The organism is Bacteroides sp. An322 (assembly GCF_002161765.1).
Taxonomy (GTDB): Bacteria; Bacteroidota; Bacteroidia; order Bacteroidales; family Bacteroidaceae; genus Phocaeicola; species Phocaeicola merdavium.
Genome location: NZ_NFIN01000022.1, coordinates 1 through 56,753, shown reverse-complemented (window position 1 = coordinate 56,753; position 56,753 = coordinate 1). Strand labels below are relative to the sequence as shown.

The following is a 56,753-nucleotide window of genomic DNA, read 5'->3' as shown; positions in this document are numbered from 1 at the left end:
TTCCCATTCCGAACAGAGAAGTTAAGCTTCGCATCGCCGATGGTACTGCGCAAGTGGGAGAGTAGGCAGCCGCCGTTTTAAGTGGGGGTCCCCGGTATCCAGTCGGATGTCGGGGACTTTTTTGTTTATAATAGTAAAGTACGATTAAAAAATATACTTCCCTGCTAGGGAATATCAAGAATTATTCGTATCTTTGCTGCCCGATTTATATAGTGTAGTGATTTGGAAACGTGTGATATATATAAGGTAGATTTAAGAAATATGACTCAGGATCTTTGTTGTTATGAATATGATCTTGATGATAATTTCTTTAAGAATATAGATGCCCCAGAAATACGGAAAGGTAAATTACATGTAAGATTAGATGTAAAGAAGTTTACGGGGGGATTTATATTGAATTTTCATACGTTTGGTCAAGTAGTTGTTCCGTGTGATCGATGTTTGGATGACATGAGTCTTGCGGTTGACACTACCAATATGCTGAAAGTGAAATTGGGTACAGATTATTCTGATAACGAAGAAGTGGTGACCGTACCTGAAGAAGAAGGATATATTGATATTACTTGGTTCTTGTACGAATTCATTGCGTTGAGTTTGCCTATGCAACATACACACGAAGATGGTGAATGTAACCCAGAGATGATGAAGGTGTTAAATCAGCATTTGTGCGTAGAAGAAGAGGGAGAGGATATGCAATCTATGGGCGAAGAACAGAAAGATGTTGACCCAAGGTGGAATGATTTGAGAAAATTAATAGATAATAATTAAAATAAATTTTAAGAAAATGGCACATCCTAAAAGAAGACAATCAAAAACGAGAACTGCTAAGAGAAGAACTCATGATAAGGCAGTTGCTCCTACGTTGGCCATTTGCCCCAATTGTGGAGCATGGCATGTTTATCACACAGTATGTGGAGCTTGCGGTTATTACAGAGGAAAATTAGCAATCGAAAAAGAAGCAGCTCTTTAAGAGTGAGCTTTAGTTAAACATGTTTGTGTGGTATTGAAAGAAGAATAAAGCCGGAGAGCTTTCGGCTCTTCGGCTCTTTTTTTAAGATTGCATAGACTAAAAATAGAAATGATGGAAAAAATAAATGCTGTAATTACAGGAGTCGGCGGATATGTTCCTGACTATGTATTGACAAATGAAGAGTTGTCAAGAATGGTCGATACCAACGATGAGTGGATTATGACTCGAATTGGAGTGAAGGAAAGACGTATTTTAAATGAAGAAGGTTTAGGTACATCTTATTTGGCGCGTAAGGCTGCCAAGCAATTGATGCAAAAGACGAATTCAGATCCTGACTCGATTGATTGCGTAATTGTGGCAACTACAACTCCTGACTATCATTTCCCTTCTACAGCTTCGATTTTGTGTGATAAATTGGGGCTTAAAAATGCGTATGCGTTTGATTTGCAAGCAGCGTGTAGCGGTTTCCTTTATGCTATGGAAACAGCTGCAAGTATGATTCAGTCAGGTAGACATAAGAAGATTATTATTGTCGGTGCGGATAAGATGTCTTCAATGGTGAATTATTCAGATCGTGCGACCTGTCCGATTTTCGGTGATGGTGCTGCCGCTTGTATGGTAGAGGCTACGACAGAAGAATATGGAATTATCGATTCGATATTACGCACTGATGGAAAGGGTTTGCCTTTCTTGCACATGAAAGCGGGCGGTTCGGTATGTCCTCCTTCGTATTTTACCATCGACAATAAAATGCATTATCTGTATCAAGAAGGCAGAACAGTGTTTAAGTATGCTGTTTCGAACATGTCTGATGTAACTGAAGAGATTGCTCAGAGACATGGCTTGCATAAAGATAATATTGACTGGATTGTTCCTCATCAGGCAAATTTGCGTATTATTGATGCTGTCGCTTCGCGCTTGGAAGTTCCTTTGAGTAAGGTGATGGTTAATATTCAGCGGTATGGCAATACAAGTGCTGGAACTTTGCCACTTTGCTTATGGGATTATGAAAAGCAGTTGAAGAAAGGTGATAACATTATTTTCACAGCTTTCGGAGCCGGTTTCACATGGGGTGCTTCGTATGTGAAGTGGGGTTATGATGGTGATAAGATTTAAGAAAAGAATTTAGTCTTTATAAAAAACGCATCCCGATCCGATGCGTTTTTTTGTATAGTTGATGGATTATTGAATATGCACAAAGCCGGATTTGTAAATATTGTGGGAAATCCCAATGTAGGAAAGTCTACATTGATGAACTTATTGGTAGGAGAACGTGTTTCTATCGCAACATTTAAAGCGCAGACAACACGGCATCGTATCATGGGAATTTTGAATACCGATGATATGCAAATCGTTTTTTCGGATACTCCAGGTGTATTAAAGCCGAATTATAAGCTTCAGGAATCAATGCTGAATTTTTCTGAATCCGCATTGGTTGATGCTGATATATTATTGTATGTGACAGATACGGTAGAGAAGCCGGATAAAAATTTGGACTTTATAGAGAAAGTACGCAAATTGAATGTTCCTGTTTTGTTGCTTATAAATAAGATTGATTTAACCAATCAAGACGGTTTGATAAAGTTGGTAGAAGAGTGGCATGAGTTATTGCCTGATGCCGAAATTATTCCGACATCAGCGAAAGCGAAGTTTAATGTGGATGTCGTGTTGAAACGTGTCAAAGACTTGCTTCCGGATTCTCCCCCTTATTTTGGGAAAGACCAATGGACTGATAAGCCGGCACGCTTTTTTGTGACAGAAATCATTCGTGAAAAGATTCTGTTGTATTACGATAAAGAGATTCCTTATTCGGTGGAAGTAGTAGTAGAGCAGTTTAAGGAGGAGGCAAAAAGCATCCATATCAATGCGGTGATTTATGTGGAGCGCGAGTCGCAAAAGGGAATCATTATAGGTCACCAAGGGAAAGCATTAAAAAAGGTGGCGACTGAAGCGCGGAAGACACTGGAGCATTTTTTCCAAAAGTCTATTTATTTGGAAACTTTTGTCAAAGTGGATGAAAATTGGAGAAGTTCGGATAAAGAATTGAAGAACTTTGGTTATCAATTAGATTAATCTCGGCTGTGATAGCCGTAAATGAAAAAAATATGGGAAATTTAGTAGCAATCGTAGGACGTCCCAATGTGGGAAAGTCGACACTGTTTAATCGCTTGACTAAGACACGTCAAGCTATTGTGAATGAACAGGCCGGTACAACCCGCGACCGCCAGTACGGAAAGTCAGAATGGCAAGGAAAAGAGTTTTCAGTGGTGGATACCGGCGGTTGGGTGGTTAATTCGGATGATATTTTCGAAGAAGAAATCCGAAAGCAAGTAATATTAGCCATGGATGAAGCGGATGTCATTCTTTTTATGGTTGATATAATGAATGGAGTGACGGATTTGGATATGGATGTTGCTGCTATCTTGCGCAGATCAAAAACTCCTGTAATTGTTGTAGCTAATAAGACGGACAATAATGATTTGCAATACAATGCTGCAGAATTTTATTCTTTAGGTCTGGGGGATCCTTATTGCATTTCAGCATTAAGCGGAAGCGGTACAGGGGACTTGTTGGATTTGATTTTGAGTAAATTCCGGAAAGAGGCTGATGAAGATTTGGATGAAGATATCCCGCGTTTTGCTGTTGTAGGACGTCCTAACGCTGGTAAATCATCTATTATCAATGCCTTTATCGGTGAAGAGCGGAACATTGTGACAGAGATAGCTGGAACCACTCGTGATTCTATCTATACGCGTTATGATAAGTTCGGTTTTGATTTTTATTTAGTGGATACGGCAGGTATTCGGAAAAAAAATAAAGTAAATGAAGACTTGGAATATTATTCTGTAATCCGTTCCATTCGTGCCATTGAAAATTCGGATGTCTGTATTTTGATGTTGGATGCAACTCGGGGTATTGAAGGGCAGGATTTGAATATTTTTTCTCTGATTCAACGTAATCAAAAAGGGTTGGTTGTTGTGGTGAATAAATGGGATTTGGTTGAGGATAAGACTGATAAAGTAATCAAGCATTATGAAGAAGCTATCCGTAACCGTTTTGCTCCGTTTACGGACTTCCCGATTATTTTCGCATCAGCTCTTACGAAACAACGTATATTTAAGGTATTGGAATGTGCAAAAGAAGTTTATCAGGCACGGACAATGCGTATTTCTACTGCTCGTTTGAATGAAGCGATGTTGCCTTTGATTGAGGCTTATCCGCCCCCTTCGAACAAAGGGAAATATATTAAAATAAAATATGTTACGCAGTTGCCGAATACACAGATTCCTTCTTTTGTATTTTTTGCCAATTTGCCACAATATGTAAAAGAACCATATAAGCGTTTTCTTGAGAATAAAATACGTGAGCGTTGGAATTTGTCTGGTACTCCGATTAATATCTTTATTCGTCAGAAATAAAAATTATCAGTAAAGTATAAAGAGGGTGTCTCAAAATGAAAGTCTATTTTGAAACACCCTCTTTTTTTGTTTTGTCATACAACGGGATATAGGAACTATTCTGTAACGTTGTTCTTTTTACCATTCGTAGTGTTTTCGTTCATGGATTTTTCTTCGTCTTGATTGTTGGTATCTTTGCTGTTTCATTATTGGTTTGTTCTTCCATATTTTCTGAATCCGCGTCATTTGCATCAGGATTTTCAGTTAATTCAAACTGAAATGGTTCTTGTTCATCATGGAAGTTTTGCATGTACTCTTTGGGAGTTTTTCCAAATAAATCTTTAAATGTGTTCGAAAAATGCGAAAGATTATTGTATCCTACCGCATAAGCCACATCAGAGATACTAAGCCTTTTTTCTTTAAGCAACTTTGCAGCTTGTTGCATACGTATGTTTCGGATGAAGTCTCTTGGCGACAGATTGGTTATCTCTTTTAGTTTACGATGTAAATGTACACGGCTTAATCCGACGCTGTTAGCCAACATTTCTACGCTGAGCGAAGGTTCAGCAATATTATCGTTGATTATCTTCATAATCCGTTGCATTAATACTTCGTTGGATGAGATAAGTTGTACAGGCTGTATTTTGTCATTCTGTTCTTGTGCACCGCTGAATTTATTTTTCAGCAGTTTCCGTGTCTCTATCAGATTAGTGATAGTGCTTTGCAAGACTTTTATGCTGAACGGTTTAATGATATAACTATCTGCGCCGGTTTCTATGCCCTCGGTTTGCTCTTCTGTACGTCCTTTGGCTGTAAGTAAAATGATTGGGATATGGTTTATATTTGCATTGGCGCGTATTTTACGACAAAGCGTGATGCCATCCATTTCGGGCATCATAACATCACTGATAATAAGTTGCACGGAATTGCTCAGTAAGAAGTCGTATGCTTCGGCTCCATTACTGCATATACTTACTTTATATTCCGTTTCAAGTTCGTTTTTTAAATATTCGCGTATTTCTTTTTCGTCATCAACGATGAGAATGTGTAAATTATGCTTTGTTTTTATCTTTTTGCTTGGGTCAATGGTTTCCTCTTGAGAACCCGTATCTTCCTGAAGGCTTTTTTCTAGTTGTTCGGGACCTCTATGGGATGGTGGAGTATTTTCGCTTATGTCAAGTTCTTCCATTTTTAGATGGTTGCATCCTTGTGGAATATGAATAATGAATTCACTTCCTTGTTGGTCGGTACGATTACGTGCAATGATTGTTCCATAATGTAATTGTACAAGTGAACGAGTCAAATGAAGTCCTACGCCTGTTCCAGCCTGATTACGTGTAATGTCATTATTTATTTGATAGAAACGTTCGAAGATACGTTCTATTTGTTCATTGTTCAGTCCGATACCAGTGTCTTTTATACTTAGTTCAATGTACTTTTTCAGTGGGGATTTTGCAGTATCATCTTCTCCTGTTTTAAGGGCAATGGTGACGTGTCCGCCTTCAGGAGTATATTTAAAGGCGTTGGAAAGCAAGTTCATTAGGATTTTATCAAAGTTGTTTTGGTCTATCCATGCTTTCTGTTGTTTATCGTCATGTTCAAATGTAAATGTAATATGCTTATTTTGTGCCAGATAACTGAATGTATTGACAAAGTCTTCGATGAATTTCACCAAGTCTGTTTCTTTAAATTTGAGAATCATTTGCCCTTTATCTATTTTCCGGATATCCATAAGCTGATTTATCAATCTTAGGATACGTTGGGAATTACGGTAAATCATCAGGTAGGTTTTATTTAATTCCACATCATGGCATTGGGCTATAAGTTTCTCCATTGGAGTGATAATCAGCGTAAGAGGCGTACGGATTTCGTGAGAAATATTGATGAAGAACTGTAGTTTGGCTTCGCTTATTTCTTCTGCATGTTTACGTTCCACTATTTCTTTCCGTTGTTTCCACCGTGTACGTGTATAACTTATGAATGCCCAAATGATAAGTAAGATGAGTATACCATAAAGAATGTATGCCCACCATGACAGGAACCAAGGAGGTGTAATAAGGATTGTAATTGTTTTAATTTCCGAGTTGTAGCCATGGTCGATAGCAAACACTTCAAAAGTATATTTGCCATGAGTTAAGTTGTTATATGTAACATAGTTAGCTCCTAAAGCTGTCGTTTGCCAATTTTCGTCTAATTCCTTGATGCGGTATTTATAGACAATTTGTTTGGCTTGTGCGAATTGCAAAGTTGAGAATGAAATACTGAATGTATTGTCTTTGTAACTTAGCCGGAAGCGGTCGGCTTCTGTGACTGATGTTTTTATGATTGGTTTTCCTCTAGATAAAGTTTGAGTGTTAATGGATTGTCCTGAAACCCTGAAATCAGTAATGGTAACAGGCGGAACTTGCCGTTCACTGATGATTTGTTCGGGCATGAAACTAGTGATTCCATTTGTCCCTCCAAAATAAATAGTTCCTTTATCCGATTGGAAAAAAGCGCCACGTGTAAATTCGTTACCTTGCAGTCCATCACCTGAATGATACGTAGTGAAGGCCTGTGTCTGGGGATTTAATCGGCTGATACCATTGAAAGTGCTTACCCAGATATTTCCGAATTTGTCTTCACAAATGCCGCATACGATGTTATTCCCTAATCCTTCTTGTTGGGAATAGCGTTTGATTTCTCCAGTTTGCCGGTTGAATGTATATAGTCCGTTGGAAGTGCCAGCCCAGATATTTCCATAACGGTCTTCAGTTATGGTATAGCCGATGCATCCTTTTAGGATATAGTTTTGTTCGTTGAAGTTCAGGAAACTTTTAGTTTTCGGATTAAAACACGTTATGCCTTCAAAGTGTCCTATCCAGATTAGTCCTTCTTTATCACAATAGAGTGCATTAATCCAGTTGTTTGGCAGTTCGTTGTATATTTTTGTCTCGCTGCTTTTTTCTAAGGATTTGTATTGCGTGATTTGTTTTTTATCTTTGTTGTATACATACAATCCTGCTCCGTACGAACTGAAGTATAAGTTACGGTTTTTGTCTTCGGTTATGGCAAATACACGTTCATTTTGCAGTTCCGGGATGTAATCGCATGATTGTTGGTTCAGGTTTAGTTTGCATGCTCCTTTGGTATATGTACCTAACCATATTTCATTGTCCGAGTCTTGGAATATGGCTAAGATTGTATTGGCTACACTATGTATGCTCTTATTGGGAAGGAGATGGTTCAAGGGGGTGAATTGTTTGTCGAGAATATAAAGCCCATCGTTATCCGTCCCGACAAATAGTTGTCCTCTATGGTCTTCGAGGACGGACATGATACATTTGTTGCCTATCGGATTCCCATATAGTGATTTGTATCCATGATATTGGAAGGGATTGTGGCGCATGGAGATAAGGGCTACGCCGCGTTGGAATAGTCCGAGCCATAAATCGTTATTGCGGTCAAACAAGATAGCGTGTATTTTTTTATTGTTTAAGTCGAATGTCGTATCTTCAAGGGGAATGTCGTGCATTTCTTGTTCACCGGGTATATAAGTTTTCAGCCCTTCGCCGTCTGTCCCGATATAAAGCCGGTTGTTTGTATAAGTTAAAACTGTTATTTGTAGGTTGTGTCTTCCTTTATAAACGATGGGTCTGATTTGTTTAGATGAGTCATTGTAGATATTCAGCCCGCCGCTTAATGTGCCGATATAGATATTTCCATACGGGTCTTTGGCGAGGCTGGATATATTATCTTCGCTGATTTCGGGTTTCTTGAATATCTTGATAGTTGCGTTTCTAGGGTTATAATGTATTAGTCCGTCATTTTCGGAGCCTATCCATAAGTTCCCTTTTCCGTCATCCAATACGGTACTTAAATGGCGGAATCCGGCTTGATAGATGGGTATGACGCATTGTCCTTTTAGATTTTCTGCATTGATTTGGAATAGCCCTTCTCCTGAAGATGTTGCCCATAATATTCCTTCTTTGCTCTCGATGATTTGGTTTATGCCTGAAAATACTTGCAGTTGGTTTCTATATAAGGGTATTGGAGTAAAGGAATTTGTATTTCTGTCATATTTCATCAGACCAGTCATTGAACTGACCCATAAATTTCCTTTGCTGTCTTCAAAAGTCTGATGAATATAGTCATTGCAGAGCGAAGTTGAGTCTTCGTCTATGTGGTTGTATGTGATGAATTTGTTTCCATCAAAACGGTTCAGTCCATATTCGGTGGATATCCAGATAAAACCTTCCTTATCTTGATAAATGTCATTGATAAGGCTGCTTGATATTTGGTTGTCTGTTGAATACAATATAGTGGATTGTGCTTGGGCAAAAATGCCGATAAAGCAACTAATCAAACCGATATATAGGATTTTCTTTAGCATAATAAATTTCTTAAAAGTCAGGAGCTGATAATTGGCAGGGTAAGGTAAAAAGGTTTTTAGATATTTTATTTGTTCCCTGTCAATTATCAGCAATTAACTATTAAAGGATTGTAAGTCGTATTTTGTTCAGGTGGCTGGCATCGGAAGTTCCGCCATATAATAGTTCATAATCACCACTGACCAAATTCATATTGTTAGTAGCCGTATCAAACCATAAGAAATTATCGTCTGATAGGGGCAAGTTTACTTCTTTAGTCTCTCCTGCAGGGATATATACACGTTTAAATGCGCGTAGCGTATGTGAAGGGGCATCTGCATCGCCCGGACGGCGGAGATAAATTTGCACCACTTCTTCTCCATTGCGGTCTCCATTATTCGTTATAGGGATTGTCAATGTAAGTTTTTCACCTTTATTGAAGGTCGTTTTGCTTAATCGGGCTTTTCCATAATCGAATGTAGTGTAACTCAATCCATGTCCGAAACAGAAGAGCGGTTTTTCGGTCATATACCGATAGGTACGTCCTTTCATAGAGTAGTCTTGAAAATCGGGTAGTTGGTCGGTATGTGTATAGAATGTAATCGGTAATTTTCCGGCAGGATTGTAGTCGCCGAATAAGACATCGGCAATAGCAGTGCCTCCTGCTTGTCCCGGATACCATGCTTGAATCATTCCGTCGCATATTTCGCTTTCGGGAGCCAATCCCATCGCTGAGCCAGAATAGTTGATGAAGATAATAGGTTTGCCTAATTTCTTTAGTTCGGCAATCATTTTGCGTTGGATGGCAGGAAGTTCGATGCTGGTACGGTCGCCTCCTTTGAATCCTTCGGCGTCTACCGGCATTTCTTCACCTTCTAAAGTCGGTGAAATTCCTCCGGAAAAGACAATGACATCAGCGTCTTTTACTTTATCGACAGAGGCTTGCAGATTAAACGGAACATCACGTCCCATGTCGAAGTCCAATTGTGCGGCACGGTCTGTACTATTGAAGATAAATTCAAATTTCACGTCATACGATTTTCCTTTTTCCGCTTTCAGGGTGTAGAGAGTGGCGTGGTTTTGCAGGCGTCTGCCCGATGCCACTTCTTGACCGTCAATATACAAGCGGATGATGCCGTGTGACGAGAATTGGAACTTGATGTCTTCGGTCTCTTTTGCGGTAAATACCGATTCATACCGGGCTGAAAAATCAGTAATGTTTACTCCTGGTGCAAATACGGTTGCTCCTAAAGTTGTAAAATGGAAGGGGGTAGGATTTTGTACTACAGCCGCCGGTGTGCCTTCCAGTTCAGGATTATTCCAATAAGTTGATTTAAAGCCTGGTTTTCCGTCAATGGCACATTGGCTGAATACGCTTTCTAATGTGACAAAAGCCGTTCGGTCACATCCGAATTCATAAATCAGTTGGGATGCCGGAAGCCGTTTTTTCATAGCTTCATATAGTGTTTCGGTATGCGAAGGATAACCGTTATAATTACCCCAATGGGTGACCGAGTCGTTGGCATTGGGTCCTATTAATGCGATTTTCATGTCTTTTTTCAGCGGAAGGATGTTGTTGCGGTTTTGCAAAAGCACAATGCTTTCCTGGGCTATTTTCAACGCAAGGTCTTTATGTGCTTGGCAATCTACAACCGAGTAGGGAATCGTATCCCAGCATACGTTCTCATCCATTTCCCCTAATTCAAAACGTGCTTTCAACAGGCGTTTCACAGAGATGTCTATTTGGTTTTCGTCTATTAGTCCTGCTTGGATGGCATCGGGCAATGATTCATAGTTGTTTCCACATTCCAAGTCGGTTCCGCTTAAAACGGCTCCGGCACTGGCATGGGCTTGGTCGGGATGGGTTTCATGGTCTCCTTTGCGCCAAAAGTCACTGATAGCACCACAATCGGACACCACAATGCCTCCGAATCCCCATTCGTTTCGGAGGATTTGGGTCAGCAGGCGGTTATTTCCGCAACATGGCTCTCCCTCCAGCTGGTTGTAGGCGCACATCACTTCTTTTACATGTGCTTTCTGTACCAGGTCTTTAAAAGCAGGCATGTAAGTTTCCCACATATCGCGCGGGGCAATGTTTTCGGCATTGAATTCATGTCGGTTCCATTCGGGACCGGAGTGTACTCCAAAGTGCTTGGCACATGCATGTAGTTTGTTGTATTTTGTGTCTTCTGGACCTTGCAAGCCTCTTACTACCGCCATGCCCATTTGTGAAGTCAGGTACGGGTCTTCACCGTAAGTTTCTTGTCCGCGTCCCCAGCGTGGGTCGCGGAAGATATTTACGTTCGGAGTCCAGAAAGTCAACCCTTGATAGCGTTTTAAGTCGCCTTTTTTGCGGAATTGCGCATATTTGGCACGTGCTTCATCTGATACGGCAGTAAATACTTGATAGAGCAATTCATCATCGAAGGATGCTGCCATGCCGATGGTTTGTGGGAATACCGTGGCAAGTCCGGCACGTCCTACTCCGTGCAACGCTTCGTTCCACCAATCGTATGCCTTGATTCCTAAGCGTGGAATGGCAGGAGAAGAGTTTTGCATTAAGGACACTTTTTCTTCTAATGTCAGCCTTCCAATTAAATCGGTGGCACGCTCGTCGGGGGTCAAATCCGAATTTTGGTAGGGACATTGTTGCCCCATAATAGGTAGAGCGGTCATGAAAACGATAGCTCCTACCCATTTCTTCAAATTGTGTTTCATGTTTTTAGCATTTAAAAGTTTAACTAACCCTTTTTCTTATTCTTTATGTATTTTCTCTCTCAAATATTGTCCGGTGTACGATGCTCCGCATTGTGCCACTTCTTCGGGAGTGCCGCATACAACGATGTTTCCGCCTTGTTCGCCTCCTTCCGGCCCTAAGTCGATGACATAATCGGCACATTTGATTACGTCCAGATTATGTTCGATAATGACCACGGTATGCCCTCGCTCAATTAACGCATCAAAGGCTTCCAAAAGTTTCTTTATGTCGTGGAAGTGCAAGCCTGTGGTAGGTTCGTCGAAGACAAATATCGTGGGCTGGGCTTTCTCGATGCTGAGGAAATAAGCCAACTTCACACGCTGGTTCTCTCCTCCCGACAGGGTGGACGAAGATTGTCCCAGCTTGATATATCCCAAACCTACTTCCTGCAAGGGCTGAAGCTTCTTTACTATCTTTTTTTGTCCGTGTTTACCGAAGAATTCGATGGCTTGGTTGACGGTCATTTCCAATACATCGTAGATGTTCTTGCCTTCGAATTTCACTTCCAATGTATCGCTTTTGAAGCGTTTCCCGTGGCACGATTCGCATTCCAGCACCAAGTCTGCCATGAATTGCATCTCTACGGTCACGGTGCCTTCGCCTTTGCATTCCTCGCATCGCCCGCCTTCGGTGTTGAACGAGAAATAGCCTGCCGTATATCCCATTTGCTTGGCAAGAGGCTGTTCGGCAAAGAGTTTCCGGATTTCATCGTAAGCTTTCACGTAAGTCACTGGGTTGCTCCGCGAAGACTTTCCTATCGGGTTCTGGTCTACAAACTCGATGTCGTTCACCATGCGGATGTCTCCCTCCAGCGATATAAATTCGCCCGGACGTTCGCTGGTCTCGCTATATTCCCGCTTCAGGGCTTTATAGAAGATGTCGCGTACCAAAGTACTTTTACCCGACCCGCTCACTCCGGTTACCACCGTCATGATGTTCAGAGGAAAACGCACATTGATGCCTTTCAGGTTGTTTTCGCGTGCGCCTTTCACTTCGATGTAGTTGTTCCACGAGCGGTGCGAGGCTGGGCGTTCGATGGTATCTTCTCCCAATAAATATCTTACGGTATAGCTTGGGCTTCCGGGCTTTAAATCCTTCATGTCTCCTTCGTACACGATTTCGCCTCCTAAGCGTCCGGCTTTGGGACCGATATCAATGATGTAATCGGCGGCACGGATGATTTCTTCGTCGTGTTCTACCACGACCACCGTATTGCCCAATTGTTGCAATTGGCGCAACACCTTGATGAGCCGGTCGGTATCGCGGCTATGAAGCCCGATGCTGGGTTCATCCAATATGTATAAAGAGCCTACCAAGCTGCTTCCCAACGATGTGGCAAGGTTGATGCGCTGGCTTTCTCCGCCCGATAAGGAATTGCTCAAACGGTTCAGAGTCAGGTAACTCAGTCCCACGTCTTCCAAGAAGGTCAGGCGGCTATTGATTTCGTTCAAGAGCCGGGTGGCGATTTGCATGTCGTGCTCACTCAATTTCAGGGTACGGAAAAATTCCTTGAGTTGGCTGATGGGCATGTCTACCAGTTCGGCGATATTGCGTCCCCCAACTTTTACATAAAGGGCTTCTTTCTTCAACCGGCTTCCATGGCATTCGGGACATGTGGTTTTCCCCCGATAGCGTGCCAGCATTACGCGGTATTGGATTTTGTATTGGTTTTCTTCCAGCATCTTGAAGAATGAGTCGATGCATACCTTGTCGCGCGGTCCGTGCCAAAGATAGTCCTTTTGCGCTTGAGTCAGCTCGTAATAGGGCGTAAAGATAGGAAAGTCGTGTTCAGGGGCTTCGCGCAGGAAGGCTTGAAGCCATTCGCCCATTTTCTCTCCTCTCCAGCACATCACGGCTCCGTCGTATACGCTTAGCGCACGGTTAGGGATGACCAAATGCTCATCAATGCCAATCACTTTGCCAAAGCCTTCGCACGTGGGGCAAGCCCCCAAGGGAGAGTTGAACGAGAACATCTGGTCGGTCGGCTCTTCGAATTTGATGCCGTCCGCTTCAAACTTCGTGCTGAACCGGTACAGGCTGGTTGAGCCGTCGGGCTGGAAGAAACGGAGCAGGCAAGCCCCGTCGCCTTCGTACATGGCGGTCTCAGCCGAATCGGTCAGGCGGCTTATCGCGTCTTTCGAATCGTCTGCACTCATGCGGTCTACCAGCAGGTAAACCGTATCTTTCGGGTTGTATTGGTATTCTTCGATGCGTACCATTTTCCCGTTGACTTCCAGGCGGGTAAACCCTTCTTTCATGTCGGTTTCGATTTGCTGGGCTACATCGCGCCCTTCGCGGGGAAGGATAGGAGTGAGCACCGTGTATCGCGTGCCCTTCGGATAAGAGAGCATACAGTTTACGATGTCTTCGGGACTGTCTTTCTTGACCAGTTGCCCGCTTACGGGCGAATACGTCTTTCCCACGCGGGCAAAGAGCAGGCGCAGGTATTCGTAGATTTCGGTCGAGGTACCCACCGTAGAGCGCGGGTTCCGGCTCACCACTTTCTGCTCGATGGCAATGGCGGGCGGGATGCCTTTGATAAAGTCGCATTCGGGTTTGCTCATACGTCCTAAGAACTGGCGTGCGTATGAAGAAAGGCTTTCCACATAGCGGCGTTGCCCTTCGGCATAGAGCGTATCGAATGCCAAAGACGATTTCCCCGAACCGGACAATCCGGTGATGACCACCAGCTTGTTCCGTGGAATGTTTACGTCAATGTTTTTCAGGTTGTTAACCTTTGCTCCTTTAATGGATATATAGTTGGTTTCAGACATGCAGATTTATTCAATGGTTTTCCCGGCAAATGTAATGAAAATAACCGGAAAAACCAATAGCGGGGAGAAATAGGACAAGGAAAAAAGGTTTATCCATGTGGCTGGCTTTTTACATCATGCTGGGTGACTTTGGGAAAGAAGCCTAGTCCTTCTTTAATCCTACTAGGGTAGGATTGCAGTCCTACCCTGCTGGGATTGCAGTACTGACTATGATAAAACTCCAGTCCTACTAGGGGAGGATTGGAGTTTTACCTACATGCAGTAGGGAGGCCATGCAATGGGATAGAAGGTTGAAACCGTTTTACATGACGGATTCTTTACCTTTTTATTGGCAGGACAACATGTTTTATTCTATTCCGAAAAGTGCTGCAAGTCCTTTGTCTACTCCAGAGAATCCCATGAATGCCATGGCAAGCAGGCCGGCGGTGACCAAAGCGATGGACATTCCTTGCATTCCTTTGGGGATATTGACCATGCTAAGCTGTTCGCGGATACCGGCAAAGACTATCAAGGCAAGAGCAAATCCTAATGCCGTAGAGAAGGCATAGATGACTCCCGTCAATAAATCGAAGTCTTTCTGAATGACCAAAATAGCTACACCCAGAATGCAGCAATTGGTGGTAATCAGCGGAAGAAATACGCCCAATGCCTGATAAAGGGCAGGCGATACTTTTTTTAGGATGATTTCTACCATTTGTACCAATGCCGCAATTACGAGAATAAAGGCAATGGTCTGTAAATATGCCAGTCCGAAGGGGTCGAGCACAAATTTTTGGATAATATAAGTCACGATAGTAGCCAATGTCAATACGAAGGCTACGGCTGCTCCCATACCCATGGCGGTTTCAACTTTTTTTGAAACGCCCAAGAAAGGACAGATGCCGAGGAATTGTGACAACACGATGTTGTTCACAAAGATAGCGGTGATAAATATCAATATATATTCCATACTCTTTCGGTTTTAAGGGTTATGCTTTTTTAAAGCGGTTTACAATGGCAATCAAATAGCCTAATGCAATAAATGCGCCGGGTGCCAAGACGAAGACCAACATGCCGTATTGTTCAGGCATGATAGTGATGTTGAATAATTTGCCGGTACCTAAGAATTCACGTATACCTCCCAGTAGAGTCAATGCTATGGTGAATCCTAGACCGATGCCTAGCCCGTCGAATAGAGAAGCAATCGGAGAGTTCTTGCAGGCGAAAGCTTCGGCACGCCCTAACAAGATACAGTTTACTACAATCAAGGGGATGAACAAGCCTAATGTGGCATAGAGGCTGGGCACGTATGCCTGCATCAGCATCTGCAAGATAGTAACGAAAGAGGCTATCACTACTACGAAAATAGGGATACGCACCATATCCGGTACAAGATTCTTTATAGCGGAGATAGCAAAATTAGAACATATCAATACAAACATTGTGGCAAGTCCCATTCCCATGCCATTAATGGCAGAAGAAGTGGTTCCCAATGTTGGGCACATGCCTAAGAGGAGTACAAACGTAGGATTCTCTTTGACAATTCCGTTAATCAATATTTTAAAATTATTCATAATCTACTCCTTTCTTGGTTAATATTGAGGTGACGCGCCACTCGTGCTGTCCACTTGTTTATTCATATAGGCAGCGTAGGCATTGTTTACCGCTTGAAGGAAAGCGCGGGAGGTGATAGTTGAGGCGGTAATGGCGTCAATTTCGCCCCCGTCTTTAGTTACGCTTAAGGTTTTCTCGCCGGGATTTTTCCCCGTGATATCTCCTTTTGCTCCTTTTTTAAACCAATCCGCAGCTTTAGACCCCAGTCCCGGTGTCTCGGTATGGCTTAATAAAGAATAGTCGATGATATTTCCCTCTGTGTCGAAGCCTACCAATACGGTCAATGCACCTCCAAAACCATTGGCAGATGCTTCTACAGCAGCTCCTATCGCTTTCCCCCCTTGGGTAGCAGGATATATTTTATAGGTGGTGCCGTTTACTTCCACGTTTTCGGCTTCTTCAGAAGGGTTATTGTCAAATCCTGGCACAACTTTGGCGATTGCATCGCTCAATGCGTTGGCATTGGCTTGTGCTATCGGTTCGGCTGTAGCGGCATTTACCCACCCTAACAAGCCTCCTGCAAGTATGGAGAATCCTGTCAATGACAGGACCATGTTTTTCAATGATGATTCCAGCTTTTTCATTTTTTCAATACCTCCCCATAACGTTTAGGTTTACAATACGTATTAATCAACGGAGTGAATGCGTTCATAATCAGAATAGCGAACGACATACCTTCAGGATAAGCGCCGAACGTACGAATCACTACAGTAAGGAAACCGATAGCAATACCGTAAATAATCATGCCTTTATGGCTCATCGGCGAAGTGACATAATCGGTAGCCATAAAGATAGCGCCTAACATCAGACCTCCTGTGAAAAGTTGTTGTATAGGAGATGCATAAACCGGATTTGCCAAGTGCATCAAACCGGAAAATACAAATACGGTAGCAAGGATAGATACCGGTATATGCCATGAAATGATTTTCTTCCATAACATATATATCAAGCCTAAGAGCAAAGCCCCGGCACTAATTTCGCCTAAACATCCGGCTCCCATCTGGCAACTGTCTGGAATGCCGATTAAGAGACTCAAACTACTTGGCAGGTCACTCAAGACAGATGCATCACCCGTCTTAATGGCTTGCTTCATCAAAGCCAAGGGAGTAGCTCCGGTTTCGGCATCAAGATATGCGCCCCATTGACCAGCCTGAGGCCAAGAAGTCATTTGTACGGGGAATGAAATAAGCAGGAATACACGTCCTATTAATGCCGGATTGAAAGGATTACATCCCAGTCCGCCAAAAGTCATCTTGCCAACGCCGATAGCGACTAATGCACCGATAATAATAATCCATACAGGCAGGTTGGAAGGTAAATTAAACGCCAACAATACGCCCGTAAGAGCTGCAGAGCCGTCCATAATAGTGGTTTGCTCACGTTTCAAAATGTATTTCGTGATAGCCCATTCGAAGAAGAGACACGCTGCAACAGAGGTTAGCGTAACGATAAGAGCCCCCAATCCGAACGCGAAAAACGAGACAAGCAGAGCAGGTATGAGTGCGATAAGAACACCATACATGTTCTTTTGCACACTGTCGCCGCTATGTATGTGGGGCGATAAAGATATGATTAGTTTGTTTGCCATAACGATAGACAATAAAGTCACTGTTAATTATTTATTATTAATTGTTCACTATTTCTTGGTGTTCCGTGCACGGATAATAGCACCGACTTTTCCCTTTCCTAAACGGATATTATCCAATATCGGACGATGTGAAGGGCAAGTAAACTGACATGAACCGCATTCGATGCACGACATAATCATCTCATGTTCCACACGTTCCCAGTCGCCTCGCGCCGAGCTAGTGGCAAGCAAATACGGTTCCAATCCCATTGGGCAGACACTTACACACTTGGCACACCGGATACAGGGTTGAGGCGCAGTACGTTTGGCTTCTTTTTCATTCATCAGTAATACGCCTGAACTTCCTTTGCAGATAGGTACATCGGTATTCATCAATGCCTTACCCATCATCGGACCTCCTCCGATAACCTTACCGGTATCTTCCGGGAGTCCTCCGGCTGCTTCTATCAGCTGGCTCATCGGAGTTCCCATACGGGTAAGGAAGTTAGAAGGATTCTTCAATGATTTTCCGGTTACGGTCACGATACGCTCGAAAAGCGGCTTATGTTTTTGTACAGCTTCGTACACAGCATATACCGTACCCACGTTCTGCACAATGGCTCCTACGTTGATAGGCAGGGCAGGAGGGGCAGGAACTTGCCGGCTGATGACGGCATCAATGAGTTGTTTTTCGCCTCCTTGTGGGTATTTTACTTTCAAGGGAACTACTTCAATGCCTGGATAATTAGCGGCTTTGTCACTCAATAAACGGATGGCATCGGGTTTGTTGTTTTCAATGGCGATGTAGGCACGGTTCACCTTCGCCGCTTTCATCAGAATACTTACACCTACCAATATTTCATCGGGCTTTTCTAGCATCAACCGATGGTCAGCGGTAAGATAAGGCTCACATTCTACGGCGTTTACGATGATGCATTCTGCTTTACATCCCGGAGGTGGGGTAAGTTTTACATGCGTAGGGAAGCAAGCTCCACCCATACCCACAATACCCGCCTCTTTGATTCGGGCTACAATCTCTTCGGGAGTCAAGTCGCATTCTTTTATTAATGTAGTGCTACGGTCGATGGATTCTTCCCATTCATCGCCTTCTACATCAATGTAAATGGCAGGTTTGCGGTAACCGCTGGCATCAATAACCGTATCTATTTTGTTAACTTTCCCTGATACAGAAGAATAGATGGGTGCAGAAACGAATCCTCCAGCCTCTGCAATTTTTGTACCAGCCTTTACTGTATCGCCTTTCTTAACCAAGGGCGTGGCGGGTGCGCCGATATGTTGTGACAAAGGAAACACTGCTTGCCGAGGAAGGGCAAGGGTTTCAATGGCTTTGCCTGCCGACAATTTGTTTTCTGCCGGATGTACTCCGCCGATTTTAAATGTCTTCACTTTATCTGTTGTTTTAGGGGTTCTACTTCAGGTTGATTAGCCATTGTTTGGGGATTCTCTGTTTCCTGTTTGGCTTTACGTGGCGGGAAGTTTATGGCAATGATAGCTCCTTGAGGGCATTCCATTTCACATTTGCGGCACGATTTGCACTTGGCAGGATCGATGTATGCCAAATTATTCTCTAACGTAATCGCTTCGAAGGGGCATACTTTTACGCATTTGCCACATCCGATACAGGCAGCCGTACAAGCTTTTCGCGCTACGGCTCCTTTGTCTTTATTGACGCATTGGACATACACGCGGCGGTTGTTCTTGCCTTTCGGACGAATCTCGATGATGTTGCGCGGACAAGCTTTGGCACATGCTCCACATGCTGTACATTTTGTTTCGTCCACTTCGGGAAGCCCCGTTTCCGGGTTCATGTGAATTGCATCGAATTGGCATGCTGAAACACAATCACCGCATCCCAGACACCCGAAGAAACAACCGGTTTCACCTCCATAGGTAGAATGGGCTACTACACACGAACGTACACCGTCGTATTGTGTCAATTTTGGACGATTGGCGCACGTACCGTTACATCTCACTACTGCTACCTTAGGTTCAGAAACTTCGGCTTTCAGCCCTAAGATATCAGCCACTTTCTCCATTGTAGGCTGGCCGCCTACGGGACAGAGTTTCCCTTCCAATGAACCGGCTTTTACACATGCCGCAGCAAATCCGGAACATCCGGGATACCCACATCCGCCGCAGTTGGCTTGTGGAAGCACTTCGGCGACTTGAGCAATCCGGGGGTCTTCATACACGGCGAATTTTTTGGAAGCTGCATACAGGATAACGGCAGATACCAATCCGATGGCTCCTAATGAAATTACCGCAATTAAAATCAGATTCATGAGTATAAAGTTAGTTTATTAATATTATAATACAGTTTCTAAAGTAAATACGAATGAACGGCTTAGCCTTTTTCGGCACATATATATAATAAGATAATAAGGAATTAATGTGCCGAGGGCGATAAGGGCAGCTGCAACTTCGTTTTCTGTCAAATGTAAAGCGGTGATGAGTGCTGCAAGTATAATTAGAAAAGGAATTATAAAGGCAAGCAGTACCGCTTTCATTCCCATTGAGGTGGTACCTACAATCCACACTTGTTCTCCGATTTTGCATGGGATGTTTTCTCGATTATACACATCAATGGTCTTTTCTTTCGATTCGGACACATGGCAATGTGCTTTGGCACTACAAGAGGCACACGCAGAAGTCTGTACGATTTTCACTTTGAGGTGAGAACCGTTTATGTTTTCCACAATACCTAAATGTTTTATGTTATTCGTCATGATTTGCAAAGTCAACATTACAATATGTGGCAAAAATACTATAAAATTTTGCTGGTTGGTAACGCTAACGGAAGAATCTCATGCTAAAAAAATAAAAAATTAGATTAGCCCATCGTCATAGCCTTTGTCTATCATGCTTTTTTCTATTTTCTGATAAGCTGATTTTAGTTTTGCAGCGACTGTGGATTTTTTCATGTTTAGTTTGTCGGCAATGGCTTGTAAGGTCATTCGTTTCCATATTTTCAATTCTACTAGATTTTTCAGTTCTTCAGGGAGTTCCTTTACCGATTTTCTTAATGCTGCGTATTTTTGTTCGCGTATATCAGGAGGAAGTGTGTATTCTGATTCAATCTCTTTTAAAGATTCTATTTCGACAGGTGAGAAGCATATTTTCTTTTTTCGGCAAAGACTGTACATATAGTTGGTTACTACGCATGTAAGCCATCCTGTAAATTGCCCGCTTTCGTTGTAAGTGCTTTTTAGTTTTGAACTTATGTGGATAGATAAGTCTTGAAATATGTCGTTAACGTCTTCAGGATTGGATAGAATTACTTGAATTGCTCTTTTGATTTTGGATGTATACCGCTTCAAGAGAATGTCAAAAGCCGAATTGTCTCCTGCGCGGTATAGAGAAACTAATTGTTCGTCACTCGTGTTTATTGTCCTCATTTTTAAGTTTGTTATTAATTAAAAAAATCCAAAACCATTTTCGGTGAAAACTTTTGGAAAGACACTTTCAAAGCATTTACGCTTCTTATGTTTTCAAAGAAAACGATTTTCTTTAAAATTAGCAAAAATATTCATGCCTTTTTTTAAGATATTCGTTCTTTTTTCGCTAAAATGTGTAAGTTTGTCTTGATTTTAAGAGAATATATTATGAATACACATTGGTTATCTATGGATAAAGACCCGATGGGGCGAGCTATTTACGATTATTTTAAGACAGGACGAGCTGGAAAACTTCGCGTGTTTTCGTCCCAATTTGATGAAGACGAATTGCCGGTGGTTGATTTATTTCGGACTTTCGACCAAATGCCTTTATTAGAGCAAACCGCTTTGCATTTGGCACATGGGCGGATTTTGGATGTAGGGGCTGGAAGCGGGTGTCATTCGTGTGCCTTAAAAGATTTAGGAAAAGAAAGTTTAGCTATTGATATATCTCCTTGGTCGGTTGAGGTAATGCAAAGACGAGGGTTGAATGCACATTTGACGAATGTGTTCGATGAACGTTTTACAGGACAATTTGATACCATTCTGATGTTGATGAATGGTTCGGGCATTATCGGGAAATTAAAGAATATGCCTGTATTTCTGACTCGGATAAAGCAACTGCTGGCTCCAGGTGGATGTGTTTTGATGGATTCCAGCGATTTGCGTTATCTGTATGAGGATGAAGATGGAAGTTATGTGATTGATTTGGCTGCTGATTATTATGGTGAAGTGGATTTTCAGATGCAGTATGGTAAGATAAAAGGTGATTCTTTCGATTGGCTTTATATTGATTTTGATACTCTTTCCGCATACGCCTCACAATATGGCTTTGTGGTAGAAAAAGTGAAGGAAGGAATGCATTATGATTATCTTGCCCGGTTGAGCTTGAAATGATAGAAAACTTTTAAAGCAAAGCTTGAGCCTTTCTGTTTATATTTGTTTTGGGCGATGTGGTATTTTGTATTATATTAATGTACGCGCGTACATTATTATAATAAAAGAGTAGTTTTAAAAGACTGTTAATATGAATGAAAGGGACCTTCCCGATTGAGATAGTCCCTTTCATTTATGTTAAAAAATGATTTATTCAAGCACAATTAAAATAACTTCATCATATCCTGTACAATTGAAACCACTTCCTGTAGCTTCCATATAATACATAGGAGCAAGTTGGAATGTTTTGTCATCAATCTGCCGGTTATAACTTGCCGATAAGCCAAAACTTAACGGATGTTCTATCGTAATAGGACCATTTTCCCCATAAGTCATTCCAAGGCGATAAGAATTATATACAATAGTCCCATTATCTTGCACAACAAAGATAAAATCGCTATCCATCAGACTCTTGGTAAATCCTGGCAATTCAGACGCAGGCCAAGTAGCCGCATTAAATTCAGCATAAGGATTAACTAATTTATAACGGTTAGGTTGTTCTGCAGCCTGATACATTTCTACTTTCACACCCTTACCATCATTATACCAATAAAAGAACTGATTATCATAGAATGTTGCTTCACCCAAACTGTTCCATGTATAATCCTTACTTACAGAAATCGAAGTCGTATTATTACCACCGATTGAAGCATCGTCACTTGCAAACTCCAATTCTACAGTGACAGTTTGGCCAATAGCCAAAGGAGTTACATCAATGGTTACCGAAGCTTTATTTTCGCCATCCGCAAAATGATAACCGGTAACAGTACAACCCGTCATTTCTTGTTCGGTTTCACCAGAGCCTGTATAAGCATACAATTGAATAGTACCGTCTAATTCGCCTACTGTTGTCGCCCGAAGAATATCAACGGTAAAAGTCGGATTATTCGGAGAAACGGTTGTTGGATTCAAGGTAGATGAAACAAACGACAAACCTTTCCCTTCTGAATAAAGCGGTCCTTCCTGATCGGCATTACATGCACTAAACAGTACCACCATCAACAGCGATAGGAGAACTGATATTTTATTTACGTATTTCATATCGTATCTTTAAATTAAAGTTCAAATTTAAATTATTTTATTTGTAATCATCAATTGGGTTTTGGTCTTGTGACAAATCCATATTGACGTTTCCGTCAAATTCAGTCTGCGGAATAGTCAATACCCACATATAACATTCAGGATCATCTGTCGGACGATTATTCAACAAGGCAGCGGCAGGCCATCCTTGCGCTGCTGTACGGCGGAAACCTTGACGCAGACGGCGCAAATCCCAAATACGTCCATATTCACCCCACAATTCGATACGGCGTTGGTCAATAATCTCTTCACGCAAAGAACCCGTACGGTCGCTACTGGTCTTGCCTAATGCAGTACCTGTCTTGGTTGTACTATAGCCTTCCACACGCTGGCTCATTACCGCATACAAATCTTGTTTTGCGGCATCTTCTTCACCCAACATACACTCAGCTTCCGCTGCAGTCAGATACATTTCTTCTACACGCATCCATACATAGTCACCCATCCAGACAGTATAGTCGGAAAATGAAAATTTCACTTGTTGATAACCTGCTTCTGCCCCACGTTCGCTATTTGTATCTGTCGGATCCCACCAACATTTACGTTCGTCAGTCGGCAGCATAATATTATCATACAAATCTTTATTGATTTGCTTACGTGCTGAATTCGCATACGCAACATTGGGGTCCATGTGTGCAAAGAAAGAAGCATAACCACTCGTTTGGTCATTTTGGATAGGAGCCCCCCACATCACATTAGAAAGTGTTGCGTCATTTAATCCCTTAATGGTTTCGGCTGGCAATACTGTGCATCCACTGGCTTCAATCGCATTGTGTGCAGCGGTTTTTGCCAAATTCCAGTCTTCCATTGTCAAAGCAATACGCGCCTGAATACCATATGCCACACTTGCATCAATGTGGGTCTTATGAGTTTGAGCAGGAGCTGCACTCAATTTTTCAACAGCTTTCTGGATATCTGAAGTAACCAAGTCATACACCTGTTGTACAGTAGAACGCGGTTGCCCTTCCGTCCCGGCAACAGTAGGTTCGGTATAAATCGGACAACAAGGGTCGCTTTCATGACCTTTATAAGTACGGGCAAAATTCTGCGCCAACATGAAATAAGAGTAAGCGCGGATAGCGTATGCCTGGCCTATAACATAATTTACATCGGCAGAAGCACCACTCATCGTTTCTTCCGCTGCCAAAATATAATTGGCGTTACTAATCCATGTGTAATAGCAGTTCCATATGTCATACGAACGCCATGCTGTAGATGTGTAACGACTCTTTACATTATAAATACAGTCGTACCAAAACCATCCACTACCCATGGCATCCATAATCATATCATCTCCCATGACATCAGCCATTAAAGCATACGAATTAATGCCAAAACTTTGGTGTTCATTAGCTGCAGGAGACCAAGAGGCGTACATCGAACGGTAAATGCCATTCAAAGGAATCAATGCCGAATTGGCATTAGCCAGTAAAGTGGTTCCTGACATTGAATCTGTCGGGGAGGTCTCCAAAGAGGAATCCAGACACGAAGTCAATGCAGTACATCCCATAAGACCGGCAAAGGTATATTTCAATATTTTCTTCATATTCTTTTTGATATTGTTTGTTAGCTATTATTAGAAATTAACTTCGAAACCGAAAGACCAAGTCTTGTTCGGACTGTATGCATAATCAGTTGACCCGCTGAAGTTGTATTGCGGATCCATACCTTTCAGATGGGTAAACAATGCCAAGTTATCAACTGAAGCGAATACGCGTATAGAGCCCAAACGTGCTTTCTGCATCCATACTTTCGGCAATGTATAACCCAAGGTGATGTTCTTAATGGCAAAATAAGAAGCATCTACCAAGAAGCGGTCATTGGTTGCGTATGATCCGGCAATTTCTATACGGGGTACATCTGTAATGTCACCCGGTTTTTGCCAACGGCGTAAAGCATGTTCATTCCAATTGTTATTGAAATACATGTTTTCCATACTGCCTTGATACAAACTATCAAAAATCTTACCACCCAATGAATAAGTGGTCAAGATAGACAAATCAATATCTTTCCAGCTAAGGCTCGTACCGATACTACCATACAAATCCGGGATACGGCTTCCTAAATAATATTTGCTTTCATTGGCTTTGTTATAATCACTGGTGATATATTCATTGACAATGTTCCCGTTCTCATCTTTGTCGTATGCCCAATAAAGTTGTGCACCGGTAGCAGGGTCTACACCTGCAGCTTTAGCCATATAGAAAGTGTTGATAGGCATGCCTTCCTTAATGCTATAGATACCGTTGATGATTTCAGGAGATTCATTAGTTAATTTCAATACCTTGTTCTTTACAGTAGATCCCATCCAAGTAATATCCCAGTTCCAATCATTGGTCTTAATCAGCGTACCTCTTACTTCAAATTCGAAACCGCTGTTACGCATATCGCCCACATTGGCATTGTAACCGTTAAAACCGGTAGAAGTCGCCATCGGATAATTCAACAACATATCGGTTGTTTTCTTATTATAGTATTCAGCAGAAATGCTCAAACGGTGATCGAGCAACAAAGCTTCAAAACCGACATTCATATTGCCGCTCTTTTCCCATGACACTTCTTGGTTTTCCAAAGAAGTCACCATACCGCCGATGTTGCTGCCATTAGGCCAGCCCAAATCATACAGACTCTGCCAAGCATAATAAGTACGAAGGTTATCATTACCTTGTTGACCATAACTTAACTTCACAGACAGATTGTCAACCCATTTTACATCCTCCATAAAAGCTTCTTTTGAAACGCGCCAGTTACCTCCTACCGACCAGAATGTACCCCAACGGTGGTCTTTATGGAAACGGGAAGAACCGTCACGACGGATAGAAGCATCAAAGTAATATTTCTCATCAAAATTGTAATTGAAACGGCCAAACCAAGATTCAATACGATATTTATCAGTATACGAGTCAGCTGATGTAATGGTCGTACCCGGACGAAGTTCCAAAATGCCGTCCACCAAGTTAGACTTAGCTGCATTTAAGTATTCGTATTGATAAGCATAAAACTCATGGCCAGCCATTACATTGAAATTATGCAATCCGAAAGAACGGTCCCAGGTCAAAATTTGGTTGAACGTATAGCTTTGCATACGGGTGTTGTATTTATAAATCAAACCACCAGCATTTGCCTGATTACCGTGATACATATTCATGTAATTCATCTGATTCATCGTACGGTAGTCCATACCAAAGTTTACTGACAGTTTCAAACCTTTAAATACACCGAAATCATCCTTGTCTGAACCCAAAGTGAAACCTGTACGCAAACTGGCAACATCATTCTTTACGTACGATTTATCATCTACTAAACCACCCAACGGATTATAGTCATTGTAGCTACCGGGACGCCCTTGTTCACCATAGTCCAGTTGCGGATTTCCATTTTCGTCCAATACGTTGTTGCCATCCATGTCTTTCATATACATAGGAAATAATGGAGATATAAACTGAGCCGAATACCACACATTTGAAGTGGCAGCACCATCATATTGGCTATAATTCATAATAGAATGGGTTAATGATACATTCATATTTCCCTTAAACCAATCGGTTACTTCTGAATTGATATTTGCACGACCATTGTAGCGTTGGAAATTTGTACCGGTCAAAATACCATCCTCATTCAAATATCCCAAAGAGAACATGTATCTTGTTTTTTCAGTACCTCCGCTTAATTGTAGCTGATGTTCGTGACGGAACGCATTGTTGTGTAAAATAGCATCCATCCAGTTTTCATTCCAAGCAGATTGTGCATCTGAACGTACCTGACCAGTAGTTGGATCAATAATTTGACTCCAGGTATAATTCTTAAATGGATTGTACAATTCCCCACCTAAATTAGTGCTCAAAGAATTACGTGCAGCAGCCTCTGCATCAGCCCAACTATAACCATTAGTAAATACATAACCATTACGCAATGCTTCGTAAGTCAACTGAACGAAATCTTTTTGGCTAACCATATCATATTCAGGAATAGCACGAGAAGACCAACCTGCGGTAGAACGCCAAGTCACGTTTGTCTTACCTTCCTTACCTTGTTTGGTAGTAATCATAACGACACCGTTTGCGCCACGAGCACCGTAAAGCGCACCAGCCGAAGCGTCTTTCAAAATAGTCATTGACTCGATGTCCGAAGGATTAATAGAAGAAAGTGTACCATCGTATGGAACACCGTCAACTACATACAACGGATCTTGTGACGCATTGATAGAACCGTAACCACGAATTACAATAGAAGCCGATTCGCCCGGCTGTCCTGATCCTGAAGTTGTCAAGACACCTGTAGTCTGTCCTTCCAAAGCCTTGGTAACATTAGTAATAGGGCGAGATTCGATTTTATCACCTCCGATAACCGAGGCTGAACCAGTAAACGAAGATTTCTTAGCCGTACCGTAAGCAACGACCATCACTTCATCCAGCACTTCTGTATCCGATCGCATAACCACCTTCATAACCGGCTTAATATCAAGTTCTTGCGTCTGCAAGCCGATGAAAGAAACTACCAAAGTTCCGGCCGAACTGAATCTTAGCCAATAATTGCCTGTTATTGAAGTATTTACAAATGATTCCTGTTTTTATCTCTTACTGCAAAAACATTAGTTGGAAAACCTTGTAAAGGCATTTTCATTGAAATATTTCTACCTAATGTATCCCAATGTATTACCAAGGAACGAAGTTTTCATGGAATGAAAGTTTCTTTATTACAGGATAATGATTATATTTGCGAAAAAAGTCGCAACGAAAAATATCGCAATATGAAAAATCCATTTAAGTTTGGGACAGTAGTAGACGGAGCTTTCTTCACGGACAGGGAGAAGGAATTACAATCTATCGGGCAATTGTTGGAAAGCGAGAATCATTTGGTGTTAATCAGCCCGCGGAGATTCGGGAAAACCAGTCTGGTATGTAAAGCTTTGCAGTATATAGACAGACCGGTCATTATGGTTAACCTGCAATCGGTTACTACAGTTGCAGAATTGGCAGCACTTTTGCTAAAGCGTGTATTCAAGATATACCCTTTCGAGAAAATTAAGCATGCAATGACCCATTTCCGGTTCATCCCTACCTTCTCTGTCAATCCCATGACTGATGGAGTGGATGTGGCTTTCCAGCCTGGAAGCGATAACAATGTCGTACTGGAAGATGTATTGATGCTGATAGAGAAATTAGGCGAAAAGAATAAGTTTGTTGTAGTGTTGGATGAATTTCAGGAAATCGTTGATTTAGAGAAAGGATTAGACAAATACCTTCGCTCCGTCATGCAGTTGCAGCATAATGTGAACTATATTTTTTTAGGAAGCCAAGAATCCATGATGACGGAAATATTCGAGAAGAAAAAGTCGCCTTTTTACCATTTTGGTGTCTTGATGCGGCTTCCTAAGATACCTTACGATGATTTTTTCCGTTATTTGTCAAAGCGGTTTGCGCCTATGGTTTTGGAACAGCCGGAACAAATAGCCGAAGAAATCCTTTCATTTACCCAATGCCATCCCTATTATACTCAGCAACTTGCTTTTCAAGTATGGAACATGTTAGAGCAAAAGAATGATGTAGAAAAACTTGTAGACCATGCGGTAGATGAGCTGACCCGGCTGCATGATTTTGACTATGAACGCATTTGGATGGCAATGAATAAAACCGACCGACACATATTAGCGGTTCTGGCACAAAATATTACTTCGCCGCTTAATTCGAGAAGGGGAATTCCGACCAGTACTGCTTTCAGTGCTTTAAAACGCCTGTCACGGCAAGGATATGTAATAAAGAATGAGAAGTATGAAATTGATGACCCTTTCTTTGCCCGCTGGATATATTACCGGAGTCTGTAACGATTTGATACCATTGTTTGACGAAAATGCTACTCTTCAATTAATTTATACTAAAAAAACAACCAATGAAGCGATATGAAACTTCATTGGCTGTTTTTGTATTTAGTTTATTAGGAAGATTATTTCGGCAGTGTGCCCGCCCAGTCATTCTGTTCTACACCGAATCCTGAATTGATTTCTGCGGCAGGAATCGGGAATACCAAATCTGAAATCTTATATCCGGTATAAGTGAACGCAATGTCAGGTGCTTGGATAGCGAATACATCTGCGGCTTCGTCCCAACGGCGCAAGTCGTACAGACGCAAACCTTCTTGGAACAATTCGCGTGCACGTTCGTCTTTGATAAACGCTTTCAGTTCGTCTGCAGTAGCGGGCAGATCATCGGCAGAGGTAATGTCTGCATCCCGTTTGGCTACAGTCAGAAGCGAGTTGCGTGCGTTGTTCAGATCGCCGGTTTCTACATCTGCTTCCGCCATTATCAAGAACATTTCCGGTGCGTTAACCAAATAATTGGTTGCGTATGCCGGGTTTGCGCTGGAATGTTGCGAATATTTTCCTCCGGTAAAGACAGGAACAGATGCTGTAGATGAAGCATCCCATCCAAAGATAGAAGTACGGCAGTCGTTTGCACCATACATTGCCTGCAATTTGGGGCTTGGGCTATAATTGTAGGTAGACCATAATGTCCCTGCAGAATTGGCAGACCAGTTATCAGTCTGTGTAATGGCTAACGAAAGCAGGCTTTCAGAGTTTGACTCATTGCCACTGAATAATGCCGCGTATGCAGTAGCATCGTAAGTCAAAGTAGTGATACCTTTCTCGGTCAAGGCTTGTTGAGCATATTGTTTCGCATCGCTCCAGTTTTCCAGATACAGGTTGGTTCTTGCCAACAGACCGTAAACAGCTGCCTTATTCATGTATAAGATAGAACCACGGTCGCCTCCAGCTGCATCGAAATGACTGATTGCATTGTCGAAGTCCGACAGGATAGCTGTATAAGATTCGCCTACAGTAGAACGGCTTACCTGAGCCAATGCTTCAATCGGAGCTTGGTCGAGTACGACAATACCCGGTTCGGATGAGAAGTCGGTGCCGTTGACTTTTACTTGGTGCGCATAGATGTTAACCAACATCAATTCTGCATAACCGCGCAGGGCGTATGCTTCGGCCATCAGTTGGTCTAATTGAGCTTTTTCTTCTGCATTGCTTCCTTCGTACAAAGCTTGCGATGCTTGGATGACGCGGGTAGCATTGTCCGCTACTTTATATCCATATTTCCAAATGCTGTTCAGATAAGTGTCTGTATCAACCACTGTATAGGTATAGATGTTGTTGAAGTGGTTGGTTTTCGAGTTCCAATAGCTGATATCGGTCGGTATATCACCGATGCTGACAGCATAGTTACCGGCAAAATAATAGTAGAAAAGGTTGTAATAGGTACCGTTAAGTGCCGTTGATATGTTACTTACGCTTGACAAGCCTCCTTCCGAATCTATACCTTTATAGTAATCTGTTTCCAGAAAACTTTCACCACAACTCGAAAGACTGAATCCGAGGGTTGCGATAGCGAAGGCTTTCAGTATATTCTTTTTCATATAAATCTTTCTTTTATTTAAATTATTCCTCAATCATTAGAATGTCAATTGGATACCTCCGATGAAGGTACAAATAGCAGGATATTGCCATGCGATTACACCATTGGCTGAAGTTTCAGGGTTATAACCGACAAAGTCACTGGATGTGAATGTGTAAAGGTTATCCACCGATACGTATGCGCGCAACTTCTGGATGAACGCTTTGGTGCTCCATCTTTGCGGCAAGGTATATCCCAAGGTGATGTTGCTGATTCTCAAATAGCTTCCGTTATACAAGAAACGAGAAGAGTTTTGTGTCGAATTGTTCGGGTCTCCATAGATGTATTGCGGATACTTGGCATCTTTGTTTTCAGGTGTCCAAGAGTTCAGCGCCACATCTTCCAACGGTGTACGCAATGACATACCGAAACCGGTAAATACAGCACCTGAGTCATAAACTTTTCCTCCCACACGGTAGTTGAAGTTAACATTAAAATCCCAGTCTTTCCACGTCAGGCTTGTTCCGAAACCTCCTAATATTTTTGGGTCAGCATCGCCTACATAGCGTTTCGAAGCGGCGTTGTAATCCGAAGTTGTTTCATCGCCCGTTTCGTTCAGATACCACAACGGCTTACCGGTTTCACGGTCAACGCCTGCATATTCTTTCATATAGAATTGGGTGTAAGGACGGCCTTCTTCAACAATCTGGAAGGTATATTCCAAAGGATCATCGGTAGAAAGTTTGATAACCTCATTCTTGTTCCAAGTCAGGTTAGCGAAGAAGTTCCAGCTGAAGTCCTTGCGTTGCATCAATGCTGCGTTTACAGAGAATTCAACACCCCGGTTGCGGATTTTACCGATGTTTTGGTAAACTTCTGAAATACCTGTTGTCATTGACAAAGGCACTTGGAACAATGCGTCCGAAGTAATTGAGTTGTAGAAGTCAAAAGTGAAATGCAGGCGATGCAACAAAGAAAGGTCGAAACCTACATCAAACTTCTTTGATACCTCCCAAGTCAGATCGGGATTGGCAATACTGGTCGGAATCATACCCGGAATCTGGTTATAATTGTAACCTGCTGAATAGAATCCACGGGCTGCGTACCAGTCGATGTCTTGGTTACCTACCGTACCGTATGAAGCACGAAGTGTCAGGTTGTTGATGACATTGTTGTCTTTCAGGAAATCTTCACCAGTCATACGCCACTTAGCACCTACCGACCAGAAGTTACCCCAACGGTGGTTAGCACCAAATACGGATGAACCGTCACGGCGGTATGAACCGGACAGATAATACTTGTCGGCATACGAATAGTGTGCATCCATGAAGTAAGATGCCAAACGTGCTTCTTGTTTGTAATATTCAGAACCTTGGTCGGTACCGGCAGTAGTCAAGTCACGCATACCGTCGGCAGAGAACGGGAAGTCTGACTTCGCGAAATATTCGTAGTGGTAGCTCTTCTTCTGCATTTCCTGTCCCAACATAACACTTACGTTGTGCTTTTCGTCGAATACATAATTCCATCCGATGATGTTGTTCCAAGTAATAACAGTGCTCTTCGAATTATACAGCTGACCCAAACCATTGTAGTCCATACCCTGCGGGTTGTATTGGGCACTCCAGTATTGGTATTGGTTCAGTTCGTTGATGTTCACGCCCAACGTAGTCTTTGCGTAAATGCCTTTTCCGAAATCAATCTGGAAATAAGGGTTCAAATTAATGGTCTGCATTTTGTTTTCGTTCAGTTCGCCGGCAGTTTCGTCCATCAATGCCATCGGGTTATAATTTCCGATATTGGCATAATTACCTTCACTGTCATAAACAGGATACATCGGAGTCATACTCGAGATAGCAGCTACTACCGGACTACTCATCGAACCGCTTGTCGAAAGTGAGAATCCATTTTGGGTAGAATAACTATAAGAGGTGTTGACACCTACAGTAGCCCATTTGAATTTGCTGTCCAAATTCAAACGTCCTGAAAAACGTTCGAAGTCAGCACTTTTGACCAGACCTTCCGTATTCAAATAGCCCAGACTGACATAATATCCGGTAGAACCGCTACGTCCCTGCATGTTCAGGTTGTAGTCTTGATAATAACCTTTACGGGTGATTTCGTCCATCCAGTCTGTAGACGTTTTTCCGTCCCAACCAAAATATTCATTTGCCAAGTAATCATAGTTTTCTTGCCATGTTCCGCCTTGTGCGGCAGTCAGACCATCGGCAAAAAGATTCATGGTTTGTTCTGCATTGGCAAAATCCATGTTGTTGTTCGCCATGGATACGAATCCTTGTTTCACGTCTAAGTTGATATTGAACTTTCCTTCTTTACCTTTTTTAGTAGTAATGACGATAACGCCATTTGCCGCGCGTGAACCGTAGATAGCAGTAGCAGCAGCATCTTTCAATACCGTAATGCTTTCGATATCAGCAGGGTTCAGCATTGACATCGGGTCTACAGAGTTATTGCTTGTAGCAGTCAATGATCCTTCATCCGTATCCGAGTCAACCGGCATACCGTCAATGACATATAGCGGTTGTGTGCCCGAGTTCAACGAACCACGTCCGCGGACATAGATAGAACCCCATATACCTGGCATACTGGTAGAATTGTTCATCTGTACGCCCGGAACCGCTCCTTCCAACGCTTTTACAAAATTCGCATCGCTTTTCTTTGCGATTACATCTTCGCCTACAATAGTAGCAGCACCCGTAAATGAAGCCTTGCGTTGTACTCCGTAACCGGTCACCACAACCTCATCCAATACTTTGTCATCCGACTGCATTACTACTTTCATAACCGGCTGAATCTTAACTTCTTGCGTCTGCAAGCCGATGAAAGAAACCACCAAAGTTCCGGCCGAACTGATGCTATTGTGCAATAATCAGATTATGAGTGCTTTACAAATATTCCCTTTAGGCATTTAAACAAGAGGAAACAGCCTTATAATACCCTGTAGGCGTGTTTCAACCAGAAAATTTCTATCCAAATGCAACCCGAATCAAACCTCTAAAATCCGAAAATCTTATAAGATATTTGGAATATTAATATAGAGCAGCAATTTTCTCTCTAATATTCCAACCCGAATTGCCACAAAGGAATGACATTCATATAGCCTGTTTCTATTCCGTCTTTTACAATGTATGCTTTTTCTACATTGTGTATTTGTTTCTGTTTCTTGTTCTTCCCTCCAACTTCGAAAGTCATTCCATCTATCTGGAAATCAGAGACCGGCGAAACAATCACGTCATGATTTACCCGCATTTGATTGAAAAAGAAAGTCTCACGGGTATTGCCGGTATCTCCATGATGTTGGCCTAGAACATCTATCAGATTGGGGTTGTCCAAATAAATCTTATCCACTTTTCCCAATCCGCGTATGCCTCCGGTCGCATCCCGAAGCTGGGTTATCATACCGGCTTCTTCCAAATAGAGGCAATAGTCTGCAACGCTGTTTCTGCTTGCTTCCAGCGTGGTCGCGATACTGCTTACATTGGGTTTAAAAGGAACACTTTGGGCAATGATGGCTAATAAACGTTTAAGCTTACGTGCCGTTGCTATATTAATTTCTGCATACTGAGGAATGTCCGACTCTATAGTCTGATTCACAATCTGTTGCAATCTTATGGCATAATCGTCATCCAAAGCGAACGGATAATATCCACGCTTTAAATAATCGGCAAAATAAGGGAGCGGACGAAAATCATCAGGCAATTGAACCTGATGGGACAAAATATCTGACAATGTGTATCGAGGCATGACGATGCCATGAAATAATTCCAGATATTCGCGGAACGACAAGCCTTGCATTTGATACATCACCGCTCTTCTACTCAAGTCGGATGCGCCTTTATTAATGTCTAATACGGACGAGCCGGTAAAAACGACCTGGAGCTTAGGGTGATAATCATAAATCAGTTTTAGTTCCCTCGACCAATCTTTGTATTTATGGATTTCATCGATGAAAAGATACTTGCCGCCCATCTTTTCAAATTTATCCGCCAAGTCGACAAGTTTGTTGCTGGCAAAATAAAAATCTTCAGCCGTAACATAAAGAGACTGTTCTCTCGGCAGATTTTCCTTAATATATTGAAGGATGAGCGTTGTCTTTCCCACTCCGCGCGGTCCGGTTAACCCTATCATCCGATTGTTCCAGTTTATGCGGCGATACATATACCGATGAAACGAACTACGGGTTTCTTGCAAAGAAACGTTGAAATGTTGTTGTAGCTTATCCATACCTGCATGAGTTTTCTTTTTCGCAAAAGTACAAAAATAATATGATAAAAAGGGATTTTCTTTTGTTTTTGCACTCCGGAAAGTGCAAAATATGTCTGAAATTGCACTTTCAAGAGTGCAATTTAGGCTTATAACTGCACTCAGGAAAGTGCAAATCATGCAAGACAAGAATATTCCTCGACGATATGTTTTACTTTCTGCAGCAATATCGACTTTTTTTATACGCATATAACTGCTCCCTCAGCACGAGGGTGTATCAAAATGAGAATTGCCTATCAAAAAGTAATGTCATCCTTAGCAAAGCGAAGGATTCCGTGTGCATCAGCTTGTGTATTCGAGACCATTCACTGTGTTCGGGATGACAAAATGAAAGCTTATTTCTATTTTGAGACAGCCTCGAATGCGCTCACCAATAGAACGATTGATGTCTGGCAGACCACACCCCTACGGTTAAATAAAAGAGCTGCGTATTCTTCGATAATCAGGTAAAAAACGCAGCCGTATGAAATGCCCGATTCATACGGTTAAGATTGGAATCCTAGCCGTATGAAATCGAGGATGAACCCTGCTGGCTTTGGGAAGCCACTCCCATATACCGAAAACATGAAACTTTAAAACTTACATTTCTTCAAGTCGTTCACTAACGTTTGCGAGAAAACCTCGCCATAAATTTGCGTGGTTTTGATGCTCCGGTGCCCCAATAGCTTTTGTACTGTGGTCAGCTGAGCACCGCTATATATTAATAAGGTGGCATTCGTATGGCGCGAAGAATGAAAAGAGAAATGCTTTTCGATATGTGCAAGCCTGCCGATTCTGATTAATTCCTTATTGATGTCCGGATTGGGCTTTAGGCGGAAGAACCGGGCTTTGTCTTCATACTTCTCCAAAATCCGTACCGCTTTTCCCTGAAACAACAAACCCAAAGGGATCTGGCTCTCTACTCCGGTCTTTTGCGATTTGAATACCAGCCACACATGTTGGTGATCCGGATAAATCAGGTTTTCTTCCGATAATTTTGTGAAATCGGAATAACGCAATCCGGTATAACAACAGAATAAAAAGGCATCCAGTGTATGGCTAAGTGGCTTTCCGGCTAATTCCAATGCCAGCATCTCCAGTTTCTTCAATTCGTCGGGAAGAAGAAACACGTGGTGCCCTTCCGTAGTCTTTATTTTATAATTAAGGAAAGGAGAAGAATCAGGCAAGACAATCCCTTCCCGGACAGCAGCGTTATAAAACGTCCGGAAATGACACAAATGTTTGGCAATCGTATTTACCTTTAACCCTTTCTGCTCAAGGAAAGATTCAAATTGAAGCAGAAAATGGTAATCTGTTTCAGCAAAGGTGGCAAAAGGGCGGAATTCATATAGAAGTGCCAATGTTGTTTTCAGATTATCTTTTGTACTTGTTTTCTTTATCGAATGTTCTACCCATTTTCTACCGAACGCAAATAAATTGCAATCCGCACCTTCCGAAGCCTCTGATTTCAGCATCGAAAGCGAAATGGCTTTCCCTTGTTTCCAGCCCTCCAGTTCCTTATATTGAAGTTTCAGGAGAAATTCGTCCAGCATACGGTTCAGTTCCTCCTCGTGCGGGTGACAGATTATCCTTGCCTTCCGGGCGTCCCATTGCTCAGGGCGAACATAAATATGCGTAGAAAAATACACTTTCCGCTTCGTTAAATAAGCTTCAACCTGTATCAAAGCCTTTCCGCTGGCATTGAGCCGTTTTTTACGGTTGTATACCAATCTGTAACTAATTTTTTTCATTTGGTTTCAATTTTTAAATGCCTGGTTAATTTTATCCGTTTTAGTGCCCACAACATGTTCTAAGCGCACTTTTAGGCATTTTAAGCCTTTTCTCTTCTGCATAATTGTTGGCTTTTTATGCAAAAATGAAATCTTAAAGTGTTAAAAAGCGAAGGCTTTCTTATCTTTTGTTTCCAAAAGTGTACAAGTTATAAGATAAATGCTTACCTTTGCGGGCAAACTGAATTAGATAAAAGTGTTTATTTAAGGTTAAATTTAAGAGAGAATTTTTTATGAAAAGAAAATTGATGCTGTTAATGACCTGCCTGATGATAGGCATAGGTCTGGTAAACGCGCAAGTACGGAAAGTGACCGGTACGGTTACCTCTTCTGAGGACGGCTTGCCCGTAGTGGGAGCATCTGTATTGGTAAAAGGTACCACGGTAGGTACGGTTACTGATATAGATGGTAACTTTACAATTAGTAATGTGCCAAGTTCGGCCGGAACTTTGGTGATTTCTTTCATTGGATTGCAGACGCAAGAGGTTGATATTCAGCCGGTTGTGAAAGTGGTATTACATGCTGATTCTGAGGTGTTGGATGAGGTTTTGGTCGTTGCATACGGTACCGCAAAGAAGTCTGCTTTTACAGGTTCGGCTACTGTAGTAGATTCTAAAGAAATTGGGAAAATCCAAACTTCTAACGTTGCTAATGCATTGGAAGGTAAAGTTTCCGGTGTTCAATTGAATAACGCATCGGGTCAACCGGGTGCCACTACACCGACAATTCGTATTCGTGGTATCAGTTCAATTAATGCAGGTAATGATCCGTTGATTATCTTGGACGGTGCTCCTTATGATGGCGACTTAAATAATATTAGTACACAGGATATTGAATCAATGACTGTATTGAAAGATGCTGCATCCAATGCCTTGTATGGTGCGCGTGGCGCCAACGGTGTCATTATTATTACTACAAAAAAAGGTGATGCAGGCAAGGCTACTGTAACTGTAGATGCTAAGTGGGGTTCTAACTCAAGAGCAGCACGTGATTATAACTTCATTACAGACCCAGCACAATACTATGAAATGTATTATGGTGCCTTGAAGAGCTATTTTATGGGGCAAGGTCAGAGTGAAGCTACAGCTCATGCTAATGCAAATTCGAGCATGTTAGGTGGCGGTGACTACGGTTTAGGATACAATGCTTATACAATTCCTGAAGGACAATTTTTGATTGGTACTAACGGAAAATTGAATCCGAATGCTACGCTGGGTAATATTGTTAGTTATAACGGACAAGATTACATGATTCGTCCGGATAATTGGTTGGATGAGGCCTATAAAAACGGTTTGCGTCAAGAATATAATGTAAGCATATCAAGCGGTTCAAACAAATCTTCTTTCTATTCTTCTGTTAGTTATTTGAAAAATGAAGGTATTGTAGAGAAATCGGACTACGAACGTTTGACAGGTCGTTTAAAGGCTGATTATCAGGTAAAAGAATGGTTGAAAGTAGGTGCCAATATGTCATACACCCATTTCAATACAAACTCGTTGGATGAAGATGGAGCTTCTAATTCTTCTGCGAATATTTTTGCATACGCTACACAGATTGCACCTATCTATCCGTTGTATATTCGCGACGGGCAAGGTAATATCATGACGGATAGTAATGGTTTCACCATGTATGATTTCGGTAATAAAGACAATGCAGGTTTAAGTCGTCCATTCTTGAGCGGTTCAAACCCATACGCGGCTAACTTGTTGGATACTAATAATAATGAAGGTAATGCGATGACAGCAACAGGTTTTGCAGAAATCCGTTTCCTGAAAGATTTTAAATTTACATGGACAAGTGGTGTTAATATTGACGAAACACGTACCAATCTTTTCACTAACCCATATTATGGGCAATATGCTTCATCAAATGGTATTGCTAGCAAATATCATACTCGTAATATTTCATATAATCACCAGCAGATCCTGAATTGGAGACATACATTTGGTTCACATAATGTGGAAGTAATGTTGGGTCATGAATTTTATCGCTATAAGTATTATTCTCTGTATGCAAGTAAATCGAACGTATTTGACCCGACTAACATTGAATTGTCTGGTGCCATTACCAATATCGGTAGTTCTTCTTACATAACGGATTACAATACAGAAGGTTATTTTGGTCGTATCCAATACGATTTGAAGGATAAATACTTCTTCTCTGGTTCTTACAGACGTGATGCTTCTTCTCGTTTCGCTCCAGAAAACCGTTGGGGTAACTTTTGGTCTGCTGGTGCAGCTTGGATTATCTCAAAAGAGAATTTCTTCCAAGTAGACTGGATTGATATGTTGAAACTCAAAGCTTCTTATGGTTCACAAGGAAATGATAATATCGGTGACTACCGTTATATAAATACCTATACGATTGTGAACGGTGGTGGTTATCCGGCTGCATTGCCAGATATAATGGGTAACAGAGACATTACATGGGAAACCAACGGAAACTTTAATGCTGGTATCGACTTTGAATTATTTAAAGGACGTTTGACGGGTACGGTTGAATATTTCTACCGTAAAACTAGTGATATGTTGTTTGCTTTCCCATTGGCTCCTTCATTCGGTTATACTTCATATTATGCTAATGTGGGCGATATGCGCAACCAAGGTGTAGAAGCAGAATTCAATGCAACTCCTATCAGAACTAAAGATTTTTCTTGGGATATTCATTTGAATTTGACTCACTATAAGAATAAGATTACATACCTGCCCGAAGAACGTAAAACAATGGTAGTAGATGGCGTTCCCGGATACAGCAGCAGCAATTATTATTATGGCGAAGGCGAATCACTGTATACCTATCGTATCAAAAAATATGCAGGTGTAGCAGAAGACGGTCAGGCACTTTATTATAAAAATGTTACAGATAAAGAAGGCAATGTAATAGGTATGGAAACTACAACAAGTTATGATGCTGCTGATTATTACTTGTGTGGAACAGCCCTGCCTGATATGTACGGAGGTTTCGGTACGAGTCTTTCTTATAAAGGATTTGACTTGTCTGTAGACTTTACTTACCAAATTGGCGGACAAATTTATGATAGTGATTATGCGGGCATGATGGCTTCTCCGACAGCTTCTTCGAAAGGAACCAACTTCCATGCAGATTTGCTGAATGCGTGGACATCGGAAAATTCATCGTCAAACATTCCACGTTTCCAATTTGGAGATAACTATACGACGGCTTCTTCTGACCGTTTCTTGACAAACGCATCTTATCTGAGCCTGCAGAACATCAACTTTGGATATACTTTACCTTCATCTGTTACACGTAAGATTCAAGTTGATAAAATCCGTGTATATCTGACTGCTGATAATATTTGGTACTGGTCAAAACGTCAAGGGTTAGACCCGCGTCAGAGTATAACAGGTTCTGTAACAAACTCTTATTACGCACCGATGCGTACTATTTCAGGAGGTATTACTTTAACATTCTAAATTCAATTCAAGAAAGATATGAAAACAAACCTATATAAATTCATGGCGGGACTCTGCCTCACTTCATCATTGGCAATAACTACCGGATGTATTGAGGAGACATTCCCTACCAATGGAGCCACGGAAGAACAATTGACATCTTCGGATATGGCAACTTCTGCCATGGTATGGGCTATGCCTGCTGCTCTTAACAAAATCGAGACTATTAGCGATAGTTATCATTGGGATTGGGGATATGGTTCCATTATGCATGTACGTGATGTAATGACTGAAGACATGGCTGTTATTAGTTCTGGATACGATTGGTATCAGTCATGGGAGCAGAATATTTATCAAGGCGAAAGCTATGTTTACCCGCAATTTATCTGGAACTATTATTGGCAGGCTGTATTGACTACAAATAAGTTAATTTCCGCCATTAATCCTGAAAGTGCATCAGAGGCTCAAATGGGATATTTGGCTGTAGCTCATGCGTTCCGTGCGTTTTTCTATTTGGATATGGCACGTATGTTCGAGTTTTTGCCAAACGATAAGACTACTGGAACCAACGTAGAGGGATTGACTGTTCCTATTGTAGATGAAAATACAACAGAAGAAGATGCTCGCAACAACCCGCGTGTGCCTCGTGCAGAAATGGCAGAGTTTATCTTGGCTGACTTGGACTTCGCTGAACAAAATATCGGCAACTTGTCTGAAAGCGTCAAGACCCTGCCTCACTTGGATGTCATCTATGGCTTGAAAGCACGTTACTATATGTGGCTGGAAGACTACGCTAACGCACAGAAATATGCCCGTATGGCTATTGACGCTACCAGCTCTACTCCGATGTCGGAAACCGAATGCTTGAGTACAACGAACGGTTTCAACAATATTGATGCTTGGATGTGGGGTTCGCAAATGGTAACGGAAGACGAATCTGTACAGACCGGTATCTTGAACTGGGCATCGTGGATGAGTAATGAAACTTCATTCGGTTATTCTTCCCAGGCACCGTATCTCATGATTGGGGCAAGTTTGTACAACCGGTTAAGCGATACCGATTTTCGTAAGAAAATGTGGGTAGCTCCGGCTGGTAGTGCGTTAGAAGGAGAAACACAGTTCCTGACTTCTAGTGTATTTGGCTATTTTGGCAATCGTTTATCAGAATATGCTTCGGTGAAATTCCGTCCGGCAGAAGGAAATTGCGATGATTATACCGTAGGGGCAGCAACTGCTTATCCTTTGATGCGTGTAGAAGAAATGTATTTTATTGAAGCAGAAGCAGCCGCACAGCAAGGGAACGGACAAGCACAAACGATGTTGACAGACTTTATGACTCAATACCGTGATCCAGAATATACAACAACAGCCACAGGTGACGCTTTGATTGATGAAATTGTGTTCCAAAAACGTATCGAATTGTGGGGTGAAGGGCTGACATTCTTCGATGTGAAACGTTTGAATATGTCAGTAACCCGTGGCTACGAAGGTACGAACTTTGCAGATGCCAGCCGATTCAATACCAACGGACGTCCGGCATGGATGAATCTTTGTATTGTACAGACTGAGAAAAATAATAATGCGGCATTGATTGGTTTTGAAAATCCCGATCCAAGTAATGCATATCCAGTATGGGAATAAAAACGCATAGAAGTTTAACGATAAATTAGGAGATTATGAACAAAATATTCAAACATAGCTTTATTGCACTTTCATTAGTACTTACATTGGGATTTAGTGCATGTACAGAAGAAGTGGAATATACTCCAGCTACTCAAGTTGATTCAAATTGCATAAAGGCTTCTTTTGCTTCAAATGATAATTTCTATGAATTGGCACCTGATGAATCAAAAGAATTGACACTAACCGTCGTTCGTGAAAATACTGACGGAGATGTAACGATTCCATTAACAGTGTTGAGAAACGATGAAAATATGTTTCAGATTCCAGAAAGTGTTACTTTTGCTACAGGACAGAATACTGCAACTTTTAATATAACATTTCCGAATGTAGAAATTGGATTAGAATATACATTTAGTATCGGATTAGACGAAGCGGATGTTGATCCTTATTCACAAGCTACACTCGCAACTACCACTGGGACAGTCCAAATGATTCAATGGGATTTGTTAGGGGATGGCTCTTTGACTTGTACGTTATTGGAAGATGACTGTCCCTGTAAAGTATACAAAGCGAGTCATACATCGTGGTATAAAGCAGAAGCTCCTGTAGAAGAGGGAATGGACATTGTGTTTAAAGTAGCCGAAGATAATTCTGTAGTAGTAGAAGACCAACCTATATTGACTCATGCTAGTTATGGTACAGTCTATGTAAATAATGAAGCTGGTGGAGGAGCATTTGATCCTGAAAATAACATTATCCAAGCAGCATTCTATTATTATTGTTCAGCTGGTAACTTTGGTACTTATATTGAAACTTTAACATTGCCTGCTGCAAATTGATCTATAATTCATTGTAGTTATAAAAGGCATTATCAGAAGGCTGTTTCAAAATAAAATTGAGACAGCCTTCTTTATATATGAATAGGTATGCGTACATTATATAATTTATCATAAACCCATCTTTACTTTAAATATTATTTGAATGCTTTCCGTTCCGTATTGTTTTTATTCGAAAATCTCTTTATATTTGCGATGTTTAGAAATAGAACGAGATTGAATGAAAGAATTTGTAATATCTGAGGCGCAGACCGAAAAGGCTGTGTTAGTGGGTTTGGTTACTCAGACTCAAGACGAACGCAAAACGAACGAATACTTGGACGAATTGGCTTTTCTTGCCGAAACGGCTGGGGCAGAAGTGGTGAAACGCTTTACACAAAAACTGGATACGCCTAATTCGGTGACGTATGTGGGCAAGGGAAAGCTGCAAGAGATAAAGGAATACTTGGAGATGCAGAACGAGGATGAAGAAACCGAAGTGGGTATGGTCATCTTCGATGATGAATTGTCTGCCAAACAAATCCGGAATATTGAGAACGAACTGAAGGTGAAGATACTGGACCGTACTTCGTTGATATTGGATATTTTTGCGATGCGGGCGCAGACCGCTAATGCCAAGACACAGGTGGAGTTAGCACAATACAAATACATGCTTCCGCGCCTGCAACGGCTTTGGACTCACTTGGAACGTCAAGGAGGTGGTTCTGGTGCCGGAGGCGGTAAAGGTTCAGTAGGACTTCGTGGTCCGGGTGAAACCCAGTTGGAAATGGACCGCCGTATCATCTTGAACCGTATGTCTTTGTTGAAGCAACGTTTGGCGGATATTGATACGCAGAAATCTACCCAGCGCAAGAACCGCGGGCGGTTGATTCGTGTTGCTTTGGTGGGGTATACCAATGTGGGCAAGTCTACCTTGATGAACCTGCTTGCCAAGAGTGATGTCTTTGCCGAGAACAAGCTTTTTGCAACGCTCGATACAACGGTGCGCAAGGTGATTATTGATAATTTGCCTTTCTTGCTTTCCGATACGGTCGGATTCATACGCAAGCTTCCTACGGACTTGGTTGATTCATTCAAGTCTACTTTGGATGAGGTGCGCGAAGCCGATCTGTTGGTGCATGTAGTGGATATTTCGCATCCTGATTTCGAAGAACAGATACAGGTGGTAGACAAGACTGTGTCTGAATTAGGTGCGGGAGGAAAGCCCACGATGATTGTATTCAACAAGATTGATGCTTATACCTACATAGAAAAAGATGCGGACGATTTGACTCCGAAAACAAAAGAGAATGTAACATTGGAAGAATTGATGCATACGTGGATGGCGAAGATGAACGATAATTGCATCTTTATCTCGGCGCGTAACAAGACGAACATCGAGGAGTTGAGGCGCCTATTATATAATAAGGTAAGGGAACTTCACGTGCAGAAGTATCCTTACAATGATTTTCTGTATCAAACTTACGATGAGGAGAGCGGCTTATGAGAAACTATCGTGCATTGACATCGGAAGAAATCAAGCGGCTGGAAGCTCAGGCTTGTACGGCTACAGATTGGAATGAAGTGCAAGTGGCAGAGGACTTTACGCCTGAATACATTCATCATACCCGTTTTTCGGGAAAGGTACGTTTGGGTGTGTTCGAAGGTGAGTTCCGTTTAGCGGGAGGCGTACGCAAACATGCAGGGCTTTCGTATGTGACCTTGCATAATGTGACGGTAGGCGATAATTGCTTCATCGAGAACGTGAAAAACTACATTGCCAATTATGAGATAGGCGAATCGGTTTTCATCGAGAATGTAGATATTATCCTGACCGATAAAAAATCGCGTTTCGGGAATGGAGTAGAAGTGTCGGTATTGAACGAGACCGGCGGACGGGAAGTAATGATACACGACCGTCTTTCGGCACATCAGGCATATATTATGGCATTATACCGTCATCGTCCTTTATTAATCGAGCGGATGAAGGCATTGATAGAAGCGTATGCCGAGGCTCAAGCATCCGAAACGGGAACTATTGGAAACCGGGTGAGCATCGTCAATTCGGGTTATATCAAGAATGTCCGTATCGGGGATTGTTGCGAGATAGAAGGAGCCGGACGCTTGAAGAACGGAACAATCAATAGCAATGCTTCCGACCCGGTGCATATTGGATATGGAGTGGTATGCGATGATTTTATCATATCGAGCGGCGCGCATATTGAGGACGGAACGATGATTACCCGATGTTTTGTGGGGCAGGCATGCCGCATGGGGCATAATTATTCGGCATCCGATTCGCTTTTCTTTAGCAATTGCCAGGAAGAGAACGGTGAGGCGTGTGCCATTTTTGCCGGTCCTTTTACGGTGACGCATCATAAATCGACCTTGTTGATAGCGGGTATGTTCTCGTTTATGAATGCCGGTTCAGGGTCTAATCAAAGCAATCACATGTATAAATTAGGACCGATTCATCAAGGGGCGATGGAGCGTGGGGCGAAAACCACATCCGACTCGTATATCCTTTGGCCCGCACGCATCGGGGCATTCTCGTTGGTAATGGGAAGGCACGTCAATCATCCAGATACTTCCGACCTGCCTTTCTCCTATCTGATAGAGGACAAGAATACGACTTACTTGGCTCCCGGAGTTAACTTGCGGAGCGTGGGCACCATACGTGACGCGCAGAAGTGGCCCAAGCGCGATTTGCGTAAAGACCCGTTGCGCTTAGACCAAATCAATTATAACTTGCTTAGTCCGTACACTATCCAGAAGATGATGAAGGGGCGGGAAATCCTGAAAGAATTGGCACGGGTGTCGGGCGAGACTTCGGAAACGTATGCCTATCAAAGTGCGAAGATTAAGAACTCGGCATTAAATAAAGGCATTAAGTTCTACGAAACGGCTATCCATAAGTTCTTGGGAAACTCTGTCATCAAGCGTTTGGAAAAGATTCAGTTCCGAAGCGATGAGGAAATCCGCAAGCGTCTGCTTCCGGATACATCCATCGGAAGCGGGGAATGGGTGGACATTTCCGGCTTGATTGCTCCGAAGAGCGAAATCGAACGCTTGATGAGCGATATCGAGACCGGTGCCTTGTCTACGGTAGACCAGATACACGACCGCTTTGCCGATATGCATGCGCATTATTATACGTATGAGTGGACATGGGCATACGAAAAGATGTTGGAGTTCTATCAGTTGGATGCGGAACGGATAACGGCATCTGATATTTGTACGATTGTACGTCAATGGCAGGACTCTGTAGTAGGGCTGGACCGTTTGGTTTACGAAGATGCGAAGAAAGAGTTCTCCTTGACCTCGATGACCGGTTTCGGTGCCGATGGAAGCAAAGCGGAGCAAAAACTCGATTTCGAGCAAGTGCGCGGTGTATTCGAAAGCAATCCGTTCGTTACGGCGGTATTGGAACATATCAAGGTAAAGACGGAATTGGGAAATGAATTGCTGGACCGTTTGAGCGGACTTGTATAAATTGAAAATTGAAGATTGAGAATTAAAAATTAATATCCTCTGTGGTACTCTGTGACCTCTGTGGTGATAATAGATAAGGAGGAAATGGTATGAAAAAATATGTTTGGTTGGTATGCCTGATGTGCTGCATCAGCATGATGGCACAAGCCGGGAATTATCGGAAAAGAGAAGTCGCTCATCCGTGTTTTGTAACGGCTAATACCTCGAAGATAGAGATAAAGAAAATAATATTAACCGATGAGCAGACGCAGGTTGATGCGGTTTTGTACGGGAAACCGGGTGAAGTTGCGGTAATCTCTTCGAATACTTGTTTGCGGAGTGTGGAACAAGAATTTCCTTTGCGTGAAGCGGGAAATGTGTCGATAGACGGGAAGACGGTTCCGGAACGGATACCGGACTCAGGCAAAATGGATATCATCCTTTCGTTTGCACCGATACCTCAGGGTGTGCATGCGGTGGATTTTGTGGAAAAAGAAGAAGGCTGGACTATTTATGGAGTGCAATTGACCGGAGTTGAGCCTTACGTTTACTTGCCCAGTTTCTTGCAAACAAGACGTTTGGAGCAAAGCCGTGCCTTGCCTGAGCCGCAATTGAAGGCGGGAAAGTCTATCATCAACGGTTATATCTTGGGATATCATCCGGATATGGACTTGGATGTCGTGTTCCGTCATTCCGATTGGCTTCTTTATAATCAATGGGGTCAGACCGTGCGGGTACGTCAGGACGGTTCGTTCCATATCGAGACTGATTTGTTATTGGCTGGAGGTGCCCGTTTGCAAATCAATAAAGCCCAATTGGATTTGTTCTTGGTGCCGGGCGAAGAGATGACGGTTTATATTCATCTTCCGAAGTTGAGCATGTCGGCTTCCCGTTTATTGAAGGATAAATACGGGCAAGAGCAAAAAGCATGGTTCGATGGCGGAGCATCCGCTTTGAATGCGGAATTGGCAACATGGGGATATCCTTTGTCGATGAATGAAGAACCGGGCTTTGAGGATTTGACTTCCGGATTATCTGCGAATGAATATGCGAAGTATGTAAAGCATCACTATGCCAAATACAAAAAAGCATTGCAACACGATGAAAAAGTAGGGGAAGCATATCGTCAGTATGTCTTGTTGAACCTGAAGATGAATGAGTTGGTTACATTGGGCGCAAAAGGTGAAATGCCGGGCATTGTACAGTCTCCTTATTTCCGGTATGGATATGATTATACTACGTATTTGGAATACATGGAGCGCGACAAAGGACAGACGGTAGATTTATGGGAAGATGTGAAGAAGGCGCGTACGGTGTACCGGAATTTTGTGAAAGAACGTAAGTTTTCTTCCGAAGACAAGAAGTTGATGAAGAGCATTACCCAGCCTGCCATTCAAGAATATATTAAGGATAAGGCAAAAGCGCTTGAGGCGAAAGCCTTGCTTGCCGAGTCGAATAAGACGTATGTAGTGGCAGAGTTGGATGAAAACGTATCGGGCGCGGATATCTTGCCGGCTATCATTGCTCCTTACCGGGGTCAAGCCGTATTGATAGATTTCTGGGCAACGTGGTGCGGTCCGTGCCGGAAGAGCATGTTTGCGATTCGGGATTTGAAAAAGAAGTTAGATTCAAAAGATGTGGTTTATATTTACCTGACCGGACCTTCATCGCCCGAAACCGAATGGAAGACGGCGATTAATGATATCAACGGAGTGCATTATCGGCTGAAGAAGGAGCAATGGGAGTATTTGTGCCATACGTATGGCATAACGGGTATTCCCGGATACTTGGTCATCAGCTATGATGGAAAATTGCAAGATAAATATGTAGGTTTCCCCGGTACGGATGTGCTGATGAAAGACTTGCTCAGGGCTGGAGATTGATTACAAATTGAACGCAGAGGCGCAAAAGCGCAGAGCTATTTATTTGAGAGAGCAAAGGTCACAAAGAGAAAATAGATAATCCTCTATGTCCTTTACCTTCTCTAAAAATTAATTCTTTGCGCTTTTGCGTCTCTGCGTTTTATTAAAGAGGAATTTTTTCTTCTCGATTAAGGAAATATTTCAATAATACTTTGTACCTTTGCTCTCAGGTAATAACTAACAATTAATTTCTAATCGATTATGGCAACAACACCAGAATTCAAGTATCAGCCGATGTTCGAACACGGAGAGGATACTACTGAATACTATTTGCTTACGAAAGACTATGTGTCGGTAAGCGAGTTCGAAGGGAAACCTATCCTGAAAGTGGAAAAAGAAGGTTTGACCGCTATGGCAAATGCGGCTTTTCACGATGTTTCTTTCATGTTGCGCCGTTCGCACAATGAACAGGTGGCAAAGATTCTGAACGATCCAGAAGCAAGCGAGAACGACAAGTATGTAGCATTGACTTTCTTGCGCAATGCCGAAGTAGCAGCCAAAGGCGTATTGCCTTTCTGCCAGGATACCGGTACGGCTATTATTCACGGGGAAAAAGGCCAGCAGGTATGGACGGGTTATTGCGATGAAGAAGCTTTGTCTTTGGGTGTATATAAGACTTATACCGAAAATAACCTGCGTTACTCGCAAAATGCTCCGCTGAGCATGTACGAAGAAGTGAATACCCGTTGCAATCTTCCGGCACAAATCGATTTGGAAGCTACCGAAGGTATGGAATACAACTTCTTGTGTGTGACTAAGGGAGGTGGCTCCGCTAACAAGACTTACTTGTATCAGGAAACCAAAGCCATCCTGAATCCGGCTACTTTGGTTCCGTTCTTGGTAGAAAAGATGAAAACGTTGGGAACGGCGGCTTGTCCTCCTTATCATATCGCTTTCGTTATTGGCGGTACTTCTGCAGAAAAGAACTTGCTGACCGTGAAATTGGCTTCTACGCATTATTATGATAACCTGCCTACTACAGGAAACGAATACGGGCGTGCTTTCCGCGATATTGAGTTGGAAAAGAAAGTGTTGGAAGAAGCACACCGCATCGGTTTGGGTGCACAGTTCGGAGGTAAGTATTATGCACATGATGTACGCATCATCCGCTTGCCTCGTCACGGTGCTTCTTGTCCGGTAGGCTTGGGTGTATCTTGCTCGGCAGACCGTAACATCAAGTGTAAAATCAATAAAGACGGTATTTGGATTGAGAAATTAGATTCGAATCCGGGCGAATTGATTCCGGAAGAATTGCGTCAGGCTGGAGAAGGCAATGCGGTAAAGATTGACCTGAATCGTCCAATGAGTGAAATCTTGGCAGAATTGGATAAATATCCGGTTGCTACTCGTTTGTCTTTGAACGGAACAATTATCGTAGGTCGTGATATCGCTCATGCCAAATTGAAAGAACGTTTGGATAAAGGTGAAGACCTCCCTCAATACATCAAAGACCATCCGATTTATTATGCAGGGCCTGCCAAGACTCCGAAGGGAATGGCGTGCGGCTCGATGGGACCGACTACTGCCGGACGTATGGACCCGTATGTAGACCTGTTCCAAAGCCATGGCGGAAGCATGATTATGTTGGCTAAGGGTAACCGTAGCCAAGCCGTAACAGATGCTTGCAAGAAATACGGAGGTTTCTATTTAGGCTCTATCGGCGGACCTGCAGCTATCTTGGCTCAGAACAACATCAAGAGCATCGAATGTGTGGAATATCCTGAATTGGGTATGGAAGCCATTTGGAAGATTGAAGTGGAAGATTTCCCGGCATTTATCTTGGTAGACAACAAGGGTAATGATTTCTTTAAGCAAATCAAGCCGCGTTGCACGTGTAAATAAGGTTTAAATCCGATTTAAACTCAGATTAACGCAGATTTTCGCAGATTGATATTTAGAATATAATCCGCGCGAATCTACGTTAATCTGCGTTTCTTTAATAGAAGTATATTCTTTTCTATTTTATCATAAATACCGGATTGTCAGGGGTACTTTTTCTCGGCTGGTAGGTAAAGCCTTCCCATTCAAATTTCTTTATCAGTTTAGGGTCTTCTATCCGGTTTTGCAGGATGTATTTTGTCATTTCTCCCCGGCACATTTTGATATAAACGATAACTGATTTAGGCTTTCCGTCCTTATATACATAAAAGTCGGGTGTGATGACGCGCACTTCTTTGCATACCCGTTCCCAATCGAACAGATTTTTCATTTCTCCGCTGGCAAGATTGAGCAAAATGCCTCCTTGCTTTTTGATTTCTTCGATAAAATAATCTGTCAGTAGGGGTTTCCAATAGTCGAAAATCGTACATTCGTGTTGAGGCAGACGGACATGTCCTTCCAATCGGTAGTTTTTGATTACGTCTAACGGGCGCAACACGCCATACAGGAAAGAAGAAATAAACAAATGTTGTTGTGCATAGTCAAAGTCTTCAGGCGTAAAGAATTTGGGATTGATATGCTTGAATGCAATGCCCGTATAAGCCAAGATAGCTGGAAGGAAGTGCCCGGTTTCTGAAGGGAAATCCAATAAGCGTACATAAGCGTCGGCTGCTAACTGGGGCTTGGTGTAGAATAATTGAGCCAGTTCTGATGCGCTATAGTGAACCATGTCAAGAGCAATCTCTTTTGCTTTTGTCTCAAAGAGGGGGAGAGAGGTAAAAGGTACTTTTATCCGGCTATGCTCGGTCATGGTTTTTGAGCAGGAAATAAATAGAATCATAAATAGTTAATAATTAACAATGAGGGCGTATCAAAATGAGAATTGCTTATCAAAAAGTAATGTCATTCTGAGCGCAGCGAAGAATCTCGTGTGCATAAACTTGTGTATTCGAGATCCTTCACTCCGTTCAGGATGACAAAATAAAAGCTAATTATTTGTACTCTTGCCAACTCTTTATCTTGATGTCTTCTTGCTTCATTTGACAGAAGGCTTCGATGAAAGCTTTTGCCAGACGGGCATTGGTAATCAACGGAATGTTGTGGTCGATAGCTCCACGCCGGATGCGATAACCGTTGGTCAGTTCACGTTTGGTGTGGTTCTTCGGAATGTTGACAATCAAATCAAATTTGTGACCTGCTATCATCTTCATTACATTGTTCTCGGCATGCGGACGTTCATCGGGCCAGAATACCGGTGTAGTTGGTATGCCATGTGAGTTGAGGAATGTAGCGGTGCCTGCGGTTGCATAGATGTGATAGCCGTGTTTGCTCAGCTCTAAGCTGGCGTCTAATAGGTCGACTTTCGACTTCGTGGCTCCCGAAGACAGCAATACCGATTGTTTCGGAATCTTGTAGCCTGTAGCAATCATCGCATTGAGCAATGCTTCATCGAAATCATCGCCTAAGCATCCGACCTCACCTGTAGACGACATATCCACACCCAATACCGGGTCGGCATTTTGCAGACGTGCAAATGAGAATTGCGAAGCTTTTACACCAATCCAATCAATGTCGAACGCTGATTTGTCGGGTTGAGTGTAGGGAGCATCTAACATGATGCGGGTAGCCGTTTCGATAAAGTTGCGTTTCAATACTTTTGATACGAAGGGGAAGCTGCGCGATGCGCGTAAGTTACATTCGATGACTTTCACTTCGTTCTTGCGCGCCAAGAATTGGATATTGAACGGACCTGAAATGTTCAATTCTTTGGCAATGCGGCGGCTCATCTTCTTGATTTGACGTGCTGTAGAGAAATAAATATGTTGGGCAGGGAAGACCAAAGTAGCGTCTCCTGAATGGACTCCTGCGTATTCGATGTGTTCCGAAATGGCATATTCCACGATTTCTCCGTGTTGCGCTACGGCATCAAATTCAATTTCTTTGGTCTCTTGCATGAATTGCGATACCACTACCGGATATTCTTTCGAAACTTCGCTTGCCATTTGCAGGTAGCGTTTCAGTTCTTCTTCATCGTAGCAGACGTTCATGGCGGCACCGCTCAATACGTATGATGGGCGTACCAATACCGGATAGCCTACTTTTGCCACAAATTGCTCTACGTCTTCTAAGCTGGTCAGTTCTTGCCAAGCAGGTTGGTCGATGCCCAACTGGTCGAGCATAGCCGAGAATTTGTTGCGGTTTTCGGCACGGTCGATGGATACCGGCGATGTGCCTAAGATAGGAACTGATTGGCGGTGGAGCTTCATGGCAAGGTTGTTCGGGATTTGTCCGCCTACCGATACAATGACACCGCGGGGCTGCTCTAAGTCGATGATATCCAATACGCGTTCGAAAGAAAGTTCATCGAAGTAGAGGCGGTCGCACATATCGTAGTCGGTAGAAACCGTTTCGGGATTGTAGTTAATCATAATAGACTTATATCCCAATTTGCGTGCGGTTTGGATGGCATTCACCGAACACCAATCGAACTCAACGGAAGAACCGATGCGGTAAGCGCCGGAACCTAATACAACGACTGATTTTTCGTTCTTGTAATAATTTACGTCATATCCCTCTATGGCGTAGGTCATATAGAGGTAATTGGTAAGTTCGGGATGTTCCGATGCTACGGTATTGATGCGTTTCACGGCAGGCAAGATGCCTAACTTCTTACGGTATTCGCGTACGGCAAGGTTTTCTCTCTCCATGTTTCCGCCTTGCGGTTTCAGGACGAAGCGTGCTATTTGGAAGTCGGAGAATCCTAACCGCTTGGCTTCACGCATTACTTCGGGCGTGATTTCTTCCAAGGTGTTATAGCTTTGCAGCTTGTGTTTGTAATCAACGATGTTCTTCAGCTTGCCGATGAACCACGGGTCTATCTTGGTCAGGTCGTAGATGCGTTGGATGTCATAGCCTTCTTCCAGTGCCTGTGCGATGGCGAAGATGCGGAGGTCGGTAGGATTGGCAAGCTCGTCATCCAAATTGTCGAATTTCGTGTGGTCATTGCCTACAAAACCGTGCATGCCTTGCCCGATCATGCGCAAGCCCTTTTGGATAATCTCTTCAAACGAACGTCCGATAGACATGATTTCGCCTACCGACTTCATGCTCGAACCGATGCGGCGCGATACGCCGACGAATTTGGTCAGGTCCCAGCGCGGAATCTTGCAGATGAGGTAATCGAGCGAGGGAGCTACGTAAGCCGAGTTGGGCGTGCCCATTTCGCCAATCTCGTCAAGGGTATATCCCAAAGCAATCTTAGCGGCTACAAAGGCGAGCGGATAACCGGTGGCTTTCGAAGCCAATGCCGAAGAGCGGCTCAGGCGGGCGTTCACTTCGATGATGCGGTAATCATCGGTGTCGGCATTGAACGCGAACTGGATGTTACATTCGCCCACGATGCCCAAATGGCGCACGCATTGTTTCGAAATGTCTTGCAGCATAGTCACTTGTGCCTGAGTAAGCGAGCATGTAGGAGCTACTACGATGGATTCGCCTGTATGGATGCCTAACGGGTCGAAGTTTTCCATGCTGGCTACGGTGAAGCAATGGTCGTTGGCGTCGCGGATAACTTCGAACTCGATTTCTTTCCAGCCTTTCAACGATTCTTCCACCAAGATTTGGGGGGAGAAAGTAAAGGCGCTTTCAGCCAATTCGATAAAGGCTTCTTCATTGGGGCAGATGCCGCTTCCCAATCCGCCCAACGCGTATGCCGAACGTATCATCACCGGATAACCGATGCTGCGGGCTGCGTCGATGGCGTCTTTCGTGTTCTCTACCGCATGGCTGATAGGGGTTTTTAATGGAATTTCGTCCAGCTTCTTTACGAAAAGGTCGCGGTCTTCGGTGTACATAATCGCTTCTACCGAGGTGCCCAATACCTCTACGCCGTATTCTTTCAGCGTGCCGTTCTTGTACAATTCCGTTCCGCAATTCAGTGCGGTTTGTCCTCCGAATGCCAACAAGATGCCGTCGGGGCGTTCTTTCTTGATGATTTCCGTAACGAAATGAGGAGTGACCGGCAAGAAATATACTTGGTCGGCAATGCCTTCCGAAGTCTGTATCGTAGCGATGTTCGGGTTAATCAGTACCGAGCGGATGCCTTCCTCGCGCAGTGCTTTCAAGGCTTGCGAACCTGAATAGTCAAATTCTCCCGCTTGTCCGATTTTCAATGCGCCTGATCCCAAGACCAGGACTTTTTTCAATTCTTTTTTCATGGCATATATTTAGATTTATGTTTGAGTTAATAATTAAGAGTGAATAATGAATAACGAATAGCCGTAATCATCCACCGTTGTTAACTATTCATTGTTCATTATTAATTAAATGTACTCTTTTTGCAAAGGAACAATTTATTTTTGAAGAAAACAAAGGTTTTGATTATCTTTGTCCCAATAATTTAATAAGAATTTGAAATATGGGAAAAGAAAAGATTATTTTGACCGGTGACCGTCCCACCGGGAAACTGCATATCGGACATTATGTAGGCTCTTTGCGCCGCCGTGTGGAGCTTCAGAATTCGGGACTTTATGATAAGATTTTTGTGTTCGAAGCCGACGGGCAGGCTCTGACCGACAACATCGATAATCCCGAGAAGATACGCCAAAACGTGATTGAAGTGGCACTCGATTACTTATCGGTGGGTCTCGACCCTGCCAAGTCGACCATCTTCATCCAGTCGCAGATACCCGAATTGTGCGAGTTGACCTTTTATTATATGGACCTCGTTACGGTGTCGCGCCTCCAGCGTAACCCGACGGTGAAGACCGAGATTCAGATGCGCAACTTCGAGACCAGCATCCCCGTTGGCTTCTTCGTATACCCGATTAGCCAAGCCGCCGATATCACCGCTTTCAAAGCCACTACGGTCCCCGTAGGTGAAGACCAAGAACCGATGTTGGAACAGGCTCGCGAGATTGTGCGCCGCTTTAATTATATTTATGGAGAAACCTTGGTGGAACCCGAAATCTTGCTTCCCGACAATGCCGCTTGCCTGCGCTTGCCCGGAACCGACGGTAAGGCGAAGATGAGCAAATCGTTAGGAAACTGCATTTACCTTTCCGACCCCGCAGATGAAGTGGAAAAGAAAGTGCGGAGCATGTACACCGACCCCACCCACATCAAGGTGAGCGACCCCGGCAAGTTAGAGGGGAATACCGTATTTACGTATCTCGACGCTTTCTGTCGTCCGGAACACTTCGAACGTTATTTGCCCGACTATCCGAACTTGGATGAACTCAAGGCGCACTATACCCGTGGCGGATTGGGCGACGTAAAGGTGAAGAAATTCTTGGCAGCCATCATGCAAGAAGAGTTAGAGCCTATCCGCGCACGCCGCAAAGAGTTCGAGAAAGACATCCCTGCCATTTACGATATGCTGAAGAAAGGATGTGAGGCGGCGCGAGAGGCGGCAGCCCAAACCTTGAGCGAGGTACGCCGTGCGATGAAGATAGACTATTTCGACGATGCGGCATTAATCGCCGAGCAAGCCGCACGCTTCGGGAAATGATTCTTTGATTGAACGCAGAGACGCAAAAGCGCGGAGAATATTTAGAAGCAGATAAAGGGAGTTAGAAGGAGTTATGCCTTCGGCAGGAGTTAAATGCCAATAAGTCTTGTGGTATTGGCTTCTAACTCCCTTTAACTCCCTGAAATAACTCCCTTTTAACTCCTTAAATTAAAATCTTTGCGCTTTTGCGTCTTTGCGTTTGATATAAAAATAGAGTTTTTCGAAAAAAAAGTTGCTCAAAAGTTTGCAGGTTTAAAAATAAGCTGTACCTTTGCAAGCGCAAATGAGAAATGAGCCTAATCGGGCGTTTAGCTCAGCTGGTTCAGAGCATCTGCCTTACAAGCAGAGGGTCGGCGGTTCGAATCCGTCAACGCCCACCGTTCTATGACTCTTTCTCATGACGCTTTAGGGCGTTTAGCTCAGCTGGTTCAGAGCATCTGCCTTACAAGCAGAGGGTCGGCGGTTCGAATCCGTCAACGCCCACCTCCTAAAGCGAATTGGTCAAATTTCCCCTTTCGGGCGTTTAGCTCAGCTGGTTCAGAGCATCTGCCTTACAAGCAGAGGGTCGGCGGTTCGAATCCGTCAACGCCCACTTTCCCCTCTTTATGTGATATATAAATGTCTATAAAAACGCTGATGTAAAAGCGTGTTGATATAATTCTCTTTTATTTTTTTCTGTATTCCAATGGACTCATGCCTACATACCGTTTGAAGTATTTACCGAAAAAGGAAATGCTGGCAAAGTTTAGTGAGTCGGAAATGGCTTGTATGGTAAGGTTGGTTGATTTCAATTGCGATTTTGCATCCATAATAACCATAGAGGCAATGACATCGGCACATGTTTTCCCCGTTATTTGTTTGACTACGGCGCAGAGATGTGCATGGGTTATGTCTAATTTTTTGGCATACCAGCCTACGTTTCGTGTCTGATTATAGTTCTGTGTCACCAATTGCATGAAGTTGCGGCAAAGCAATTCGCTTTTCGAAAGTGGCATCTTATCATATTGACGGCTTTTGTAGAGAATAGAGATTCCCGTATGGACGTCATTATACAAGTTGGGTGTAATCCAGTGGCGTACCTTTTCGTTGAGCTTCTCATACATGGCTATCACCATTTGAAGATATTGCTCCATCATAATTGTACCTTCTGGCTTCAAGGTGATCACCGGGCGTCCTAATGTGAGGAATATGGCGTCCAGCATGGAATGCGATTGGCCGCTTTGTTCAATGAAACTAGAGGAGAAGCCCAGAAAATAGATCTTCAGTTCTCCTATTATTTCATTGATTTGAAAGATTGTGCCAGGCATTAGTGTAATTACGTCATTGGCATGTACTTGTACTTCATTCAGGTTAATCAAAGCTTTTACTTCTCCTCTTATGCATAATACAAACATTTCACATTTTAGCCGCACCGGATAGTGTGTGTACAGGTTCAGCAGGTCTTTGTTGATGTCTGTTCCGATGACCCATTCTTCAGGTAGATCTATTTTAGGCAGTTCTTTTTCGTTTGTGTCCATGGTGGTGTCTTTTGTCTGTGATTATAAATGGATTTCTTCACACGTCATCATATTTGCCCCTCGGAATACGGTCTTCAGCAGATGCAGTTGCGTTCCGCTGCAGAGGCGCTTTACGATTTTGTCTTTGCTGTATTTCAGCAATTGTCCGTCGGCTTCCTTGCTCTTAGCTTCCACTTCTGCATCTGTAGCGGTGGGCTTCAGGTATTTCAGTTCTAAGATATAGCTGTGTGCAATATCCGGATACCGCTCTTTGTCGGGCAGCATCAAGAAATCGCCGA

The 56,753-nt window shown here is 42.8% G+C and carries 37 protein-coding genes and 3 tRNA genes; 18 read left to right on the top strand and 22 right to left on the bottom strand.

Annotated features, from left to right (window positions below; all coding sequences use genetic code 11):
* Positions 1-261 precede the first annotated feature (261 nt).
* The 5 genes from B5F91_RS11520 (at position 262) to der (ending at position 4,389) form a co-directional block, all read left to right on the top strand.
* Positions 262-768: a DUF177 domain-containing protein gene (locus tag B5F91_RS11520; protein WP_144025108.1), complete on the top strand. Its 507-nt coding sequence runs from the start codon at positions 262-264 to the stop codon at positions 766-768.
* Between the two features lie 16 nt (positions 769-784).
* Entirely contained in the window at positions 785-970 is a 186-nt protein-coding gene (gene rpmF / locus B5F91_RS11515; protein ID WP_007565939.1) for a 50S ribosomal protein L32, read from the top strand.
* A gap of 111 nt (positions 971-1,081) precedes the next feature.
* The gene (locus B5F91_RS11510) at positions 1,082-2,086 is read left to right on the top strand and encodes a beta-ketoacyl-ACP synthase III (RefSeq protein ID WP_087429236.1); all 1,005 of its coding nucleotides are present in this window, start codon (positions 1,082-1,084) and stop codon (positions 2,084-2,086) included.
* A gap of 75 nt (positions 2,087-2,161) precedes the next feature.
* On the top strand, positions 2,162-3,043 hold the full coding sequence (gene era / locus B5F91_RS11505) for a GTPase Era (RefSeq protein WP_087429230.1): 882 nt from the start codon (positions 2,162-2,164) through the stop codon (positions 3,041-3,043).
* A gap of 32 nt (positions 3,044-3,075) precedes the next feature.
* Positions 3,076-4,389, top strand: a complete 1,314-nt coding sequence (gene der, locus B5F91_RS11500) for a ribosome biogenesis GTPase Der (protein WP_087429235.1) — start codon at positions 3,076-3,078, stop codon at positions 4,387-4,389.
* A gap of 139 nt (positions 4,390-4,528) precedes the next feature.
* On the opposite strand, the gene B5F91_RS11495 is transcribed toward der, so the two are convergent.
* The 11 genes from B5F91_RS11495 to B5F91_RS11445 form a co-directional block, all read right to left on the bottom strand.
* Positions 4,529-8,740, bottom strand: a complete 4,212-nt coding sequence (locus B5F91_RS11495; RefSeq protein WP_087429229.1) for a two-component regulator propeller domain-containing protein — start codon at positions 8,738-8,740, stop codon at positions 4,529-4,531.
* A gap of 100 nt (positions 8,741-8,840) precedes the next feature.
* Positions 8,841-11,393 (bottom strand): xylan 1,4-beta-xylosidase, encoded by a 2,553-nt coding sequence (gene xyl3A / locus B5F91_RS11490; RefSeq protein ID WP_239416412.1) that lies wholly within the window; start codon positions 11,391-11,393, stop codon positions 8,841-8,843.
* A 78-nt stretch (positions 11,394-11,471) separates the two neighbouring features.
* A complete protein-coding gene (uvrA, locus tag B5F91_RS11485; protein ID WP_162611708.1) occupies positions 11,472-14,249 on the bottom strand; it encodes an excinuclease ABC subunit UvrA in 2,778 nt (925 codons plus the stop codon).
* A gap of 346 nt (positions 14,250-14,595) precedes the next feature.
* The gene (gene rsxA, locus B5F91_RS11480; protein ID WP_087429226.1) at positions 14,596-15,198 is read right to left on the bottom strand and encodes an electron transport complex subunit RsxA; all 603 of its coding nucleotides are present in this window, start codon (positions 15,196-15,198) and stop codon (positions 14,596-14,598) included.
* 19 nt (positions 15,199-15,217) lie between these two features.
* Entirely contained in the window at positions 15,218-15,802 is a 585-nt protein-coding gene (locus B5F91_RS11475) for an electron transport complex subunit E (RefSeq protein ID WP_087429225.1), read from the bottom strand.
* A gap of 18 nt (positions 15,803-15,820) precedes the next feature.
* The gene (locus B5F91_RS11470; protein ID WP_087429224.1) at positions 15,821-16,426 is read right to left on the bottom strand and encodes an RnfABCDGE type electron transport complex subunit G; all 606 of its coding nucleotides are present in this window, start codon (positions 16,424-16,426) and stop codon (positions 15,821-15,823) included.
* Positions 16,423-17,430: an RnfABCDGE type electron transport complex subunit D gene (locus B5F91_RS11465; RefSeq protein WP_087429223.1), complete on the bottom strand. Its 1,008-nt coding sequence runs from the start codon at positions 17,428-17,430 to the stop codon at positions 16,423-16,425. The genes B5F91_RS11470 and B5F91_RS11465 overlap by 4 nt, the downstream gene beginning before the upstream one ends.
* Positions 17,431-17,478: 48 nt before the next feature.
* The gene (gene rsxC / locus B5F91_RS11460; RefSeq protein WP_087429222.1) at positions 17,479-18,816 is read right to left on the bottom strand and encodes an electron transport complex subunit RsxC; all 1,338 of its coding nucleotides are present in this window, start codon (positions 18,814-18,816) and stop codon (positions 17,479-17,481) included.
* Positions 18,813-19,712: a Fe-S cluster domain-containing protein gene (locus tag B5F91_RS11455; RefSeq protein WP_087429221.1), complete on the bottom strand. Its 900-nt coding sequence runs from the start codon at positions 19,710-19,712 to the stop codon at positions 18,813-18,815. The genes rsxC and B5F91_RS11455 overlap by 4 nt, the downstream gene beginning before the upstream one ends.
* 24 nt (positions 19,713-19,736) lie before the next feature.
* Entirely contained in the window at positions 19,737-20,156 is a 420-nt protein-coding gene (locus B5F91_RS11450; protein WP_087429234.1) for a SoxR reducing system RseC family protein, read from the bottom strand.
* Between the two features lie 99 nt (positions 20,157-20,255).
* Positions 20,256-20,825 carry a sigma-70 family RNA polymerase sigma factor gene (locus tag B5F91_RS11445; RefSeq protein ID WP_087429220.1) on the bottom strand — a complete coding sequence of 190 codons (570 nt, stop codon included), beginning with the start codon at positions 20,823-20,825 and terminating at the stop codon, positions 20,256-20,258.
* Positions 20,826-21,032: 207 nt separating this feature from the next.
* Here B5F91_RS11445 and B5F91_RS11440 point away from each other — a divergent pair, with 207 nt between their 5' ends.
* Positions 21,033-21,761, top strand: a complete 729-nt coding sequence (locus B5F91_RS11440; protein ID WP_087429219.1) for a class I SAM-dependent methyltransferase — start codon at positions 21,033-21,035, stop codon at positions 21,759-21,761.
* 189 nt (positions 21,762-21,950) lie between these two features.
* On the opposite strand, the gene B5F91_RS11435 is transcribed toward B5F91_RS11440, so the two are convergent.
* From B5F91_RS11435 to B5F91_RS11425, 3 genes are read right to left on the bottom strand one after another with little or no spacing between them, the layout of a single operon-like run.
* Positions 21,951-22,841, bottom strand: a complete 891-nt coding sequence (locus tag B5F91_RS11435; protein WP_087429218.1) for a hypothetical protein — start codon at positions 22,839-22,841, stop codon at positions 21,951-21,953.
* A gap of 37 nt (positions 22,842-22,878) precedes the next feature.
* Positions 22,879-24,426: a RagB/SusD family nutrient uptake outer membrane protein gene (locus tag B5F91_RS11430; RefSeq protein ID WP_087429217.1), complete on the bottom strand. Its 1,548-nt coding sequence runs from the start codon at positions 24,424-24,426 to the stop codon at positions 22,879-22,881.
* Between the two features lie 30 nt (positions 24,427-24,456).
* Positions 24,457-27,423, bottom strand: coding sequence for a TonB-dependent receptor (locus tag B5F91_RS11425; RefSeq protein WP_087429216.1), 2,967 nt, complete (start codon positions 27,421-27,423; stop codon positions 24,457-24,459).
* Between the two features lie 207 nt (positions 27,424-27,630).
* Here B5F91_RS11425 and B5F91_RS11420 point away from each other — a divergent pair, with 207 nt between their 5' ends.
* A complete protein-coding gene (locus tag B5F91_RS11420; protein ID WP_087429233.1) occupies positions 27,631-28,704 on the top strand; it encodes an ATP-binding protein in 1,074 nt (357 codons plus the stop codon).
* 119 nt (positions 28,705-28,823) lie between these two features.
* Here B5F91_RS11420 and B5F91_RS11415 read toward each other — a convergent pair whose 3' ends face one another.
* The 4 genes from B5F91_RS11415 to B5F91_RS11400 all read right to left on the bottom strand — a co-directional run bounded on the left by B5F91_RS11415 (position 28,824) and on the right by B5F91_RS11400 (position 36,288).
* Positions 28,824-30,299 carry a RagB/SusD family nutrient uptake outer membrane protein gene (locus B5F91_RS11415; RefSeq protein ID WP_087429215.1) on the bottom strand — a complete coding sequence of 492 codons (1,476 nt, stop codon included), beginning with the start codon at positions 30,297-30,299 and terminating at the stop codon, positions 28,824-28,826.
* Between the two features lie 36 nt (positions 30,300-30,335).
* Positions 30,336-33,131, bottom strand: coding sequence for a TonB-dependent receptor (locus B5F91_RS11410; RefSeq protein ID WP_087429232.1), 2,796 nt, complete (start codon positions 33,129-33,131; stop codon positions 30,336-30,338).
* A gap of 218 nt (positions 33,132-33,349) precedes the next feature.
* Entirely contained in the window at positions 33,350-34,519 is a 1,170-nt protein-coding gene (locus tag B5F91_RS11405; RefSeq protein WP_087429214.1) for an AAA family ATPase, read from the bottom strand.
* Positions 34,520-35,130: 611 nt separating this feature from the next.
* Positions 35,131-36,288, bottom strand: coding sequence for a site-specific integrase (locus B5F91_RS11400; RefSeq protein WP_087429213.1), 1,158 nt, complete (start codon positions 36,286-36,288; stop codon positions 35,131-35,133).
* 272 nt (positions 36,289-36,560) lie between these two features.
* Between B5F91_RS11400 and B5F91_RS11395 the strand changes: the two genes are divergently transcribed.
* From B5F91_RS11395 to B5F91_RS11365, 7 genes are all read left to right on the top strand, one after another.
* Positions 36,561-39,761 carry a TonB-dependent receptor gene (locus B5F91_RS11395; RefSeq protein WP_087429212.1) on the top strand — a complete coding sequence of 1,067 codons (3,201 nt, stop codon included), beginning with the start codon at positions 36,561-36,563 and terminating at the stop codon, positions 39,759-39,761.
* A gap of 18 nt (positions 39,762-39,779) precedes the next feature.
* Entirely contained in the window at positions 39,780-41,381 is a 1,602-nt protein-coding gene (locus B5F91_RS11390) for a RagB/SusD family nutrient uptake outer membrane protein (RefSeq protein WP_087429211.1), read from the top strand.
* 35 nt (positions 41,382-41,416) lie between these two features.
* Complete coding sequence (locus B5F91_RS11385; RefSeq protein ID WP_087429210.1) at positions 41,417-42,202, top strand: hypothetical protein; 786 nt, start codon at positions 41,417-41,419, stop codon at positions 42,200-42,202.
* Positions 42,203-42,419: 217 nt separating this feature from the next.
* Positions 42,420-43,685 (top strand): GTPase HflX, encoded by a 1,266-nt coding sequence (gene hflX, locus B5F91_RS11380; RefSeq protein ID WP_087429209.1) that lies wholly within the window; start codon positions 42,420-42,422, stop codon positions 43,683-43,685.
* Positions 43,682-45,670 (top strand): DUF4954 family protein, encoded by a 1,989-nt coding sequence (locus B5F91_RS11375; RefSeq protein WP_087429208.1) that lies wholly within the window; start codon positions 43,682-43,684, stop codon positions 45,668-45,670. The genes hflX and B5F91_RS11375 overlap by 4 nt, the downstream gene beginning before the upstream one ends.
* A gap of 89 nt (positions 45,671-45,759) precedes the next feature.
* Positions 45,760-47,532 (top strand): TlpA disulfide reductase family protein, encoded by a 1,773-nt coding sequence (locus B5F91_RS11370; protein WP_087429207.1) that lies wholly within the window; start codon positions 45,760-45,762, stop codon positions 47,530-47,532.
* A gap of 240 nt (positions 47,533-47,772) precedes the next feature.
* The gene (locus B5F91_RS11365) at positions 47,773-49,413 is read left to right on the top strand and encodes a fumarate hydratase (RefSeq protein ID WP_087429206.1); all 1,641 of its coding nucleotides are present in this window, start codon (positions 47,773-47,775) and stop codon (positions 49,411-49,413) included.
* A gap of 115 nt (positions 49,414-49,528) precedes the next feature.
* Here the strand turns inward: B5F91_RS11365 and B5F91_RS11360 are convergent, their stop codons facing one another.
* Positions 49,529-50,290, bottom strand: a complete 762-nt coding sequence (locus B5F91_RS11360) for a YaaA family protein (RefSeq protein WP_087429205.1) — start codon at positions 50,288-50,290, stop codon at positions 49,529-49,531.
* A gap of 151 nt (positions 50,291-50,441) precedes the next feature.
* On the bottom strand, positions 50,442-53,666 hold the full coding sequence (carB, locus tag B5F91_RS11355) for a carbamoyl-phosphate synthase (glutamine-hydrolyzing) large subunit (RefSeq protein WP_087429204.1): 3,225 nt from the start codon (positions 53,664-53,666) through the stop codon (positions 50,442-50,444).
* 200 nt (positions 53,667-53,866) lie between these two features.
* On the opposite strand from carB, the gene trpS reads away from it, so the two are divergent.
* The 4 genes from trpS to B5F91_RS11335 all read left to right on the top strand — a co-directional run bounded on the left by trpS (position 53,867) and on the right by B5F91_RS11335 (position 55,550).
* On the top strand, positions 53,867-54,958 hold the full coding sequence (trpS, locus tag B5F91_RS11350; RefSeq protein ID WP_087429203.1) for a tryptophan--tRNA ligase: 1,092 nt from the start codon (positions 53,867-53,869) through the stop codon (positions 54,956-54,958).
* A 302-nt stretch (positions 54,959-55,260) separates the two neighbouring features.
* Positions 55,261-55,335 (top strand) — tRNA-Val (locus B5F91_RS11345).
* Positions 55,336-55,366: 31 nt separating this feature from the next.
* Positions 55,367-55,441, top strand: a tRNA-Val gene (locus tag B5F91_RS11340).
* Between the two features lie 34 nt (positions 55,442-55,475).
* A tRNA-Val gene (locus B5F91_RS11335) sits at positions 55,476-55,550 on the top strand.
* 73 nt (positions 55,551-55,623) lie between these two features.
* Here B5F91_RS11335 and B5F91_RS11330 read toward each other — a convergent pair.
* The gene (locus B5F91_RS11330; protein ID WP_087429202.1) at positions 55,624-56,475 is read right to left on the bottom strand and encodes a helix-turn-helix domain-containing protein; all 852 of its coding nucleotides are present in this window, start codon (positions 56,473-56,475) and stop codon (positions 55,624-55,626) included.
* A 21-nt stretch (positions 56,476-56,496) separates the two neighbouring features.
* A partial coding sequence (locus B5F91_RS11325; protein WP_204244686.1) for a PD-(D/E)XK nuclease domain-containing protein occupies positions 56,497-56,753 on the bottom strand: 257 nt, incomplete at its 5' end.

Coding starts and splice junctions, on each gene's coding strand:
- B5F91_RS11400 (WP_087429213.1), bottom strand. CDS start 36,288: ATGAAAAAAATTAGTTACAGATTGGTATACAACCGTAAAAAACGGCTC.
- B5F91_RS11365 (WP_087429206.1), top strand. CDS start 47,773: ATGGCAACAACACCAGAATTCAAGTATCAGCCGATGTTCGAACACGGA.
- B5F91_RS11430 (WP_087429217.1), bottom strand. CDS start 24,426: ATGAAGAAAATATTGAAATATACCTTTGCCGGTCTTATGGGATGTACT.
- B5F91_RS11375 (WP_087429208.1), top strand. CDS start 43,682: ATGAGAAACTATCGTGCATTGACATCGGAAGAAATCAAGCGGCTGGAA.
- rpmF (WP_007565939.1), top strand. CDS start 785: ATGGCACATCCTAAAAGAAGACAATCAAAAACGAGAACTGCTAAGAGA.
- B5F91_RS11510 (WP_087429236.1), top strand. CDS start 1,082: ATGGAAAAAATAAATGCTGTAATTACAGGAGTCGGCGGATATGTTCCT.
- B5F91_RS11370 (WP_087429207.1), top strand. CDS start 45,760: ATGAAAAAATATGTTTGGTTGGTATGCCTGATGTGCTGCATCAGCATG.
- B5F91_RS11405 (WP_087429214.1), bottom strand. CDS start 34,519: ATGGATAAGCTACAACAACATTTCAACGTTTCTTTGCAAGAAACCCGT.
- B5F91_RS11415 (WP_087429215.1), bottom strand. CDS start 30,299: ATGAAAAAGAATATACTGAAAGCCTTCGCTATCGCAACCCTCGGATTC.
- B5F91_RS11470 (WP_087429224.1), bottom strand. CDS start 16,426: ATGAAAAAGCTGGAATCATCATTGAAAAACATGGTCCTGTCATTGACA.
- B5F91_RS11495 (WP_087429229.1), bottom strand. CDS start 8,740: ATGCTAAAGAAAATCCTATATATCGGTTTGATTAGTTGCTTTATCGGC.
- B5F91_RS11390 (WP_087429211.1), top strand. CDS start 39,780: ATGAAAACAAACCTATATAAATTCATGGCGGGACTCTGCCTCACTTCA.
- B5F91_RS11385 (WP_087429210.1), top strand. CDS start 41,417: ATGAACAAAATATTCAAACATAGCTTTATTGCACTTTCATTAGTACTT.
- era (WP_087429230.1), top strand. CDS start 2,162: ATGCACAAAGCCGGATTTGTAAATATTGTGGGAAATCCCAATGTAGGA.
- B5F91_RS11395 (WP_087429212.1), top strand. CDS start 36,561: ATGAAAAGAAAATTGATGCTGTTAATGACCTGCCTGATGATAGGCATA.
- B5F91_RS11330 (WP_087429202.1), bottom strand. CDS start 56,475: ATGGACACAAACGAAAAAGAACTGCCTAAAATAGATCTACCTGAAGAA.
- der (WP_087429235.1), top strand. CDS start 3,076: ATGGGAAATTTAGTAGCAATCGTAGGACGTCCCAATGTGGGAAAGTCG.
- B5F91_RS11435 (WP_087429218.1), bottom strand. CDS start 22,841: ATGAAATACGTAAATAAAATATCAGTTCTCCTATCGCTGTTGATGGTG.
- B5F91_RS11520 (WP_144025108.1), top strand. CDS start 262: ATGACTCAGGATCTTTGTTGTTATGAATATGATCTTGATGATAATTTC.
- B5F91_RS11450 (WP_087429234.1), bottom strand. CDS start 20,156: ATGACGAATAACATAAAACATTTAGGTATTGTGGAAAACATAAACGGT.
- B5F91_RS11445 (WP_087429220.1), bottom strand. CDS start 20,825: ATGAGGACAATAAACACGAGTGACGAACAATTAGTTTCTCTATACCGC.
- rsxA (WP_087429226.1), bottom strand. CDS start 15,198: ATGGAATATATATTGATATTTATCACCGCTATCTTTGTGAACAACATC.
- uvrA (WP_162611708.1), bottom strand. CDS start 14,249: ATGTCTGAAACCAACTATATATCCATTAAAGGAGCAAAGGTTAACAAC.
- carB (WP_087429204.1), bottom strand. CDS start 53,666: ATGAAAAAAGAATTGAAAAAAGTCCTGGTCTTGGGATCAGGCGCATTG.
- B5F91_RS11455 (WP_087429221.1), bottom strand. CDS start 19,712: ATGAATCTGATTTTAATTGCGGTAATTTCATTAGGAGCCATCGGATTG.
- xyl3A (WP_239416412.1), bottom strand. CDS start 11,393: ATGACCGCTCTACCTATTATGGGGCAACAATGTCCCTACCAAAATTCG.
- B5F91_RS11360 (WP_087429205.1), bottom strand. CDS start 50,290: ATGATTCTATTTATTTCCTGCTCAAAAACCATGACCGAGCATAGCCGG.
- hflX (WP_087429209.1), top strand. CDS start 42,420: ATGAAAGAATTTGTAATATCTGAGGCGCAGACCGAAAAGGCTGTGTTA.
- B5F91_RS11440 (WP_087429219.1), top strand. CDS start 21,033: ATGAATACACATTGGTTATCTATGGATAAAGACCCGATGGGGCGAGCT.
- B5F91_RS11420 (WP_087429233.1), top strand. CDS start 27,631: ATGAAAAATCCATTTAAGTTTGGGACAGTAGTAGACGGAGCTTTCTTC.
- B5F91_RS11475 (WP_087429225.1), bottom strand. CDS start 15,802: ATGAATAATTTTAAAATATTGATTAACGGAATTGTCAAAGAGAATCCT.
- trpS (WP_087429203.1), top strand. CDS start 53,867: ATGGGAAAAGAAAAGATTATTTTGACCGGTGACCGTCCCACCGGGAAA.
- B5F91_RS11465 (WP_087429223.1), bottom strand. CDS start 17,430: ATGGCAAACAAACTAATCATATCTTTATCGCCCCACATACATAGCGGC.